We start from the raw sequence: 40,679 nt of genomic DNA, 5'->3' as shown, positions 1-40,679 counted from the left end.
GGTGAAGCGGGAGGCCCAGCGGATCCCGGTGAGCGTCACCTCCGGTCCGAACGAGTTGGCCAGTGCCCTGCCCGAGGAGGGAGTCCTGTGGCGCACTCGCGTCCGGAGGGGACTCCTGGTGGAGCTCACCGCTTGTCGTGGATCGTGACGGCGTATCCATCGGGGTCGGTGAAGGTGAACGTACGCCCGAACGGGCCGTCGAAGGGCGGCGTCACGACCGGGACGCCGGCCGCGTCCAGCGCGTCGTGCACCTCCTGCGCGTCGGTGGCGTGCAACCACAGCGCCACGCCGAGACCCGGCCGGCCGGCCGCGTCCAGGTCGACGCCGGGCAGCGGCTCACGCAGCGCGAACGGGATGGGTTCGGTGGCGAACACGATCGCGCCAGGCGGGCCTGCCGGGGCGCGGCGCAGACCGAGCCGGTCTTCGTAGAAGGCGGCGGCGCGATCCAGGTCGCGCACCTGCAGGGCGATGAAGTCGGGTCCCGTAACGGTCATGGCGCTCTCCTCTGCTATGTCAAAGTCCTGACATAGAGCATTATGTGTCAGGATGTTGACATGAGTCAAGGCGAGATGCTTGGTCCGGTGGACGACGCCGTCGGCTACGTCCTCAAACAGGCCGCGGTGGCGCTGCGCAACGCCATGGACGCGGCGCTGCGCCCGCTGCACCTGACCGTGCCGCAGTACGCGTGCTTGGAACTGCTGGGGCAACACCCAGGACTGTCGAACGCCGAGTTGGCTCGCGGCACCTTCGTCACCCGCCAGTCGATGAACGTCGTCCTGCGCGGACTCGAAGACCGCGGCCTGGTCACGCGGCCCGTGACCGCACCCCGAGGCCGCGAACTACCAACCGTGCTGACCCAGGCCGGCCTGGACCACCTGCGTACGGCCAGCGTGGCGATCCGCAGGATCGAGAAGAAGATGTGCGGCGATCTGACACCCGCCCAGCAGAAGGGGCTGCTTGAGGCTCTCGCGACCTGTGTCCGGAGCCTGGCCGACACCCCTTAGACCGCCGGGAGGTCTCCAGGAGGGCGTCGCGGGACGCGGGCGCGCTCAGCCGGCCCGGCGGGCGACGTACAGGATCCGGTCGTGGTCCTCCTCGTCGGCCGGTTCCCGTGCCGACGTCCCCACCAGCCCGCGGGTGGCCACGACGCGCAGCCCGGCCTGCTCGGCCACCTGGCGCACCGTCCGGTCGGAGTGGTGCCGCTGCACATGCCGCATCGACACCCGCTCCCAACCGTCGCCGGCCCGCTCGAACAGGTCGAACTGGGTGACCACGACCGCGTCGGCCTCGATCCGCGGGGACACCGCGAACCACGCCACGTACCGGTCCCCCCGGTCGGCGACCGCGGGGACGCCGAACGCGCGCCGGTAGTAACCGACGGTGCTGAGGTCGAAGAGCAGCACCCCGTCCTCGACGAGCTGGTCACGCGCGGCCGCCAGCGCCCGCCGCAGCTGGTCTGTCTCGGTCAGGTAGGCCATCGGCACATCCACGCAGGCGATCACGTCGAAGCCGGTCAACCCGGGCGGGGGCTGCTGCAGCCGTCCCACCTGGAACCCGATCCCCTCGGCCCCGGGCCGGCGCCGGGCCATCGCCACCATCGCCGGGGACAGGTCGTAGCCCGTCACCTCGAACCCCCGCTCGCGAAAGGCCACGCTGCTGCGGCCGGTCCCGCACCCGGCGTCCAGCAGTCGCCGCCCGCCCGAACCGTACCGATCCACCGCCTCCACGTAGCGGTCCACCAGCCTGGCGGTGTCCATCCGCGCGTTCAGCTCGTCATACCGGGCCGCGACGCTCTCGTACGCCGCCAGCGTCTCATCCACATGCGACATGCGCGCCTCCTGCGCGCGGGTGTCCCGTGGCCGCGCGCCGGGTCGAGGACCGCGCCGGGCCGTCGGGCCCGGCGCGGCCGCTGGGAGAAGGCTTACCAGATGTGCCATGCCTGCCGGTTGACCCGGCGGCCGGTAACTCGGCGCAGCAGCTTCCTCATGTAACTCACCTCCTTTCCTGGTGGCGGCTGGTGGTCGGGGGCTGGTGTGGGGTCCGGCGCAGTTCGAACCGGGGAGGGGTGATGATGCCGGCGACGTGGGGGCGTCCGTGGCCGCCGCGTACCTCCAGGCGGGCGCCGTCGGTCACGGCGGCGAGAAGGTCGGTGGCCAGGGTCTGGGCGACGGCGGCGCCGGCGCAGGTGAACGGGCCGCCGCCGAAGGGCAGGTAGGGCCCGCGGGGGCCGGGGCCGTCCCACCTGCCGGGCCTGAACCGGGTGGCCTGCGGCCAGTGCCGGTCGTCGCGGTGCAGCAGGTAGGAGCAGACCGACACGCTCTCCCCCGGCTCCAGCCGCACGCCGCCGACCTGGTGGGCGCGGAGTACCGGGCGGCCCAGCAGCCACGCCACCGGCCACAGCCGCAGCGACTCCCGTACGGCCGACTCCGCGGGCACGTCCGCCAGGTCGACGCCGTGGGTCGCGGCCGCCAGCAGCGCCCAGGCGACCACGTGGCCCACCGGCGCCACCGAGGTCCGGAACAGCAGCAGGTAGGCCTGGGCGACCTGCTCGGCGGGGGTGCCGGGCGGGGTGGCCTCGATCACGGCGTCCAGCAGGTCGCCGGGCCGGCCGGGCGGTGGGCCGGCCCGCCGGGCACGTGCCTCACCGGCGACCGCCCGTACCACGCGCGCCCACAGCGCCTGTTGCGCCGCGCGCGCCAGCGGGCCGGCGGGACGGATCAGGACATCGCGCCGCACCACCCGCGCCATCAGCTCCCGTAGCGCCGGCGGGCTGTCCGGGCGCAGCAGCGCCCCGGCCAGGAACCGGTACGCGGCGGTGCGTCCGGCCGACGGCCACTCGCTGACCTCCCCCAGCTCCGCCACGACGGCGGGCAGCCGTTCGCGGTGCGCGGCCAGGTGGGCGCGTAACGTCGCGCGCGCCGCCCGCCCGATCGCGACCTGTGTCGCCCGCGGCTCCAGCCGGCCGCCGCGGAGGTGGAAGAAGTCGGACACCTCGTCGTAGTGGCCCTCCTCGTCGTGCAGCACCCGCAGGGCCTCCACCGGGTCGGCCACGCACAGGGACCCGTCGTCGGGAAGTCGGAACACCGGGCCCCGCTCGCGGGCCGCCCGCTCGACGAATCCCAGTGGGTCCCGGCGGTACCACCGCGCCGCCCCGGCGGGCAGGCCCCCGGCCACGCCCGCCCACGGCCGGTTCCCGTCGCCGTCGGGAGCGATCTGATCCGGTTCGCCAACCGTCGCCATCCCCACCTGCCCCACGCCGTCCGTGATCTCGGGTGTACGCGCAGGCGGTGCCACTCGTGCGCCCCGCCAGGAGAGCGGCGCCGCCCGCCACCTCGCCGAACAGGCGGCCGGGCCTCCAGGCCTGCCGGTGCGCGGCAACGATGGGAAGGACGATGCCAAACCAGGAACAGCGGCAGCTTATACCTTTAGATCATTCTTACTGTTCACCAAGTGATTAATGAGAAAGAATGGTATTTAATTTACAGAATTGACGGAATGCGATGGCGGGAGTGTCCCGGGAAGGGCCACCCGCTCTCGCCCTCACCGGGCAGTGATCCAGACGCGGTGAGAGCCGGCGGTCCGGTGGTGCTCCGCCCGGAGCCCAGCGGCCGGGGTGGGCTCCGGTCAGGTGCCGCGCTGGTCAGCCGGAACCGGCCGGTCCGGGAATGTCGATCCAGCGGGCGGCTGCGTCGAAGGTATCCGTCGGGGTGCTGTTGAACGCGATCGCCGCGTTGGGAGCGTGTCGTCGTACCAGGTTGACGACCTGCTCGAACAGCTCAAGCTGATCTTCGGATTTCCGTACGCCGCCACCGATGACGACGCATTCCCAGGGCCGCGCGCGCAGGGTATGGCTGACGACCGTTTCCAGGTCGTCGCTGCCGTCGAGACCGAACAGGCAGGTCTCGACGGCGACGCCGTGCTCGGCGAATCGAGCTACGCCGACCTCGATTGCGTCGGCTACCGGCTTCGGGTCCCAGGGCCCGGGAACCCGATACGGGTCAAGGCCGATCACGAGGACGCGGGGTACCGGGGCTGTCATGTCCACACCCGGGACCTTACGTCAGGGGGTTGCCGCGCGTGGCCATGTGGGCGTCCCTGTCAGCGGGGACAGACCATGGTGGAGCCGTGCCGTACGGCCACGGCGACGTGGACGACGGAGTCCCGGCCGATGGAACGCGGTTCACCCTGATGCCGTACGGCCAAGGTCTCGATCTCACCGGCCCTTGAGTCCTTGACGAAGGGCTCAAGACGCTGGCCGATGCTGCAGGAGGTCGCCGGGCAGGTGACCGCCCGTACCATCCTGGCCAGGCTGCAGGGCCGGCTGGTCCGCCATCAGTTCCGGCTGTCGCGCCAGCCGGGACGGTCCACCGTCTCGCTCGGTCAACACGAGAAGATCGTGGACACCATCGCCGCCGGGAAGCCGGCCGAGGCCGCGATGCGCGACCACCTGCGCGACGTGATCAGCCAGATCTCGCAGTCCCGGACGCCCCGGACGGTGCCGGCCACATCCTGAGCCCGCCCGGCGTCGAGTCGGGCCACGCGACGTCGTCGATCGCGAGCCACGGCGCGACGGCCACGACCGTGGGCGTGAGCCCGGTGAACGTCTTGACCTCGCGGTGGAGGTGGGACTGGTCGACGTAGCCGCTTTCGGTGGCCACGCTGCTGGCGGGGTGACCCGCCGCCAGAAGATGCGCGGCGTGGTCGAACCGCACGAGCCGGGCGGCGCGTTTGGGCGTGATGCCGAGCTGGGAGCGGAAGCGCGACCACAGGCGCTTACGGCTCCAGCCGACGTCGGCCGCCAGGCCGTCGACCCGCGCCCGCCCCCGGCTGACGAGCGTCCGCCGCCAGGTGCGGGCCACCTCCGGATCGATCGGCCGGCGGGCGGCCAGCCGTCGGCCGAGGATCTCCGCCGCGATCGCGAACCGTTCGTCCCACGACGCGGCGGCGCGCAGCCTGTCCTCGGCTCGCCCGGCGTCGCGGCCCCAGACCGCTTCAAGGCCGGCCAGCGTCCCGCTCAGCTCGGCCGACGCGCCGAGCATCGCGGCCGCCGCGACCGGCTCCAGCCGGATCTGGAGAAAGCGCCCGACGCCCCGGCTGGTCGCCCGGAGATCGCCCGGCAGGAGCCCGATGACGACACTGCCGCGCTCGTGCCGGCCATCGGTGTGGTAGACGACGCCCTCTCCCTCGCTCAGGTCGATGAGCAGGGTGACGGCTGGGTGCGCGACCATCGCGATGTCCACGCGTGGCGCAGCGACGCGCTGGCTGAACCCGGCCATGCTGATCCCCGGCAACCGGGCTGACGGGCGCGGGACCGCGACGTCCACGCTCGCCCAGTCGAACGGCGTCCCGGTCGGCGGCACGTGACCAGTCTAGGTCTCAAGGGGCACGAGCGGGTCAGCAGACGTCGCCGTGAAGCCCAGCAGCAGGTCGCTGGTCGCCTCGGGCGCTTCCAGCATGGGCAGGTGCCCGACGCCGGGCAGCAGCTCGACCCGCGTGTCCGGCACCGCGTCGTACTGGTGCGCCGACGACGGCTCCCAGCGTGGGTCGGCACCGCCGAAGATCACCAGCACCGGGATGCCGAGAGCGGCGAGCCGATCGGGCACGCTCCGCTCGGCGAGGTACGCGCCGTTCTGGCGCAGCACCGCCCGCATCGCACGGTACGGGGTGGCCCGTAGGTCGGCGATCGCGTCGTCCGGGATGTGCACCGGGCCGGCGGCCGTCGCGCCGATCCCGGCGCGGATCATCGCGTCCGAACGACTCGCCCACAGGAGCGGGCCGAGCGGCGGGGCCAGCAGGGCTTTGAGGATGAACGGCTGCGGAAGGAGCGCGTCGGGACTCGGCCCAGAGCTGATCAGCGCGATCGACCCCACCAGGTCGGGGCGCTGTTCGGCCAGCGCGGTGGCGACGTAGCCGCCGCTGGAGTGCCCGGCCGTGGCGACGCGGCGAAGGCCGAGGTCGTCGAGCAGTGCCGCCACCCGGGCCGCCTGCAGGGGCACGTCGTATGCCGGCGCGGGCGGGGACTGGCCGCAGCCCGGGAGGTCGACCCGGATGACGTGATGGTGGCCGGCCAGTGCCGGCACTATCGGGCCCCAGAAGGCGCCCGAGGCACCGGATCCATGGATAAGCAGCAGCGGGGGCGCCTGCGGCGGGCCGTCGTGGACCACGTGCATTCCCTGCGAGTGCTGAACGTCGTACTCACTCATGCAGGGCATGATGCCTGGGCCGCCGACCATCGGTCTTGGACAAATGTCGCGACAGTGCGGTGCTGTTGAGGAGATCCCCTCGGCGTTCGGTGTCGTCGGCGACTGCGATGAGGACCATGCTGAGGTCCAGGCCGGGTATTCGGGCCTGCACGGCTCGCAGACCTGGCCGGCCTCCTCCGTGCCGATGGACGCGGTGCCCGGCGTGTGATCGACCGCCGATGCCCCAGGCGTAGTCGATCGGTGTTCCGTCATCGAGGCGTCCTGGGGTCTGCGTGAGTGTCGAGATGCCGAGTTCGTCGTCGTTGAGCGCCTGGTTCCTCGGTGCTGCCGGGGTAGCCACGTTCGCGGTTCTCGGCCGGCGAGTGCGTCACGGGAACATCTTCAAGCCGGCGGCAAGAGGGCCTACAAGCCGGCGGCAAGTAGCGATCGTCATCATTTGATGCGCTGGAACAGCGGGCTGCGAAGGTGCGCGTCCTCTCCTCCGGCCGCGGTGACTCCGCGCTGCTCCCCCAGGCACGCGACGCAGAGTCTCCCGCCTCCGCCCAGAAGCCGTAACAGGGGAAAACCGCCATGAGCTTGAACGAAGAAACCGCATACGCGTCAGAGCCGATCGCCGTCGTGGGGATGGCCTGCCGGCTGCCCGGCGCCCGTTCCCCCGAAGAGCTGTGGGAGCTGCTGTGCCGTGGCGAGAACACGATCTCCGAGATCCCGTCGGACCGGTTCCCCGTCGAGGAGGTCTACCACCCCGCCTCCGGCGTGCCGGGCAAGCTCGCCTCCAAGTACGGCGGTTTCGTCTCGGACATCGACGAGTTCGACGCGGCGTTCTTCGGCATCTCGCCGCGTGAGGCGGCCGCTATGGACCCCCAGCACCGCATGGTGATGGAGGTGGCCTGGGAAGCCTTCGACGACGCCGGTCTGGTGCTGGAGGAGATGCCGCAACGGACCGGAGCGGTCTTCATGGGCGTCATCACCAGCGACTACTGGGACCGCCAGTCGGGAGCCGCCGAAGAGCTCGACGTGCACACGGTGACGGGAAGCACCCGTGGCGGCAACGCGGGCCGGATCTCCCACGCCCTGAACCTCAAGGGGATGAGTGTGGCACTCGACGCCGCCTGCTCCTCCTCCCTGGTCGCCGTGCAACTCGCCGTCCAGTCACTACGCGCCGGGTCGTGCGACCTGGCCGTCGCCGGTGGCGTGAACGCCATCCTCACCCCCGACCACGCCATCGGCTTCTCCCAGGGATCGATGATGGCCCCGGACGGCCAGTGCAAGACGTTCGACGCGCGCGCCAACGGCTACGTGCGCAGCGAGGGCGCCGGCATCGTCGTGCTGAAGACCCTGTCGCGGGCGCTGGCCGACGGGGACAGGGTCCATGCGCTGATCCGCGGGGCCGCCGCGAGCAACGACGGGTACTCGGACAGTTTCATGACCCCGCAGATCCCCGGGCAGCAGGCCGCCCTGACGGCGGCCTATCGCGACGCCGGGGTGGATCCGGCGAGCGTCGCGTACGTGGAGGCGCACGGCACCGGCACCAGCGCGGGAGACCCCGTGGAGATCGCCGCCCTGGACTCGGTGCTCGGGCGGGGACGGCCCGAAGGCCGGCCGCTCCTCGTGGGCTCGGTGAAGACCAACCTCGGCCACACCGAGGGCGCGGCCGGTATCACCGGCCTGATCAAGGCCTTGCTGTGCGTGCAGCGCGGCTGGCTCCCGGCGAGCCTGAACTTCACCACGCCCAACCCTTCCATCCCCTGGGACAGCATCGGCGTGCGGGTGTGCGACAAGGGACAGCCTTGGCCGGACCTGGACGGCCCCCGCAGGGCCGGGGTCAGCAGCTTCGGCATCACCGGCACCAACGCGCACATCGTCGTCGAGGAGCCGCCCTCCGCTTGGCGGCCGGACGAGTGGAGCCGGCAGGAGGAGCGGCGCGAGGACGGCGACCGCGCGGTGCTGCTGCCGATCTCGGCGCGTACTCCCTCCGCGCTCGGCGCGCTCGCCGCACGCTACCGGGACCTGCTTCCCTCCTCGCTGCACCAGATCGCCGGCGCGGCGGGAGCGCGGCGCAGCCACCACGACCAGCGGCTGGCGGTCGTCGCCGGCACGAGCGAGGAGGCCGCCGCCAAACTGGACGCTTTCGCCGCGGACGGCCACGCGGAGGGCGTGTACGTCGGCGAGGCCGATGACGTCCGTGATCCCGGCACCCCGCACCTGACGGCGTGGGTGTTCCCCGGCCAGGGGGCGCAGTGGGTCGGCATGGGCCGCGACCTGCTCGACGAGGAGCCGGTCTTCGCCGCGGCGATCGCCGACTGCGAGAACGCCATGCGCCGCTACGTCGACTGGTCGCTGACCGCCGAGCTCAATGCCGCCCCTGAGAGCTCCCGTCTCGCCGAGATCGATGTGGCCCAGCCGACGATCTTCGCGGTGCAGGTCGCGCTCGCCCGCCTGTGGCGATCCTGGGGCTTCGAGCCCGATGCCGTGATCGGGCATTCCATGGGAGAGGTCGCGGCCGCTCACGTGGCCGGAGTCCTCAACCTCGACGACGCCGCCCGGATCATCTGCGGCCGCAGCCGGCTGATCCGTGCCACCAGCGGTCAGGGGGCGATGGCCGCGGTAGAGCTGTCGTCCGAGCGCGTCCAGGCGCTGATCGCGGAGCGGGGCGGCGCTGCGGTCCTGGCGGTGAGCAACTCCCCCACGTCCTGCGTGCTCGCCGGCGGACCCGAGGAGATCGACGCCGTCCTCCGCGACCTTGACGCCGAAGGCGTCTTCGGGCGCCGCGTACAGGTGGACATCGCCTCGCACAGCCCGCAGATGGACCCCCTCCGCGAACCGCTCCTCGAACTGCTCGCCCCTCTACGCCCCCGGCGGGGCGATGTCCCGCTGTGCTCCACGGTCACCGGCCGCTTCCTGGACGGGTCCGGGATGGACGCGGCGTACTGGGTGGACAACCTTCGCGAGCCGGTGCTGTTCGCGGACGCCGTCCAGCATCTGGTGGAGGAGGGATTCGACACCTTCATGGAGTTCAGCCCCAACCCGCTGCTCGCCCGAGCCGTCCAGCAGAACCTGCGCCATGTCGGCAGAGACGGGGCGGTCGTCACCGCACTCGTCCGCGACACGCCCGGCCGTACCTCCCTCCTGGAGGCCGCGGCCGAGCTGTACGTCAAGGGGCGGGCGATCGACTTCTCCCGGATGCAGCCCCACAGCGGACAGCACGTCCCCCTCCCCTCCTACCCCTGGCAGCACGAGCGGTACTGGAAGAACCCGGTCAGGCGGGCCGCGACCGTCCGGGACGGCGGCGGACACCCGATCACGGGCACGGCGCTCACGCTGGCCCCTACCGGAACCCTGGTATGGGACTTCGACCTGGACGTGGAGCGACTGCCCTACCTCAACCACCACCGCGTGCACGAGATGCCGATGCTGTCCGGTACCGGCTACCACGAGCTCGCCCTGGCCGCCGGGGAGGAGGCGTACGGCGACCGGTCCTTCGCCGTGGAGGAGCTCCACCTGGAGCGAGCCGTGTTCCTGACCCCTGGAACACCCCAGCGCCTCCAGGCTCGCCTCGATCCGGATGAGGCCGACCGCGGCCGCCGCTGGACGTGCTACCTCGCCGATGTGAGCACCGGCGGGATCACGGAATGGACACGGGTCGCCACGGCGCTGGTGCGCCACTGCTCTCCCACCGCCGAAGACCGCCACATCGACCTGCCCGACGTCGCCGGCTGTCGGGAGACCGTCGACGTCGCGGAGCACTACGCCGAACTGCGCCGCCGCGGCATCGAGCAGACCGGCCCCTACCAGTCGATCGTCGCGCTCCACCGCACGGACGCGGCCGTGGCCGCCGAACTGCGGATCGACGACGCGATCACCACCGGACTGCAGCGCTACCTATGCCATCCGGCACTGCTCGACGCGGCCCTCCAGCCCGTGATGGCCGTGCTCGGCAACGGTGACACCGGGGACGACACCTATCTGCCGGTGCGCACCAGGCGCTGCCGGGTGCACGCCCGCCCGCAACCAGGCGCTCGGCTGTGGTCGACCGCCGTGCGGACCTCGACCGCGCAAGAGCCCGACCTGGTCGAGTTCGACGTGCTGGTCAGCGACGACGAGGGCCGCGTGCTCGCCTCCATCGACGGCTTCCAGATCCAGCGGCTGGTCGCCGATCCGCCGGAGGTCGTCGAGCGCAAGGCCGGCCGTCTGCTGTACGGCGTCGAGTGGACGGAACTGGAGCCTCTCACCGGCCCCGCACCCGAGCGGGCTCCCTGGCTGGTGGTGAGCGACTCCCCCCTCGGCGCCGAACTGTGCGCCTCGCTGGCGGCCGCTGGAGGCGAGCCGCTGCTGGTCCAGCCGGGTGCCGGCTACCGGAGGCTCGACCCCCACCGGTGCGTGCTCGACCTCGCCTCCACCGAGGACTGGACGATGCTCATCAAGGAGCAGTCGGAGAGCGGAGCGTGGCCCCCGAGAGCTGTCGTGCGCCTGTCCACCGCGCCCTCCGTCGAGGAGGCGACCCGACCGGACGCGCTGGAGCGCTCCTACGAGGTGCTCGCGTTGGTCAAGGGGCTCACGAGTGATCAGCGGGCTGCTCCCCGGCTCTGGCTGGTCACCACCGCTGCCCAGACTCCGGACGGTACCGGCGATGTCAATCCCGCGGAGACCGCCGTGTGGGGCATCGGCCGTGTGATCCCCTATGAGCATCCCGAACTGCGCTGCTCAATGATCGACCTTCCTGAGGATCCGGACTCCGGCATCCTCCGCGCCCTCTCAGCCGAGATCAGGACCGACGGGATCGAGACGGAGATCGCCTTGCGGGACGGCCGCAGATACACCGCGCGGCTCCGCCACCGACCGCTTCCCCCCGCGAGCCCGGTCCCCGTACGGTCGGATGGGACCTATCTGATCACCGGCGGCTGCGGCGGGGTCGGACTGCTCACCGCGGAGTGGCTCGTCGAGAACGGTGCGCGCCACCTCGTCCTGGTCGGCCGCGGCGGCGCTTCGGAGGGCGTGACGGACCGGATCGCCGCGATGCGGTCCGCCGGCGCACAGGTGCTGATCGCCAGGACGGACATCGCGTCCCGGGTAGCGGTGGCGGATCTCCTCGACGACATCGCCCGGCACATGCCTCCCTTGCGGGGAGTCGTCAACTCCGCCGTCGTCCTCGACGACGGGACGCTGGCGCAGCTGGACCGTGCGCGGTTCCTCGCTCCCATGCCTCCCAAGGTCCACGGGTCATGGCACCTGCACGAACTCACCCGCCACCTGCCCCTCGACTTCTTCCTCCTCTATTCGTCCGCGGCCTCCGTGATCGGCTCACCGGGACAGGGGAACTACTCCGCGGCCAACGGCTACCAGGACGGGCTGGCCTGGCACCGGCGGGCCAACGGGCTCCCGGCCCTGACCGTCAACTGGGGACAGTGGTCCGCCACCGGACAGGTCGCCAAGGCGAGCAAGGACCTCCGGCTGAACGAGCGCGGCTTCGCCGGTTTCGCTCCCGCCGAGGGCCTGGCCGTCCTCGACCGCCTGCTCCCCTCCCCGCCTGCCCAGGCGTCCGTCATGTCGTTCGACCCCACCGCCTGGACCCACTACTTCCCCGCTCTGCGCACCTCGTCCCTTCTACGGCACCTTGTGGAAGGCGGTCCAGGGGACGCCGCCCCCGCGGCGGAGCTCGAACCGGCCGACCTGGCAGGCCTCGGCGACGAGCAGGCCGAACAGCGCATCGCGGCGTACCTGTGCACGCAGGTCGCGGCCATCGTCCAGCTCCCCCGGGAGAAGGTCGACGCGGCGCACCGCCCGCACCGCATGGGCCTCGACTCCCTCATGGCAGTCCAGCTGCGCAACCGGATCGCGGCCGACCTCGGCGTCACCCTGCCGGTGGCGGTCTTCCTGCAACGCCGCACGATCGGCGATCTCGCCGCTGTCACCCTCACCCACCTGAAGGAACCCGAAGCCGTTCCGAGCGGCTCCGATCGCTCGACGGCGGGAGGCCCCGCGGTCACGGACTCCGGGGACGGCAGGAATGACTCCGGGAGGGAACTGCAGTCGATCTGACATCACGTACCCCGCCACATGACGGATTCCGCCCGGCCTGATGGACCGGGCGGAATCTTCGTCACCGTCGTGGCGGCGCACGGTTCTGTCGTGGAGCCACGACCACCGCATGACGCCCCCTTCGTTTCCGGTCGGGCGAGTGCGAGGAAGGCACTGAGAATGTCCGAGCTCAGTGTTTCGCGAGCTTGCCGCCACGCCCGGCGGTGATCACGGTGAGAGGTGCCGCCGTGCCGCCCGGGGTGGGCGGTCGGCTTCTCCTGGCCGCCTCCGGCACGTCGCGCGTTCCCCGTCGGTGAACCCCGACGACGATCCGCGTGTGCGCCGGCTCCGCGCGGACGGCTTCTCCTCCGCCGCCCTCGCCTGGGCGTACTCCCCATGATGCCGGCGGTCACCGTTGGCGTCGCCCCGGTCAGTTCCGGCTCCGGATGTCAGCTTCCTGATCCAGGACATACGCCCTAAGATCGGGCATCCGCCTTCCAGCGGATTCGATATCACCCTTACGAGGGACGATCTACAACAAAGCGGGCAGTCACGATACATCGGATGTCGCACGGCTTTCTTCCTCAGGAGTCACTCGATGTGAAACAAGGAAGCAGAGCCCCGGCAAGACAGGGGAGCCGTTCATCGGGTTTCACGGACCCATGGACATCCTCGTAGCGACGTGCCGCTGAGATCGTAGGTGGTAAGGGTGGAGTTTCGGGTGCTTGGCCCGGTGGGGGCCTACAGCGACGGCGGGGTTCAGGTCGACCTCGGCGGTCCGCGCCCGCGTGCGGTACTGGCCCGGTTACTGCTCGCGCAGGGGGCGGTCGTGTCCGCGGACACGTTGATCGATGACCTGTACGGCGGGGCGCCCCCAGCCAGCGCCCTGTCCAGCCTGCACTCGTATGTGTCGAATCTGCGCCGGGTCATTGAGCCCGGCCGCAGCCCCCGAACCCCTCCCCGGCTGCTCGTCGGGCAGTCTCCCGGCTACCTGCTCGCCACCACGAACGTCGACGCGATCCGGTTCACCAAACTGGTCACCCGATCGGAGTCACGTCCCCCCGGTGAGGTGCTCGTCTCCCTGGACGAGGCGTTGCGGCTCTGGCACGGCCAGCCGTACGGCGAGTTCGCCGACGAGACCTGGGCCATCACGGATGTCAGCCGCCTTCGCGAGTTACACCTGGTCGCGATCGAGCGGCGCGCCCAGGCCCTGCTGGACCTCGGCCGCCCGCAGGCGGTGATCATCCACCTGGAGACCGAGACGGCCGCGCACCCGCTGCGCGAGCGGCTGTGGTGGCTGCTGGCCATGGCCCTGTACCGCAGCGGGCGGCAGGCCGACGCGCTCGCCGTGCTCCGCCGCGCCAGGGACCTGCTCACCGAACAGCTCGGCCTCGACCCCGGCCCGGAACTACGGGCGCTGGAGGACGACATCCTCCGGCACTCCGACTCACTCACAAACCCGCCCTTGACCACCACCGCGGTGTCGGTGCCCGTACCTCCGCAGTCGCCACCGCGGCTCCTTGTCGGGCGGGAGCTGCAGCTTTCCGAGTTGAGGACGCTGCCGACACGCGCGGGCCGAAACGGCGTAGCCGTCGCAGCGGTGAGCGGTGAGCCGGGCATCGGCAAGACCCAGCTGCTGGAGGCGTTTCGCGACCAGTGTGCCGACCTCGGCTACGTGGTGCTGTGGGGCAACTGCCACAACATGGAGGGGGCCCCGCCGCTGTGGCCGTGGCTTCAGGTGCTGCGCACGTTGGATGAGATCGCTCCGCCGCCGGACCGCCAGGCGCTGGCCGGGTTCCTCGACGAGGAGATGCCCAGCGGCTCCACTGCGGCGGCACTGCTCCACCGCAACCAAGTCATCGCTCACTGGCTCACCGCGATCGCGCGGACCCAGCCGTTGGTGGTCATCCTCGACGATCTGCACTGGGCCGACCCGGCCTCACTCGAACTGCTCAGAGATGTCGTCATGCTAGCGGGCAGCGAGACGGCGGTCCCGCTGACGCTGGCCACCGCATTCCGCGAGACGGCTTTCCACGAGACGGCGATTCACGGCACAGCACTTCCCCGCGGCTCGTTCCATCTCTCATTGGACGGTTTGCTGGGTCAGCTCGCCCGGTACGACCTGCTCCGCGTCCGGCTGACCGGCCTGGAGGTGGACGATGTGCGCGCGGTCGCCTCGGCCATGGGCGCCGAGGTGGACGAGTCCTCCGCCGAGCGCCTGTCCGAGCGGACCGGCGGCAACCCCTTCTTCGTGCGGGAAAGCGCCCGGCTACTGGCCCAGGGACGAGATCTGGAGGCGGTTCCCGAGGCGGTGGCCGACCTGATCCGCTGGTGGCTGGGCAGACTGGGCGCGCGGGCCGGTGAGGTTCTCGGTGTCGCCGCACTGATCGGCCGGAACTTCGACCCGGGCGTGGTCGCCGAGGTGTGCGAGGCGTCTGAGATCGGATGGGTGGAGGTCTACGACACGCTGGACCGGGCCGCCCGGGCCGGGTTGCTCGTTCCCGGTGAGGGTGCCATGGCGTTCGCCCACGACCTGGTCAGGGAGACCCTCGTACGCGAGATCCCGCCGCTGCGCAAGGCGGTCATCCACCAGGCGGTCATGACCGCCCTGTCCCCCCGGCCAGGCGTGGACGTCACGGTCATCGCTCATCACGCGGTGGAGGCCGGCCCTGCCGCGTATGCCGATGCCACGCGCTGGGCGACCGCCGCCGCCGAACAGGCGAGCCTGCGCCTGGCCTACGAGGAGGCGGCTGTCTGGTGGGGCCGGGCGGTCGCCGCGCACGGCGCCTGCGCGGGTGACCCGATAGAGCACGTGGAGCTGCTGCTGCGGCAGGTCCGTGCGCTGCTGGAGGCCGGAGACGTGATCGGCGCGCGACAGGTCCGTGCGAAGGCCGTACATGCCGCCGACCGATCCGGGGCGAACTCGGAGCTGACCGCCCGCGCCCTCACCGCACTGGATGCCCCGGCGATCTGGACACTGCGTGATCTGTACAGGGCGGCGGAGTTGCGGCTGGTGGAACGGTTCGAGGCCGCGCTGCGAGCGCTGCCCGAGGCCGACAGCCACGAGCGAGCCCTCCTCCTGGGCGGACTGGCACAGGAGCTGTACGGGACTGATGACCCCCGCGGTGACGCCTTCTCCGCAGAGGCGATCGCGATGGCTCGCCGGCTGGGCGACCCGTATCTGCTGATGCGGATGCTCAACGCCCGGCACCTGTCGCTGCCTCAGCCGTTGCACATCCCCGAGCTGCTGGAGCTCACCGAGGAACTGCACGAGCTCGCACTGCGCACCCGAATGCCGGGATTCGAACTGCTCGCCCAGATGATGTTCACCCACCACCGGTTGGAGCTGTTCGACCTGGCCGCCGCAGACGCGGCCGCCGCCCGCTGCGACGTCATGCTGGAGCGGCTGTCATTGCCATGGCCGCGCTTTCAGCACACCATATGGCGGATCAACCGGCTCGTCCTGAGCGGGCGGTTCGACGACGCCGAACCCCTGTACGGCGAGGCCGAACGCCAGGCCACCCGGATCGGCTATTGGTATGCGGGCGGAGTGGTGGCGATCGGGCGGCTCATATTGCGCTATAACCAGGGCACCATCGCGGAGGCAGGGCCGCTGATCGACGCGATCACCGGCGTTCACCCCAGTGCGGATCACGATACCCGGGTGCTGCAGCTGTGCGCGCAGGACCGCGTGCGGGAGGCCCGCGCCTTGGCCGCGAACGGCTGGCCGGCACCGCCGCCGGACTGGTCGTGGCTCTCCACGACCTGCCTGCAGGGCGCGGCCCAGGCCGCCGTCGGGGACCTGCCGGCCTGCCAGGTGACCTACTCGGCGCTGCTGCCGTACTCCGGGCGGATCTCAGTGGTTTCGGCGGTGGTCTGCATGGGGCCCGTCGACTGGTACCTGGCCCTGCTCGCCTCCGCCCTGGGCGACAAAGCCGCCGCCTCCCGGCACCTTGAGACGCTGACACGACTGGCAGACCAGAACGGGCTCATGTGGTGGCGGGACCGGGCAAGGTCGGCGAGTTGCGAGGTCTTTCCCCACGTGCCTTGATACCCCAGCCGAGACTCCTGACTTCATTATTGATCTCTTTATCGGTTCGACGATGCAGCACGCCGACGAGAGATCCCGCCCGTGCACCGGACGGACGGGATCCGCATACCTTTCGGTGTTCATTTGGGGGTTTGTGGGCGGGTGGGGTTTGATCCGGATGTCCGCGGGCCTCAGGTGGGGTCTCTGCGGCCCGCGGAAGCGTCAGGCTCAGCCGCTGACGCGGATGATGCCACTCACCGGTGCGGGCTCGCCGCTGTTGTCGTAGATGAGCTCTCCGTTCTTCTTCCAGACCCTGACCACCAGCTGGTCGGTGTTGTCGGCCGGTTCACCGGAGTCGACAGTGGTGATCTCGTAGGTGACGTCGACGGTCTTGTTGACCTTTCCTTCTCCGCGCAGGATCGCGGTGCCGCCGGCCACGGCGAGCACCGTGGAGGAGTCGTCGCGCAGGTCGAACCCGGGGGCGGTGTAGTGCAGCTCACCGGTGGGGGTGGTGTCCTTGTCGCGGTAGTGGGCGGTGACGTCGAGGTTCGCCTCGCCCTCCTTGGCGCAGGCGGCGTCCAGCTTGCACACTCCGGCGGGTGAGACCGTCTGCCCGGCACCGACCAGCGAGCCGGCCGGGTCGTAGGCCACCACGTAGGCCTGCTTGCCGTCGGCGGTGTCGGCCTTGGTGGCGCCGCCGTGGTTGTCGGTGACCGTCACCGAGATCGGGTACAGCCCGGCCTCGGTGAACACATGCGACCTGCTCACGGTGCCCTTGCCGCCGTGTCCGGCGACCGCCCCGGGCACCGGCTTGCTGCCGATGCTCCAGGTGGCGGTGTGCGTGTCGGCCTTACCGGAGTCGGTGAACGAGGCGCTGAGCGACACCGCCTGGCCCACCTTCACCACCTTCACCGACTGCTTGGCCACCGCCGGCGCCGTCAGGGCCACCTCGGGTGCGGCGTTGGTGACGTGCACGGTCACCTGGGCGCTGCCTGAGGCGCCCTTGTCGTCGGTGACGGTCAGCACGACCGTGTAGTCACCGGCCGAGGCATAGACGTGTTCGAGCTTCAACTGCCCGGCGACCTTGGACAGCGGCTGCTGCCCGGCCCCGGCCCCGTAGTCGACCATGTAGGTCCAGGAGATGGAGTCAGAATCGGTGAAGGAGGCCGGCGCGACCCAGACGGCTCCCGCCTCCACGGTGTCGAACGCCGGGCTCACCGTGACCGTCGGAGCCTGGTTCGGGGTCTCGGCGGCCACGACCGTGGCGATGAAGGCGGCCGTGGTCTCCAGGTCGCCGTCGTCCTTCACCTTGACGGTGACCGGGTAGGCGCCCGGGGTGGCCCACCGGTGCTCCAGCGTGATCTGCTTGGCGGCGTCGGGGGTGACCGGCTGGGGGCCGGACCCGTCGCCGTAGTCCACCGTGGCCGTCCAGGAGGTGGAGTCCGGGTCGGCGAAGGTCACGGTGCGCTGCAGATCTTCGCCTGCGGTCAGCTCGACGTCGGCTCCGGCGGTGACCACCGGCGCGGTGTTGGGCGCCGCCTCGCTGATCACGTACGGCACGCCCGCATCCCCGAGGTTGTCGGTGCTGTCGTAGACCATCACCATGGCGGTGCCGCTCTTCGGGGCGGTGAAGGTGCGGGTGAGGGTGACGGTGCCGCCCCCGGGCCGCGGGGTCACCACGGCGTCCACCGGCGGCCCGTCTCCCCAGACGACCTTGGCGGTGTGGGTGTCGCCGGCATCGGTGTCGGTGAAGTCCACCCGCAGGGTGAACGGCTTGCCCACCTGGCCCCGCAACGGCGCGGCCGGGACCTGCACCGCCGGGATGCCGCCGGCCTTGATGCCCTTGCCGGTCAGCGGCACGGTGTAGGCCGGTGCGGCGCCGTCGGCGGTGGTGAAGGTCAGCGCACCGGTGGCCGGGCCTTCCGCGGTGGGGGCGAACTTCACCTCCACCGTGCACGCCTTGCCGACCGCCAGCTCCACCGGGCAGGCGTTGCTCTGGGTGAACGGCCCGCTGACCGCGATCACCTTCAACGGGATCGGATCATTCAGCCGGTTGGTCAACGTCACCGAATTCGGGTGGCTGACCTGGCCGGCCTCCACCGGATCGGTCCAGTTGACCCCGGACCGGTTCAGCAGCGGACGCACCGTCGCGGTGGTCGAAGCGGTGTTGTCGGCCGGCTTGGGGTCGGTCACCGCCAGGCTGTAGCCACCGGCCCCCGCCTTGAGCTCGGTGCCGTCGGCTGCGTTGGCCGGGACGGTCGCGCTCACCTCGACGGTGGCGCTCCAGCCCGGCTCCAGCACCTTGGCCGTGTTACGGAACCCGCCCTTGATCGGGATGCAGACGCCCCGCCAGGTGTCACACGTCGCGCCGCTGACGGCCTGCGGGATCAGCATGTCCAACCGCACATCGGTCGCGGTGTCGTCACCCTTGTTGGTCACCGTGGTGGTCCAGGTCACCGTCGAGCCCGGCCCCGGCTCGGTCGCCGACACCGTCTGCTTGACCTCCAGATCCGCCCGGGCGGTGGTCGGGGTCAGCAGGAACGACCGCGCGTGGGTGGAGAAGCCGGTCGGATCCGTGGTCGAACGGTCGCGGATGAAGCCCTGCGCCACGATCTGGCCGGAGGAGTTGACGTCATACAGGCGATCAAGGCCCATGCACGGCCCGGTCGTGTCCTCCTGCTCCCGCGGGCACAGCGGCCGGGGCAGCAGGTCTGCCAGCGCGTACTTCTCGCCCTCCAGCCATATCACCGGCTCCCAGATCGTCTTGACCGGGGTGGAGGCGTCCTGGTCGAGCGCGCGGCCGACCACCAGCCCGTGGTCGTTGAGGGCGGTCGCCTCGCCTTCACCGAGTTCGGTCGGCCGGCCGTCCTTCCACAGAACGGCGCGCGTGGGATTGCCGGGGCCGCAATCCACGCTACCCGCCACCACCTCGGCGGTGTTGACGTCATAGGCGTCGCCGTACTCATTGTCCTTGTACCGGCAGCCTGGCACCGCGAGCGGCGTGGTCACCCCGTCCCGGTAGAGCGCGGGCCCCCAGTGGACAGGCTTACCGTAGATCGGGTCTCTCTCCATCACATAGTTACCAGCCACCGTGCCCCGGGCGTTGATCCGGGATGAGAGAGCGGAGGCATACCCGGAGACATAGGCGTACTTCGTGTCGAACACCGGGTTGGCGGGCAGCTGGACCGCGACCCCCCGTTCCCAAATCACATGGTTACCGCCCGTCGTGCCGAACACCTGGCCGTTGTCGTTCAGGCCCAGGGCCGATCCGCCCGATTCCGGCTGCAGATTCGTGACCGAACCGTCCTTGCGGTAGACGACAGCGCGGTTGGTCCCGCCCTCTCCCGATGTAGCCCAGCCGGAGACGTCCCCGGCCTCGTTGATCCCCGTGGCGACCGCCCTGCACCTGTTGGTGCCGCGGGGGTCATCGGTGCACGGCAGGTCACCCAGATCGGTGAACTCACCGGCCTGCCAGCGCACAGCGCTCGTCCTATGAGTACGGTTCTGGTCCACCGTGGCGGCGACCTGACCGCGGTCGTTGAGCGCGACCGCCCTCGTCTCCGCCGCACTTCGACCAGGCGAAACCGCACCCAGCTCGGTCACCGTGTAGGCGCCGAACCGCGCCACCACCGTGTGCGGGCCGTCCATGGTCAGCGTCAGCGCACCCGCGCCCCGCTCCTCACCGTCCACGGTCCACCCGATCGGGATCCGCCCGGCCCCAGGGGTCGCGGTCACCGTCACCTCGGTGCCGGCACGGTAGGTGTCCTGCGCCGGCGACGCCGCCACCGAACCACCGGGCTGCGCCGACAACGTCAGCGCGAACTCCCGCAGATCGGGCTTCTTCACCTCGACCACATCAAGTGCGGCCCGCAGGCCCTTGGCGGTGTCGGCCTTCACCGTTACCGAATACACACCGTCGGCCAACGACTCAGAGGTGGCACCGTACACGCCGTCACCCGCGCCGCCGTCACCGCTGTCGCCGTCATCCTTCAACGACAGCTCAACACGCGCGCCGTCCTCGCCGATCACGATCGCCTGCACCGGCACCGCGGTAACCGGCTTACCGTCATCGGTGACGGTGCCTGTCACCTTGACCCGGCCGTCCTCCGACGGCTGCCCTACCGTGGCCGCCACCTTCACCGGGTTACCGGCGACCCAGGCACCCAGATCGGCCGTGACCGGCTCAGTGGCCGAGTTCGTGATCTCCAGCTTCCACGCACCCGCCTGCGGTTTGGCGACACTCAACCCCTGGACCGGCTGCTTGGCCTCATCACTGCCCGCCGCGTACCGCGCGGCCGGCTCCCCGGACGGACTACGCAACACCAACCCGACGGTCGACGGCAACGACCCCGTCACACCGAACGCCGAACTACGCGGGACGGCCAACGGCACACTCACCGTCTTCCCCGCCTCCACCGCAGTCGACGTCGCAGCGAACACGGAGCCCGCGTCCGTACCGCCGACATCCGTGGCCGTGGCGGCCGGCGCGGCGTCCATGGCCGAGTCGCCGGCGACCCCCTTGGTCAACCTGGGCAGGTCCGGGTCGCCGTCCATGCCCGGCACCGACGCCAGCCGCGGTTTGACGTAGGTCTCGAAATCCCGCGCCGAGTCGGTCATCGACATGTGCACGGTTCCGGTCCTGGGGACGTCGGGGTAGAACCGCGCACTCCACAACGGAACGATCAGGTCACTGTCGTAGAAATCCGTGTGCTCGGGAGGGGCGATGCAGGGCAGGGGCCTGCCCACGCCGGCCAGGTTGGAGGGTGTCACGCCCTTGAGGTTCATGTACCGCTCGTTGAACACACCGCGTACGAACGGAGTGGTGTTCTGCTCCGTGGCCGGGGAGAACGGAACGGAACTGTCAGTCAGGGTGGCGTTCAGCACGACCATGTCCGCACAGGGAGTCCCCCGGTTCGGGGTGCCCAGCTGCAGCATCCGATTCACCACCGGCCTGTGATCCGGCGAGCTCGGCATCTCGGCCTGGATGTACTGCCGCGTGATCAGACCGCCCATCGAGTGGGCGATGACATCGACGTGCGACGCGCCCGTCCGCGTGCGCACGTTCTCCAGGTACTTCGCCAGCTCCTTGGCGTTCTCAGCAAGCGTATTGGTCTGCTTCGACGAGTCCGACAGGTCACCGGTGTCAAGGGTGCCGCCGTCGGGGCCGAACTCGCCGTCACCGACGGCGAATGACCCGATATAGGGATGCAGGCTGTCCAGGATCGCATGAGTGTGCCCCCATGCGATCTCTGCGTTCGACTTCCAGCCGTGCACCAGAACCACGGGCTTCGGCCTGGTCGTGATTTTCGCCGACTCGCCGAAACCCTGTTTGACACCGCCCATGTAGAGCCGCGCCTTCACATACCGGACCAGGTTCGCCTCGCCCCGCTCCCAGGCGACCCCGGCGGTGTCCCAATTCGCCCGCACGTTGACGGTCTGGTTTGGTTCGAGCTCAACCTCGATCGGTTCCACCTTGGGCAACGGCGTGTAGTCCACGGCCTCGCCCGGATTCGGCGCCTGGTACAGCTTGATCTGCGCGGAAACGGGCATGGAGCCCGGATTGGTCACCTGAACCGTGATGCGCGCCGGGTCGCCGTCGGTCACGGCCCCGGCCTCACCCCACTCCTCGGACGGGTATCTCTTGGTCTCGAGGGTGACCGAATCGATGACGGGCTTGGCGAGTCCCAGGTCGAGGAGGAAGGCGTGCCCCACGCCTGTGGTCGTGTCCGTTGCGACACCGGTGATCTGACCGAGGTCGTTGATGCCGAGGGCCCTTGTCAAGCGCAGGTTCGTGCCCGCCGGCACCAGGGTGTTCAGGTCGATTCCGGCACCGCCTGCGTACATGGCGGCTCTCGTCGGCCCGGAAGAGGTCCTCATCAATCCCACGGCGATGCCCGCATTGTTGATCGCGTACGCTTCGCCACCGAGGGGGGTGTCCTGCTCTACGGCCACACCGCTCGCGTTCCAGATGATGGGAACGACACCGCCGTTTATACTCTTCCCGTGGCCGGCGACCTGCCCCTTGTCGTTGATGTCAGCGGCCTTGGTCTCGCCGGCGTACTGCAGAATGTCCTTGGCCAGGTCGAGGGGCTGTCCGGGCTTGGTGCGGAACGCGCGTATCTCGAATACGGACCGGTCGGGGTCCACGTCGGCGTTACCGACCGCCGAACCTGAGTTGTTCAGCGCCGAGACCCCCATGTTCTGGTCCTTGAACGCACGGAGCCGCAGTACGGACCCGTCCGGATCGCGTACCCAGCCGCCGCCCCCGATCTGCCCTTTGTTGTTAATGGCCCTCCCGAAGCGCTGCTCTATGAGAGTCGCCTTGCCATCTTTGAGGACGAAGGTCTTCTCGTCATCCGGGCCCATGTCCGAAAACGTGCCGACCACCGTGCCGTCGTCGTTGACGCCCCAGGCATGGCTGTGAACGATCCCGCCGTCGCCGAGGCCTTCGAGGCTGTCGTGCAGCTGCCTGACGGATCCGCCGGAGAACAGAACGGCTCTCTGGTGATCGTTCAAGTGAGAGACAGTGGCCGTCCCGACGACCTGGCTCATGTTGTTGATGCTCCGGGCGTTGACTTTATAACCGAGGCTGCTGTAGACCCCGTCATCGCGGCCGTTGAGGGAGCCGAGATCGATGAGCTTGACCTCGCCCGCCGCGGATGCCGTCTCGTTGTTCGGAGGCGGTTCGGGGGCGGATGCGGCGATCGCGGATGTGGGCAGGACGAGAGAGCCGGCCACCGCGGTGACCAGCGATATCCCTGACCATCGTGCCGCGATCCGCCGAGAGGAGGCTCGACTGAACAACCAGTGCAAAGGAGTGACTCCATGACTATGGCCGTGCCCTCCCGGGCGCGGCTGGGGAATTGTCAGTCGCCGATCGTGACTGGTCTCGCTTGTAGGTCGCTTGGCCTCGATTTCAGCGAGCTTGTCGAAGATCCACAGGCGTGTGGAGGCCGGACGAGCTTCACCTGTTCCTCGTCCAGGATGAGTGGCAGGTTGCGCCGGTGGTGCGGATCCGCGGTGGGCTCACCGACCGGCTGGTGACGATGACGCCGGCCGACGTCGAAGGCGACTGCCCGGACCCGCACTGCCGCATCTGCGAGATCGTCTGACCGCTGAACTCACAGGATGTCCCGCTGGGCACGTTGATCACCCTGGACTCCCCGGAAGCGGCGACCCTGCTCCAGTCGGTCGATCGGCACCCTGTTCGGCGGCATCCGCTGCTGAGCAGCTGAACTGCCAGGGATCAAAGGAAGCCGCCGCCGCGCTGTTCATCAGCGAGACCACGGTGAAGACGCATCTGGCGCACATCTACACCAAGCTCGGCGTCTCCGACCGGGCGGCCGCCGTGGCGGTCGGCTACGACCGGGGGCTGCTGCCCTGACGGACGGCGCCGGCGATCGAGCCTCGCGCCCGGTTCATCTGGATGTCTCCTCTGTGAAAGCGCCGTTGCCGGCGGGCTTCGCTGACGATCACATGCCTGTGGCCGCCTGGGCCTGCCGGCCGGGTGCGCGGGACCTGCCCGTCATGGGTGGCCCTCTTGAGCGAGAGCGTTCAGTAGCGCTTCCATCGTGGCGGCCATGTCGACGGTGGGGTCGAGCAGCCACTGCAGCTGGAGCCCGTCGGCTGCGGCCTGGACAATACGCGCGAGCGTCTCAGGGGGCAGTGCCGGTGGGCGCCGAAGCTGTGCGAGGGTCGCCACTATCGTCTCGCGCAACACCTCGCCGCGTTCGAGGAAGTAGGCGTGTGCGGGATGCTCGGGGTCGGCGGCCTCCACCGCCAGGCGCGAGAACAGCTCCACCAAACCGGGGACCTCGGAGTTGTGGGCGATGACCTGCACGAACGCATCCCGGGCGTCTCGGGGATCACTTGGGGCGGCACGGGAGAGGTGATCCAGTTCGTCCCGCTTGCGCAGGATCGCCGTGAACAGCTCCTCCTTCGACCCGAAGTAGTGCAGAAGACCCGCCTGGCTGAGGCCCACGGCATCGGCGATCACCTGGACCGACGCACCCCGATAGCCCTGGCGCGCAACGATCTCCAGCGCGCGCCCCAGTATCTCCTCCCGCTTGGCGACGCCCTTGGCGTACGGTCCGCGCTGACTCATGGAAAGAGTCTAAACCGAAAGCCGAGTGACACTTGCTTTCCAAAACCTAGTTCCATACGGTTTTCGCATGACAGGGTCGTCCCCCCCTTCCTTCCGCCGATCCTCCCCCTCCTCTCGGCGGCTCCTACGATGGGCCCGTCCGCATCATCGGACCGCTGCGCCGCCTGCTGTGGTGGCTCCTTCCCGCCTACTTCGTGATCTTCGTGATCCGGGGTTCCGTGCCCCTGCCGCTGGCCACGATCGTGTCCGGCCCGCTGTCGGACCGGCTCGGCCGCCGACGGCTGTTCATCTTCCTTTCGGGCGCGACTCTCGCGGCGGCGCTCGTGATCCCGTGGGCCGTGCCGGCCCTTGCCGGCATCGTGCTGTGCCTGTGCGGCGCATCGGCGGTGTGGCCCATCCGTTCCGTCCGCTGACTCCATTCACTGACACGGCATTCACTGACACGGCGGACTTGACCATGAAGGCAACGAAGGAGATCCCTGATGGACATCTCGGCATCCGATCTGACGCTCACCGAGAAGGCGTCGCTGACCAGCGGTGCGGACTTCTGGAACACCAAGGCGATTGAACGCCTCGGCCAGCCGTCGATCATGTTGGCCGACGGGCCCCACGGCCTGCGCAAGCAGGCCGGCGAAACCGATCATCTCGGCATGTCCGGGTCGTTGCCCGCCACCTGCTTTCCCCCCAGCGTCGGGCTGGGCTCGACATGGGATCCCGACCTCGTCGAGCAGGTCGGCGCCGCGATCGGCGCCGAGGCGGCGGCCGAAAACGTCGCGGTCGTCCTCGGTCCGGGCATCAATATCAAGCGCTCGCCGCTGTGCGGCCGCAACTTCGAGTACTTCTCAGAGGACCCGCTCATCTCCGGCGTCCTGGGAGCCGCGTGGGTGCGCGGCCTGCAGTCGACGGGCACGGGTGCCTCGCTCAAGCATCTGGCGGCCAACAACCAGGAGTTCGACCGCATACGCGTCTCCAGTGACGTCGACATGCGGCCCCTGCGTGAGATCTACCTGCGCGGCTTCGAGCGCGTCGTGCGCGATGAGCAGCCGTGGACGGTCATGTGCTCCTACAACCGCATCAACGGCGTCTACGCCTCGGAGGACCCGTGGCTGCTCACCCGCGTTCTGCGCCAGGAGTGGGGGTTTGAAGGTCTGGTGGTGTCGGACTGGGGGGCTGTCAACGACCGCCTGGCGGGGCTCCCGGCCGGCCTCGATCTCGAGATGCCCTTCAGCGGCGGCCGTACCGACGCACAGTTGGTCGCGGCCGTCCAGGCCGGCACCCTCGCGGAGGAAGCGCTGGAGACCGCGGCCGGCCGGGTCTTGGAGTTGATAGGCAAGGCCCGGCAGCGGCCGCCGGCCGCCGTGCCCATCGACGTCGACGCGCACCACGCCCTGGCGCGGCAGGCCGCCGGACGGTCGATCGTCCTGCTGCGCAACGACGGCATCCTGCCCCTGGCCCGGCACGCGCGCATCGCCGTCATCGGTGCGTTCGCCGCACACCCCCGCTACCAGGGCGCGGGCTCCTCGCTCATCAACCCCACCCGGCTGGACAAGGCGTTGGAGGAGATCCGCGCGCTCGCCGATGGCGAGGTTGCGTACGCTCCTGGGTTCACGCTCGACGGCGAAGGTAGCGGTGACGACGCAGCGCTGCGCGAGCAGGCCGCAGGCGTCGCTCGTGAGGCCGAGGTCGTGGTGGTCTTCCTGGGCCTGCCGGCCACGCAGGAGTCGGAGGGCTTCGATCGCGAGCACCTCGACCTGCCCGCCGCACAGCTGGACCTGCTCGATGCCGTGCTGGAGGCCAACCCGGCAACGGTCGTGGTCTTGTCCAACGGAGGGGTGGTGGCGCTGCCGTTCCGCGACCGGGCGCCGGCGATCGTCGAGGCATCGCTGCTCGGGCAGGCAGGAGGCGGCGCAACGGCCGATGTGCTGTTCGGCGTCGTCAACCCCTCCGCCAAGCTCACCGAGACCATTCCGCTGCGGCTGGAGGACAACCCCTCCTACGGCAACTTCCCCGGGGAGTTCGGCCATGTCCGCTACGGCGAAGGCATCATGGTCGGCTATCGCTGGTACGACGGCCGCGGACTCGATGTCGCCTACCCGTTCGGGCACGGGCTGTCGTACACGACGTTCGCCTATGGAAACCCGTCGGCGGAACTCGACGCCGACGGAGACATCGTGGTGAGCGTGCCGGTCACCAACACCGGCGGCGTGCGCGGCCGCGAGGTCGTGCAGGTGTACGCCTCCCTGCCCGGTTCGCGGGTCGAACGCGCACCGCGGGAGCTGAAGGGGTTCGGCTCGGTGACGCTCGAGCCCGGCCAGTGCGCCGACGTCCAGATCCTCGTGCGCCGGCCCGACCTGGCGTACTGGGACATCCGCGTGGACCGGTGGGTCGTGGAGGGGGGCGAGTACGCCTTCGACGTGGCCGCCTCAAGCCGTGACATCCGGGCAACGGCCACGGTCGCGGTGCCGGGTGATGAGGTCGTGCTGCCCCTGACGATGGAGTCGTCGGTGGGCGATCTTCTGGCGCATCCGGTCGCCGGGCCGATCGTTCAAGGGGTGTTCGCGCAGGTGACCGGCACGATGGACGCCACCGCCGCCGCGATGATGCCCAACGGTGAGGCGCTGCGGAAGATGATGGCGTCCTTCCCCTTGAGTCGGCTCGCCGGCTTCCCGGGGCTGCCCGTCACCTTCGAACAGATCGAGCAGTTGGTGGCCTATGCGAACGCGAATGCGTGATCACCGGGAGTGGGATCCGGATCCAGTTTTCACGTGTCGTCAACAGCGAGTGATCTGCAGATTCGAGGCCCGTCTCAACAGCATCCGGCATGTTCTGGTAGCAGAAGCCACCAGTGGTCGACGACGGACGACTCATCGGTGTGTATCGGCGGCGCCCGCAGGACGTCGGAGCCTGCCACGCGTGGATGGATCGCTGTCAGCGCCGACCAGGCGGCACATGTCAAGATCAGAGGTTGGAGCGCCTGCTCAGCGGCCGGCCGGGGTGATGGCGGAGATCTGCGTGGCGAGCGCGGCCAGGTGCGCGAGCGAGGAGTCGGCGGCGGCGTCGGGGACGGCGACGATGACGTGGTCGATGCCCAGGGCGGCCAGGTCGCCGCAGCGCTGGACGCTCTCCTCGACACTCTGGCCGTCGGGGATGCGCATGTGGAGGGTCTTCTCGATCTCCTGGTAGGGCCGTCCCAGCCGTTCGCAGTGGGCGCGCAGCACATCGAGCTTGTGCCGCACGTCGGCGCCGTACAGGAAGTTGCAGGCGTCGGCGTACTCGGCGACGAGGCGGAGTGTCTTGTTCTCCCCGCTGCCGCCGATCAGGATCGGCGGCCGTGCCTGCGGCGCGTTGAGCGTACGTGCCAGCCTGTAGTGCCGGCCCTCGTACGGCTTGTCCTCGTCGCTCCACATCTGCTTGGCAATCTGGAGCGTCTCCTCCAGCCGCTCGAACCGCTCGGCCAGGGAGGGGAGGCGGAGGCCGAGGCCGCGGGCCTCCGGCTCGTACCAGCCGGCGCCGATGCCGAGGACGGCGCGGCCGCCGGAGAGCGCGTCCAGGGTGCTGACCTGCTTCACCAGCAGCCCGGGCTCGCGGTGGACGGCACAGGTGACGAGGGCTCCCAGCGTGACCCGGCTGGTGAGGGCAGCCGCGTAGGACAGCGCGCCGTACGCCTCCAGCATCGGATCCTCCGCGGCGCCGAAGTTGGGGATCTGGAAGAAGTGGTCCATCACCCACAGGCTGTGCAGCCCGGCTCCGTCGGCGCCGCGGGCGACGTCCGCGAACCGCCCGGCGATGGCGGAGTCACCGCCGGGCCAGGTGAAGCGCGGGCAGGTCAGACCGAGTTTCATCGAGCACTCCTTGATCGGGTGGGCGTACCGGCCGCGGGATGACGCGTCACTGCGGCTGCGGGCATGAAAAAACCCTCTCGCCCGGGTTGCTGCACCCGGGGCCGAGAGGGCTCCGTAGGAGTAATCATCTCATAGGCCGCGCGACGCCCGGCTCCTCACCGCGCCATGGCGGATCCCCGGACGCCAGGGCCGGGCACGGCCGCCCCGACCACCCGGCATCGTGATCTCCGCCGCCGGGGCGCGGTCGGCGTCGAAGACGCGCGCGAGCAGGAACCCCAGCGACGGGTCGGTGGTGAGCTGTCCGGCGTAGATCAGTGTGAAGATCAGGTAGTGCAGCTGTGTCTCGGTGATCTCTTCGGGGACCCGGCCGCGCAGCTCGGCGGCCATACGCCCAGCACGTCGCAGACCACGGTGAGAGGGAACCGCGTGGTGAAGTCGGCCATCAGATCCACCGTCCCGCCGGCGCCGGCCGTGTCCGGACGTACGGCACGCCCTGTCACGGCCTGCGGCGTGCTCGCGGTCACTCGTGAGAGGCGTTCGCGCGCCTGGGGAGCAGGAGCATGAGCGCGGCCGCGGCGACGTAGCAGGCGACCTGCCAGGGCAGGATCGCGGTGAGGGCGTCGCCGTAGGCGGCGAGGGCGCCGTCCCCATCGGTGAAGGAGCTCTCCAACCGGGTGAAGAACACGACGCCGAGGACGGCGACGCCGAACGCGTTGCCGACCTGGCCGACGGTGGTGAGGACACCGCCCGCGGCACCGGCGTCTTTGGCGGGCACGCCGGCGAGAACGACGTTGACCAGGGACGGGGCGGTGAGTCCCAGCCCCAGGCCGCCCATGAACAGCGGCGCGGCGAGTGCCCAGTAGGAGGGGTCGGCGCCGCCGCGGACGATGAGGAGCAGGGCGGCCTGGGACATGGCCAGGACCAGCGCGCCCGACACGAGCAGCGCGCGGTGGGCGAACTGGACGCCGATCCCGGAGGTGATGATCGAGCCGACGGCATAGGGCAGGATCACCAGACCGGTTTCGAACGCGGTGCGTCCGGTGCCGAGCTGAAGGTAGAGCGACAGCAGAAGGAAGAAGGAGCCGAGTGCTCCGAAGAACAGCAGGGCGGCGGACAGGCCGCCGGCGAAGGCCCGTACCCGGAGAAGGGCGGGGTCGAGGATCGGCTGCCCGCCGCGTGCGACCAGTCGCCGTTGCCTGATGAGGAACAGGGCCGTCACCGGAAGCGAAAGCGCCAGGATGAGGAAGCCCCACCAGGGCCACCCCCAGTCGCGTCCTTGCATCAGGGGCAGGAGCAGGAGCACCACCGCGGCGGCGGCCAGGACCGCGCCCGCCAGGTCCAGCCGGGCATCGCCCGGCACGCGGGACTCGGGCATGAATCGGGCTCCCACGATCAGAGCGATGATCGCGATCGGAACGTTGACCCAGAAGATCGCCCGCCAGCCCAGGCCGAAGAGGTCGGCTTCGACCAGGACTCCGCCGAGCAGCGGTCCGGCCACCGAGGCCAGGCCGAGCACGGCGCCGTAGGCGCCGAGCGCCTTCGCCCGTGCGCCGGGTTCGAACGAGGCGCGGATGATGCCGAACACCTGCGGGATCATCAGTCCGGCGGCCAAACCTTGCGCGACCCGCATGCCGATCAGCACACCGGAGTTCGGCGCCAGCCCGCAACCGGCCGAGGCCAGCGTGAACGCGGCCAGTCCGAGGAGGAACACGCGGCGGCGCCCGAACTGGTCGCCGATGCGGCCACCGGTGATCAGGCCTGCTCCGGCGGAGAGTGTGTACCCGGCCATCATCCACTGCAGTGCCGCCTCACCGGCGCCCAGGTCGTCGGCGATCGCCGGGGCCGCCACGCTGACGATCGTGGCGTCGAGGAGCTCCATGAAGTCCGCGACGAGGATCGCTGCCAGGACGACGACCGCCGTGCGCCCGGACAGGAGGGCGGGAGTCGTCGCGCCACCGTGGAGGCGGGGGGATGTGGTCATGCTGCGCCGTACTCCTCGGTCAGGGGGCTGGGCGGGGGCAGAAGTAGGCATCTATTTCCCTCTATGGTGAAGTAACTTTATGATGGAGCAACTTCACGAGGAAGGTAGATTGACCGACGGTAGGTTGTCAACATGTGTCGCCGGCGTGGATCACCGGCGTTCAGAGGGAAGGCGGAGGCCCAGATGGAGGAATCGCTGCTCGGCGGCGTCGCGGCGCAGCGCGAACGGCTGGCCGAAGGGCTCAGGGCCTACGGCGCGAGCTTCACCGAACTGGGCCGCCGCTTCGCGGTCCGGCTGGGGGTGCACTCCACCGACGCTTTCGCCCTGCTGGAGATCGCCTCTGCCGAGGCGACCGGCGCCCCGCTCTCCCCAGCCCTGCTCAGCAGGCGCATCTCACTGTCCTCGGGGGCCATGACCGCGCTGCTGAACCGCCTCGAACAGGCCGGGTACGTCACCCGCACCCGTGAGCACACCGACCGGCGGATCGTCACCCTGCGCAGCAGCGCGCAGGTCAGGGAATTCGCCGATGATTTCTTCGCGCCCGTCAACGAACGCCAGGACACCGTCCTGTCCCAGTACCCGCCCGAGTTGCTTCACCAGCTCGAGACCGTCCTGGCCCAGCTGTGTTCCACCCTGGACGCCCAGCTCACACAGGAAGACAGGGACCTCTGACGGGCGGCTGTCCGTCATCCGGCAGCAGAGCGTCGTCCCGCCCCGTGCGGGATGACGATCCGCCCGCCGCACCGCACATGCGCCACTCCCGGGACCGCGGAACAGACCGCGCCTCTCTGCGCCAGGCCGCGGCGTCTTCCGCCGTGAGGGCCTGCAGACCTCCCGCCGCCACGGCGGGCTGTGGGCCGTGGACGGTGTGGACGGCGGCCAGGGCGAGGCGGTGCGGGCGCCACAGGCTCAGGCCACGCTGCTGGAACCGCCCGTCGGCGAGGACGCGCGACTGCTGCCGCCGCCGCTGACGTTGTCGGATGTGTTCCGCACCGCCGGACCTGGGCATGACCGGCGTGCCCGGCTGTGGCGCTCCTGTGCGGCAAGGGGTCGCGGTGACCGCCTTGCCGCACAGGAGCTTTGATGTCCGCCCGTTTCCGTCCGCGCGGTCCTCGGCCGGGTGTCGTGTGTGACGGTCAAGGAGCTGGGCGGTCGCGGGTCAGCGGTCGATCGGTTCGCGGTGCGGGCCCAGGATTCAGCCCGTCTGCACCACGTTCTTGCTGGTGGTCGGGCAGGGCGGCGTCTGGAACACCACGCCGTCCAGGAAGTTGCCGGCCGTCGGGGTGCCCCCCGCGGCGGACACCGACTCGAAGGCGAATCGCGTGGTGGTCTGTCCCGGCGGGACGACGTACACCCCGGTGTAGTGGCGCCAGGCGGTGTTGTCGTCGGAGATGTCCGGCGAGGAGGCCCCGGTGGGAATTTGAGCCACGGCCGCGCCCGGGGCGCCGACGAGCACCCGCATCACATCGGTGCCCAGACGGCCCCGGTGATACAGCGACCAGGTCATCGGGGTCCCCGGAACGGTGGGCACGTCCTGGTAGAGCGTGGAGACCTGGTTGGCGTTGAGCTCGGCGAACTGCTGGCCGTCGGCTGCCGGGATCCCGGACGCACCGCCCCGCCAGAACTCCAGCTTGTTGTCGGTGGCGGTGGTGTGCCAGCCGACGCCCGGGTTGACGGAGGCGTCGGGGATGGACCAGTCGATCGTGGCCACGGGCGGTGCCTCGAAGCTGCCGTTGACCAGGTTGACCGGTTTCCAGGGGCAGGGGACGGTGACGGTGACCGTGGCGGTGCTGCTCCCGCAGGCGGTGGTGATGGTGTAGGTGAAGGTGTCGGTGCCGATGAAGCCCGCGGCGGGGGTGTAGACCACGGTGCCGCCGGAGATCGTCGCGGTGCCGTTGCCGGGCTGGGTGAGGCCGCTGATCGCCGGTGCGGTCGCGGTGTCGTTGGCCAGGACGGGCACGCTGACCGCGGCGCCCATCGCGGTGGTGGCGCTGTCGGCGACGGCGTTGGTGGGTGCGATGGACTGCCCGGCCACGATCTGGATCGGCGGGGCGGGGGTGTTGTTCCCGAGCTGGCCCGGGGCGGCGATGACGCTGCTGATCCCGGTGGGCCGGATGGTCATGCCGGCCCCGATGGTGCCTTGCCTGACCTGGAAGGTGATGGCCTTGGCGACCGGGTCGGTCTTGGAGCCCTGCGAGGTGATCGACAGGGTGGTGCCGCTGATGGTGCCGGCCCCCGACTGGCCGATGATGTCGGCGGCGGCCAGCAGCGACGACAGGTCCCACGTGGTGGTGTAGCTCCTGACCAGCAGCGGCCACTGGTTCGTGCGGTGCGTCAGGGTGACGGTGAAGACGCTGCCCGGTGCGATCTGCCCGCCCCACAGGGACGGGGAGGTGTTGACCGCGACCGACCCGCTGCCCAGCCGCATGCCGAGGACGTTCTTCCAGTAGTAGTCCACGGGGTAGGTCGTCTGCCCCGGCCGGACACAGGGCGCGGCGGCACGTGTGACGGCCTGCCGCACGCCGTCGGCGGCATGCGCGCCGGTGCCGGCCGCCGCCGGCGTGCCGGGTGTGGCCAGCGTCAGCAGGGTGCAGGCCAGCGCGGTGAGCGCGGATCTGGATCGTTGTGACATCAACCTGAACTTCCGTTCCGTCGTGAGGCTGCCCTCGTAGATCAACTTCACAACGGACATTACTCTGCGTGATCGAGCAATCACATCAGGTGCGCACGCGATCTCCGTGTCGCACGACGGGCATGCCCGCGACCGCCGGAAGTGCCGGAAACCCGCCACCCGCCGCCGCCTCCCCCGGGGGCGGGTGGTAGACCTGCAACGGAACCGTTTCGTACGGTAGGCGCTTTCCCGCAGGTGGGGACGGGTGCCATTCAAGGGCCGCGGGGGTCGTCAGCGGACGTTCCGGCTCCGGCGCAGCCCGGCCGTGATCTCGCTGTGGAGGGATGGAGCGCCTGGTGGGGTGGTGTTCAGGGATGGTGATCTTTGTGTCCGGAAGTCCTCAATAACGAACAAGATCAAATTTGGGTCGCGAGAGTCGCAATCGAGCTCGTTGGAGCGTCCGGAACTCAGTCCGGAATCAATGTTCCGAAAGTGCCGTCGCATACCCGGGTTTCAGTGCACGATCTGGGGCTCGTGAACCAACCTGTGCATCCCCTCGCCGGTCAGCGTGTCGGGTACGCCCGGATCTCCAGCGCCTCTCAGAACCTGGACGGGCAGAGCGACACGTTGAACGCGGCGGGCTGTGAGAAGATCTCGCCGACACCGCGTAGGGAAAGCTGACCGAACGGCCGGAACTGACACGGTGCCTGGAGTACCTGCGAGCCGGGGACACGCTGGTGGTGTGGCGGCTGGACCGGCTGGGCCGTTCGCTGCGACATCTGGTGGAGACCGTCAACGCGCTGGCCGAGCGTGGGGTGGCGGCGGCAGACCCGCCAAGCTGTCAGCGGAGCAGATCCGGCTGGCCCGGGCGCGTTATGAGGCGCGGGATGTCACCGTGGCCGAGATCGCCAAGGCGCTGGGGGTCAGTCGCGGCACCATCTACCGGGCACTGCAGCAGACGCCCTGACCCCGTTCCGACTGTCCGCGCTGCCGCATAGCAGGCGCCCGAACCGGCTGACCTGGACCTGCGCCTTTCTGGTGGTGGATGTGGCCGTGCGGGGGGGATCCAATCCCCGAGGCCATCGGGAAGTGGCCGACGATGATCGCGCCCATGTCCTCCATGCGACACAGTCTGGCCTCATCGTGGGTTGTGGCCAAATGCGGCGGATCATAGCGTCGTCGGGTGCCGATGATTGTGTTGTGTCTTGTCCAGTTCATGCTCGTGCTCGATGACACCGTCGTGAACGTTGCTCTGCCCAGCATCCGCGATGAGCTGGGGTTCAGCGCGTCCGGGTTGCCCTGGGTCGTCAACGCCTACTTCCTGGCCTTCGGCGGGCTGCTGCTGTTGTGCGGCCGGATGGCGGATCTGCTGGGCCGCCGCCGCGTCTTCCTCATCGGGGTGGCTCTGTTCGGGGTGGCCAGCCTGGCTTGCGGGCTCGCACAGGAGCCGTGGCAGCTTGTTATCGGGCGGTTCGTGCAGGGTGCGGGTTCCGCGATGGCCAGCCCGGCGGCGATGTCGATGATCACGTTGCTGTATCCGGGGCCGGAGGAGCGGGCCAAGGCCCTGGGCATCTGGGGCGGCATCGCGGCCCTGGGCGGGACCACGGGCCTGGTGCTGTCCGGGGCGCTGACCAGCCTGGTGTCCTGGCGGGGGATCTTCCTGATCAACCTGCCCATCGTCGCCGTGGCCCTGGCGCTGCTCCCCCGTCTGGTCCCCGAGTCCCGCGCCCCCGGCCGGCGCCGTCTCGACGTTCCCGGCGCGGTCCTGGTCACCAGTGCGGCGGTGTCGCTGGTGTACGGGTTGCTGCGGGCCGGCGAGACCGGCTGGAGCGATCCGATCGCCCTCGGCGCCGTCGTGCTCTCCGCCGCCTTGGCGGTGGCGTTCCTGGTGGCCCAGTCGCGGGCGGCGGCGCCGCTGGTGCCCCGGTCGTTCCTGGCCTCGCGGACACGGGCGGTAGCCAACGGCGCGACCCTGCTGTTCTCGATGGCGATGTACGCGATGTCGTTCCTGCTGATGATCCAGATACAGACCGCTCTGGGCTACAGCCCGCTCCTGGCCGGCATCGCCTACCTGCCCTACGGCGCCGGCATCCTGGCGGGCATGTGGCTGTCCTCCCGCATCTCGCTCAGGATCGGGACGCGCTGGGCGCTCCTGCTGGCGTTCCTGGTCAACATCGCCGGCCTGCTGCTGCTGTCCGGCGTGGCGGCGGGCGACTCCTACGCCGCCCACGTCCTGCCCGGCATGCTCATACTGAGCGTGGGCAACGGGCTGAGCCTGCCCGTCATGGCCGTAGCCGCGGTCGACGGCACCACCGAGGAGGACGCCGGTCTCGGCTCGGCCCTGTTCACCTCCGTCCAGCAGATCGGCGGCGCCGTCGGGGTAGCCGCGCTGGCCATCATGGGCTACTCAGGCGGGCTCACAGCGGGCGCGCTCTGCGTGGCGCTCGGCGCTGTGCTCATCGTCGTGCTGCTGCCGTCGCGTGCCAGCGGCCCGCGACGGCCCGCTGGACATGGAGCCGACGACCGAAGCACGCCGGCAGCCGCTCCCCGGCCAGGATCCGGGCCACCGGTCCCTATGCCAGGACGCGGCCGTCGCGGACCGGCATGATCGGAAGCCGGGTTTGAGCACCACTTCGAACCGTGGTGTCACCACGGTGATCAGGACGCTGTGGCGGCCCTCCCGCCATGCGCCAACCGTGCTGGCCATGATCCGCGATAGGGCCAAACCATATCGGCTTGAGGACATACTCTGGAGTTCATGATCGAAGCCGCCGAATCCATGATCGAGGCCGTCGATTCCACCGTCCCGGCCGCGGTAGGCGTGATCGTCGTCGGGCACTTCCCGCTGTCATCGGGACAGTGGATCTCCCCACACAGCCACACGCACCACCAGCTGGCCTGGACGCGGAGCGGCGTCCTCAGCATCGCCGTGGACGACGCGTACTGGGTCCTGCCGCCCACCCGGGCCCTGTGGTTGCCGGCGGGAGTCGTCCACCGGACCGGCGCTACCCGCGACGCGCTGCTGTGCAGCCTCTACCTCAATCCAGTGCGGTGCACTCTGGATTGGACGGAGCCCACTGCGGTCGGCGTCGACGGGCTGCTGGCCCACCTGATCGCCTATCTCGCCCGTGAAGACCTCGCCGATGACGCGCGATTGCGGGCCGAGGCGGTCGTGCTGGACCTGTTGCACCCTTTGCCGGCCCTGCCGATCGACGTTCCGCTCCCCGTGGACGAACGCGTACGCGCCGTGGCCGACACCCTGCTCGCCGACCCCTCCGACTCCCGGAGCCTTGAAGCCCATGCACGCTCCATCGGAGTGAGCCGACGCACCCTGACGCGGCTGTTCGTCCGTGACACGGGGTTGAGCTTCGACCGCTGGCGCACTCACATGCGACTGCGGGCCGCCCTGCCTCTCCTCGCCGAAGGCCGGCCGGTGTCGCAGGTAGCGCACACGGTGGGGTACGCGACCCCGAGCGCTTTCCTCGCGGCGTTCCGCCGGACCGTCGGCACCTCACCCGGGCGCTACCTCAACGGAGAGGCCGTTGTCGGCGTTTGATCCAGAACCAAGATGATCCCACGCCCTTCTCTCGCGTGAAGATCCGTACCAGCGCCCTGGCGTTCTGCCGCGACGACATCGCGCGGATTCGCCGCGAACGTCATTCCGCGTTTCGCGGCCGAAGAATTTCCGGTTGGGTCTGGCCTCGGGGACAGGACGGGGACAACGAACCGCATGCCGTCGATCGCGGCGACCATGCCGCCGCCCAGCGCCCGGGCGAAGCCGAGACCGCCCTGCTGGGCGTGAGGGCCTGGCTGGTCAGGCAGGCGGCGACGGTGACCTTCAGGTCCGCCGTCCGGCTCGCTCCGCCCGACAGGGCGGTCATCGACTCCAGGAACTGCGGCACCTACCCCATCACCTCAAGGATCTGATCTCCGATGTCGATCCGTGGCAGCATGGCCGCCACCCGCCTGCGCAGATCGATCAGCGACGGCGGCTCGGCGATCGCTTTGTCGCTGGCGACGTGGATCTTCCCCGCCACATCCACTCGCACGTCGGCGTTGGCCGCCAGGCGTCCACCGACGTACCTGAGCGCCTCATCCAGGGCGGCGACACCGACGCGCGGTAGCGGACCGTAGGCAGCCGCTTCTTGATCGCCGAGAAACCTCACCGGCGTGGTCCGCACCGTAGGATCCCACTACCTCAATACGACCGCTAAGCAATCATACTGTTACACAGCGTTCATAGACTCGTTTTGGTCTCCGGGGCCGGCAGGTGTTGGCGAGAACCGCGCCATACTCTCCAAACCAACGGCCCCCTTGCAGGCATTCTTGATCTTGTTCGTTGTTGAGGACTTCCGGCCGCGCACGGGCCGTTACGTCAGGACCTGCGGCGCCGGCCGGTCGAGGCCCGCCTGGCGGGGCTCGACGACGAGAGCATCGAGGCCCTGTTCATGACGGCCTTTCGGACCACCGCGCGGGCGGACGTAGCGTGACCGCGATCCTGCGGGCCCGGAGGACCGCGTCGTGGAGGGTGATCTCGCGGCCGTGAGGGCCGGTGACCGTGTGAGTCCTGGCCTCGGCGACGGCGATGTCCCACCGGTCGGGGTCGAGGCCGGCCGCGAGCTCCTCGGCCGTGACGTGCACCTTCGGCGCCGAGGCGTGCGCGGTGGCGGTCTGCGGATGTGACGGGTGGTGGTCGACGATGAGCAGCGTGCCGCCCGGCGCGACCGATGCCGCCAGCCGGCGGAGCAGCGCCTCGCGCGATGCCGCCGGGTGTACGTAGTGGGCGCAGACCAGATCGAAGTGCTCCTCGGCGGGTGTCCAACCGGTCAGATCGACCTGTGCCCAGTCGATCCGGCCGGCGACGTCGGCGCCGAGGGCCTCGGCGTGCTCGCGCGCGCGTCGCAGCGCGGTGGTGGCGATGTCCACCGCCGTCACCCGCCAGCCGCGCGAGGCGAGCCAGATGGCATCGGCCCCCTCGCCGCAGCCCGCGTCCAGTGCCGTGCCGGGCGCGAGATCCCCGGCCTCCGCCACCAGCTGCGGATTGGGCCGCCCGCTGTGGACCGCGGCGTGGCCGCGGTAACGCTCTTCCCAGTACGCCTCGCCGAATTCCTCGGACACAACGGTTCCTTTCCGTGGTTCACAGGGGTTCACAGGCCGTGGCGACGGTCGCCCATCACCAGTTCACAGACACGTGCTTCGGACTCGGCGGAGAACGGGTCCCGCCAGGCGGCGACCGCCTGCCGGGTGTCCTCGGCGACCAGGTCGGCGTTGATCTGGGCCGCCGCGGCAGCGCCCGCCGCCGCGGCACTGCCGACCTGGGCGACCAGATCGGTGACGTTGCCCGCGATCCACACCCCGGGCACGTCGGTACGGCCGGCCGCGTCGGAGGGGATGTGCTCGCCGGCGCCTCCCGGATGTTCGGCCGGCCGCAGTCCGAGCTCCGCCAGGAAGTCGGCGCGCGCCACCATCCGCGGCGCGACCACCAGCGCCTGACGGCTGACCAGCGCGCCGTTGCTCAGCCGTACTCCCACCAGGCGGTCCTCGACGATCTCCAGGGACGCCACCTCGCCCTCCACCACGTTGACTCCGCGGGCGGCCAACCGCTCGGCCTCCTCGCCGGTCGGCGGGGCCATGGTGTGGGACAACAGCGTGACATCGGCGCTCCACTGCCGGAACAGCAACGCCTGGTGCACCGCCAGCGGCCCACTGGCCAGCACGCCGACGGCCTGGTCACGGACCTCCCAGCCGTGGCAGTACGGGCAGTGCAGCACGTCCCGACCCCACCGGGCCCGCAGTCCCGGTATGTCCGGCAGCTCGTCGACCACCCCGGCGGCCACCAGCAGCCGGCGCGCACGGACCGTCCGGCCGTCGGCCAGCGTCACCGCGAACCCGGTGTCCTCTCCGTTGTCCTCGCGAGCCACGGTGCGGACCTCGCCGGGCACCACGTGACCGCCGTAGCCGCGGACCTCGGCCCGGCCGCGCTCCAGCAACTCGGCCGGCCGCATCCCCTCCCGGGCCAGCAGCCCGTGCACGCCTGCAGCCGGGGCGTTGCGCGGAGCGCCCGCGTCGATCACCACCACCGACCGCCGCGCCCGAGCCAGCATCAGCGCCCCGCTCAACCCCGCGGCGCCACCGCCGACCACCACCACGTCATAGCCGTTCCTCAGCTGATCGGTCACCATGACCACCTCCACGACGAGGATGCGGGCTCATCGGCCATTGCCGCAAACTCTGTTGCCGATCTGGCAAACTGGTGGCATGGACAACGACCTCGACCAAGCGCTCGGGGCGGTCGGGCCCCGACTGCGCGCGCTGCGCCGGCAGCGCGAAACCACGCTGGCCGACCTGTCGGCGACGACCGGCATCTCGGTGAGCACCCTGTCGCGGCTGGAGTCCGGCACCCGCCGGCCGACCCTCGAACTCCTGCTCCCCCTGGCCAGGGCCCACGGCGTCACGCTCGACGAACTCGTCGACGCCCCACCCACCGGCGACCCGCGCATCCACCTGCGCCCGGTCACCCACCACGGCATGACCATGCTGCCCCTGACCCGCCGAGCCGGCGGCATCCAGGCCTACAAGCTCGTGATCCCGGCCGGCAGCCGCCGGAAGGAACCCGATCCGCAGACCCACGAGGGCTACGAATGGATGTACGTACTCAACGGACGGCTACGGCTCGTCCTCGGTGAACACGATCTGGTGCTCGCACCCGGCGAAGCGGCCGAGTTCGATACCCGCGTACCGCACTGGTTCGGCGCCGCCGACGCCGAACCGGTCGAGTTCCTCAGCCTGTTCGGCAAGCAGGGTGAACGCGCGCACCTGCGCGCCCGTCCCACGGCGAAACACCCGCCCGGACAGCCCGGATAGATGATCGGGGAACCCCTTGACGACCGATTCGATCACCTGGCGTAGCGGTCCGGCCGACTGCGCACCGGCCCTCACGGGCCGCCCGCAACAGCCTGCGAGCGGGCTGAAAGGGGCTCTGACATGGGTGTTTTCCATGGGAGTGGAACAGGATGACGGGCCAGGGCGAAGGCCGGTGAAATAACACCACCAGGCCGGAGCCAGAAAGGACCGGTACCGGAGAATCGGAAGGATCCGTTCGTATGATCAGCATGACATCAGCCAGGCGGTTCGTCACGGTGGCCGCCTCCGCCGTCCTCGCGGGATCCGCGCTGGCGAGTCCTGCCTCCGCCGACCCCGTCGGACCGCCGCTCGACGACCCCAGCGGCGTCACCACGGCCGCCACCTGTGGTGACTGGCCATGGCCCACCAACGCCACCGGTGTCTGGACCGAGGCCCAGACCTCCTTGGGCGTCGGTACGAAGAAGGTGGAACTCCGCTTCGGCGACATCAACGGCAGGCAGGCCGGGTGGGCACGCCTGGCCGGCGGCTACGAGACCGGAGACCTGTTCTGGTTCGACGTGTCCCACGACCGGGGCAAGGGCTGGTATCAGTGCGGCCCCTTCACATTCGTGAACGGCGGGCATAATTACACCCGCGCGCACTACAGCAGCGCCGACCCGAACCTTGTCTTCCGCGCGTGCGGCAGGGCGAAGAACTCCTCCTCCACACATTGCACGGGATGGCGCTGAGAAAGGCCGTAGGCCGACCGACTGCTCGTGAGCCGCGGGCCGGGGCCCGAAGCTCCGGCCCGCGGGTCAGCCGGCCGGGCACTGCGCCCGGTAGTGGCGGAGAAGACCGGCACCCAGGTCGTTCAGTTGGTGGAGCACCAGATTGGCGTGGCGGGTGCTGGTGATCAGGCCGGCGTGATTCAGCACCTGAGCGTGTTTGCTGGCGTTGGACACCGACACTCCGATGCGGCGGGCCAGCTCGCTGGTGCTGCACCCTTGATCGACGGCGATGGTACGCAGGACGGCGGCGCGGGTGGCG

At 70.1% G+C, this 40,679-nt stretch carries 33 protein-coding genes and 1 pseudogene; 17 read left to right on the top strand and 17 right to left on the bottom strand.

The features are described 5' to 3' along the window. Positions 1-125: 125 nt before the first annotated feature. Complete coding sequence (locus tag CA984_RS14030; RefSeq protein WP_086572030.1) at positions 126-494, bottom strand: VOC family protein; 369 nt, start codon at positions 492-494, stop codon at positions 126-128. A gap of 60 nt (positions 495-554) precedes the next feature. Between CA984_RS14030 and CA984_RS14025 the strand changes: the two genes are divergently transcribed. Then, positions 555-1,004 carry a MarR family winged helix-turn-helix transcriptional regulator gene (locus CA984_RS14025; protein WP_086572028.1) on the top strand — a complete coding sequence of 150 codons (450 nt, stop codon included), beginning with the start codon at positions 555-557 and terminating at the stop codon, positions 1,002-1,004. Positions 1,005-1,049: 45 nt separating this feature from the next. Here the strand turns inward: CA984_RS14025 and CA984_RS14020 are convergent, their stop codons facing one another. From CA984_RS14020 to CA984_RS46120, 4 genes are all read right to left on the bottom strand, one after another. Further along, positions 1,050-1,829 carry a class I SAM-dependent DNA methyltransferase gene (locus tag CA984_RS14020; protein WP_165781249.1) on the bottom strand — a complete coding sequence of 260 codons (780 nt, stop codon included), beginning with the start codon at positions 1,827-1,829 and terminating at the stop codon, positions 1,050-1,052. 163 nt (positions 1,830-1,992) lie between these two features. Continuing rightward, positions 1,993-3,240, bottom strand: a complete 1,248-nt coding sequence (locus CA984_RS48670; protein WP_086572024.1) for a cytochrome P450 — start codon at positions 3,238-3,240, stop codon at positions 1,993-1,995. A 400-nt stretch (positions 3,241-3,640) separates the two neighbouring features. After that, positions 3,641-4,039, bottom strand: coding sequence for a hypothetical protein (locus tag CA984_RS14010; protein WP_086572040.1), 399 nt, complete (start codon positions 4,037-4,039; stop codon positions 3,641-3,643). A gap of 59 nt (positions 4,040-4,098) precedes the next feature. Beyond that, positions 4,099-4,299 carry a hypothetical protein gene (locus CA984_RS46120; RefSeq protein WP_165781248.1) on the bottom strand — a complete coding sequence of 67 codons (201 nt, stop codon included), beginning with the start codon at positions 4,297-4,299 and terminating at the stop codon, positions 4,099-4,101. Here CA984_RS46120 and CA984_RS14005 point away from each other — a divergent pair. Continuing rightward, on the top strand, positions 4,283-4,513 hold the full coding sequence (locus tag CA984_RS14005) for an FCD domain-containing protein (protein ID WP_165781247.1): 231 nt from the start codon (positions 4,283-4,285) through the stop codon (positions 4,511-4,513). The two genes, CA984_RS46120 and CA984_RS14005, sit on opposite strands and share 17 nt — an antisense overlap. Here CA984_RS14005 and CA984_RS14000 read toward each other — a convergent pair. Together CA984_RS14000 and CA984_RS13995 are read right to left on the bottom strand one after the other, a co-directional pair. Further along, positions 4,461-5,360 (bottom strand): helix-turn-helix domain-containing protein, encoded by a 900-nt coding sequence (locus tag CA984_RS14000; protein WP_242675937.1) that lies wholly within the window; start codon positions 5,358-5,360, stop codon positions 4,461-4,463. The genes CA984_RS14005 and CA984_RS14000 overlap by 53 nt on opposite strands. Before the next feature lie 9 nt (positions 5,361-5,369). Next, positions 5,370-6,203 (bottom strand): alpha/beta fold hydrolase, encoded by an 834-nt coding sequence (locus CA984_RS13995; protein WP_086572035.1) that lies wholly within the window; start codon positions 6,201-6,203, stop codon positions 5,370-5,372. Between the two features lie 43 nt (positions 6,204-6,246). Here CA984_RS13995 and CA984_RS46115 point away from each other — a divergent pair, with 43 nt between their 5' ends. The 3 genes from CA984_RS46115 to CA984_RS13985 all read left to right on the top strand — a co-directional run bounded on the left by CA984_RS46115 (position 6,247) and on the right by CA984_RS13985 (position 16,272). Beyond that, complete coding sequence (locus CA984_RS46115) at positions 6,247-6,411, top strand: RNA-binding protein (protein WP_165781246.1); 165 nt, start codon at positions 6,247-6,249, stop codon at positions 6,409-6,411. Between the two features lie 362 nt (positions 6,412-6,773). Continuing rightward, the gene (locus CA984_RS13990; RefSeq protein WP_086572020.1) at positions 6,774-12,242 is read left to right on the top strand and encodes a type I polyketide synthase; all 5,469 of its coding nucleotides are present in this window, start codon (positions 6,774-6,776) and stop codon (positions 12,240-12,242) included. 688 nt (positions 12,243-12,930) lie between these two features. Continuing rightward, positions 12,931-16,272 (top strand): ATP-binding protein, encoded by a 3,342-nt coding sequence (locus CA984_RS13985; RefSeq protein WP_165781245.1) that lies wholly within the window; start codon positions 12,931-12,933, stop codon positions 16,270-16,272. Positions 16,273-16,479: 207 nt separating this feature from the next. Here CA984_RS13985 and CA984_RS13980 read toward each other — a convergent pair whose 3' ends face one another. Then, on the bottom strand, positions 16,480-22,989 hold the full coding sequence (locus CA984_RS13980; RefSeq protein WP_086572015.1) for a PKD domain-containing protein: 6,510 nt from the start codon (positions 22,987-22,989) through the stop codon (positions 16,480-16,482). Positions 22,990-23,195: 206 nt separating this feature from the next. Here CA984_RS13980 and CA984_RS46110 point away from each other — a divergent pair, with 206 nt between their 5' ends. Together CA984_RS46110 and CA984_RS49260 are read left to right on the top strand one after the other, a co-directional pair. Continuing rightward, positions 23,196-23,363: a hypothetical protein gene (locus CA984_RS46110; protein WP_165781242.1), complete on the top strand. Its 168-nt coding sequence runs from the start codon at positions 23,196-23,198 to the stop codon at positions 23,361-23,363. Continuing rightward, on the top strand, positions 23,324-23,635 hold the full coding sequence (locus CA984_RS49260; protein WP_423229305.1) for a response regulator transcription factor: 312 nt from the start codon (positions 23,324-23,326) through the stop codon (positions 23,633-23,635). The genes CA984_RS46110 and CA984_RS49260 overlap by 40 nt, the downstream gene beginning before the upstream one ends. A 141-nt stretch (positions 23,636-23,776) precedes the next feature. Here the strand turns inward: CA984_RS49260 and CA984_RS13970 are convergent, their stop codons facing one another. After that, positions 23,777-24,355, bottom strand: coding sequence for a TetR/AcrR family transcriptional regulator (locus CA984_RS13970; RefSeq protein WP_086572013.1), 579 nt, complete (start codon positions 24,353-24,355; stop codon positions 23,777-23,779). A gap of 194 nt (positions 24,356-24,549) precedes the next feature. On the opposite strand from CA984_RS13970, the gene CA984_RS13965 reads away from it, so the two are divergent. Both CA984_RS13965 and CA984_RS13960 read left to right on the top strand, forming a co-directional pair. Continuing rightward, entirely contained in the window at positions 24,550-24,768 is a 219-nt protein-coding gene (locus tag CA984_RS13965; protein WP_086572011.1) for a hypothetical protein, read from the top strand. 69 nt (positions 24,769-24,837) lie between these two features. Further along, positions 24,838-27,087 (top strand): glycoside hydrolase family 3 C-terminal domain-containing protein, encoded by a 2,250-nt coding sequence (locus CA984_RS13960; RefSeq protein WP_086572010.1) that lies wholly within the window; start codon positions 24,838-24,840, stop codon positions 27,085-27,087. A 246-nt stretch (positions 27,088-27,333) separates the two neighbouring features. On the opposite strand, the gene CA984_RS13955 is transcribed toward CA984_RS13960, so the two are convergent. The 3 genes from CA984_RS13955 to CA984_RS13945 all read right to left on the bottom strand — a co-directional run bounded on the left by CA984_RS13955 (position 27,334) and on the right by CA984_RS13945 (position 30,178). Further along, positions 27,334-28,197 carry an LLM class F420-dependent oxidoreductase gene (locus CA984_RS13955; RefSeq protein ID WP_086572007.1) on the bottom strand — a complete coding sequence of 288 codons (864 nt, stop codon included), beginning with the start codon at positions 28,195-28,197 and terminating at the stop codon, positions 27,334-27,336. Between the two features lie 129 nt (positions 28,198-28,326). After that, positions 28,327-28,584: a hypothetical protein gene (locus CA984_RS47125; protein ID WP_207620858.1), complete on the bottom strand. Its 258-nt coding sequence runs from the start codon at positions 28,582-28,584 to the stop codon at positions 28,327-28,329. A gap of 133 nt (positions 28,585-28,717) precedes the next feature. Next, a complete protein-coding gene (locus CA984_RS13945; RefSeq protein ID WP_165781244.1) occupies positions 28,718-30,178 on the bottom strand; it encodes an MFS transporter in 1,461 nt (486 codons plus the stop codon). 183 nt (positions 30,179-30,361) lie between these two features. Here CA984_RS13945 and CA984_RS13940 point away from each other — a divergent pair, with 183 nt between their 5' ends. Then, complete coding sequence (locus tag CA984_RS13940; RefSeq protein ID WP_086572000.1) at positions 30,362-30,850, top strand: MarR family winged helix-turn-helix transcriptional regulator; 489 nt, start codon at positions 30,362-30,364, stop codon at positions 30,848-30,850. 523 nt (positions 30,851-31,373) lie between these two features. Here the strand turns inward: CA984_RS13940 and CA984_RS13930 are convergent. Next, entirely contained in the window at positions 31,374-32,810 is a 1,437-nt protein-coding gene (locus CA984_RS13930) for an Ig-like domain-containing protein (RefSeq protein ID WP_133061657.1), read from the bottom strand. A gap of 656 nt (positions 32,811-33,466) precedes the next feature. Here CA984_RS13930 and CA984_RS49030 point away from each other — a divergent pair. The 5 genes and pseudogenes from CA984_RS49030 to CA984_RS13910 all read left to right on the top strand — a co-directional run. Next, positions 33,467-33,550: pseudogene (locus CA984_RS49030) on the top strand (recombinase family protein); the annotation flags it as partial. Next, complete coding sequence (locus CA984_RS49025; RefSeq protein ID WP_341351710.1) at positions 33,532-33,756, top strand: helix-turn-helix domain-containing protein; 225 nt, start codon at positions 33,532-33,534, stop codon at positions 33,754-33,756. The pseudogene CA984_RS49030 and the gene CA984_RS49025, both read left to right, overlap by 19 nt. Before the next feature lie 222 nt (positions 33,757-33,978). Continuing rightward, positions 33,979-35,397 carry an MFS transporter gene (locus CA984_RS13920; RefSeq protein ID WP_086571993.1) on the top strand — a complete coding sequence of 473 codons (1,419 nt, stop codon included), beginning with the start codon at positions 33,979-33,981 and terminating at the stop codon, positions 35,395-35,397. A 150-nt stretch (positions 35,398-35,547) separates the two neighbouring features. Further along, positions 35,548-36,345, top strand: a complete 798-nt coding sequence (locus tag CA984_RS13915; protein ID WP_207620857.1) for a helix-turn-helix transcriptional regulator — start codon at positions 35,548-35,550, stop codon at positions 36,343-36,345. Positions 36,346-36,380: 35 nt separating this feature from the next. Next, positions 36,381-36,716: a hypothetical protein gene (locus CA984_RS13910; protein ID WP_086571991.1), complete on the top strand. Its 336-nt coding sequence runs from the start codon at positions 36,381-36,383 to the stop codon at positions 36,714-36,716. Here the strand turns inward: CA984_RS13910 and CA984_RS13905 are convergent. The 3 genes from CA984_RS13905 to CA984_RS13890 all read right to left on the bottom strand — a co-directional run bounded on the left by CA984_RS13905 (position 36,692) and on the right by CA984_RS13890 (position 38,971). Beyond that, complete coding sequence (locus CA984_RS13905; RefSeq protein WP_133061656.1) at positions 36,692-36,970, bottom strand: hypothetical protein; 279 nt, start codon at positions 36,968-36,970, stop codon at positions 36,692-36,694. The genes CA984_RS13910 and CA984_RS13905 overlap by 25 nt on opposite strands. A gap of 265 nt (positions 36,971-37,235) precedes the next feature. Further along, positions 37,236-37,907 (bottom strand): class I SAM-dependent methyltransferase, encoded by a 672-nt coding sequence (locus tag CA984_RS13895; protein ID WP_086571986.1) that lies wholly within the window; start codon positions 37,905-37,907, stop codon positions 37,236-37,238. A 29-nt stretch (positions 37,908-37,936) separates the two neighbouring features. Next, positions 37,937-38,971 carry an NAD(P)/FAD-dependent oxidoreductase gene (locus CA984_RS13890; protein ID WP_207620856.1) on the bottom strand — a complete coding sequence of 345 codons (1,035 nt, stop codon included), beginning with the start codon at positions 38,969-38,971 and terminating at the stop codon, positions 37,937-37,939. 76 nt (positions 38,972-39,047) lie between these two features. Between CA984_RS13890 and CA984_RS13885 the strand changes: the two genes are divergently transcribed. Both CA984_RS13885 and CA984_RS13880 read left to right on the top strand, forming a co-directional pair. Beyond that, positions 39,048-39,653 (top strand): helix-turn-helix domain-containing protein, encoded by a 606-nt coding sequence (locus CA984_RS13885; RefSeq protein ID WP_086571983.1) that lies wholly within the window; start codon positions 39,048-39,050, stop codon positions 39,651-39,653. A gap of 248 nt (positions 39,654-39,901) precedes the next feature. Further along, a complete protein-coding gene (locus CA984_RS13880) occupies positions 39,902-40,381 on the top strand; it encodes a hypothetical protein (RefSeq protein WP_165781243.1) in 480 nt (159 codons plus the stop codon). Between the two features lie 66 nt (positions 40,382-40,447). Here CA984_RS13880 and CA984_RS13875 read toward each other — a convergent pair. Next, positions 40,448-40,679, bottom strand: a 232-nt coding sequence (locus tag CA984_RS13875; protein ID WP_133061655.1) for an ArsR/SmtB family transcription factor, incomplete at its 5' end; no start/stop codon positions are given.

Origin of the sequence: Streptosporangium minutum (assembly GCF_002149035.1) — a bacterium.
GTDB classification, from domain to species: domain Bacteria; phylum Actinomycetota; class Actinomycetes; order Streptosporangiales; family Streptosporangiaceae; genus Streptosporangium; species Streptosporangium minutum.
This window is presented reverse-complemented; position numbering and strand designations above follow the sequence as displayed.

Bases quoted from the DNA above. Each gene is read 5' to 3' on its own strand.
- CA984_RS14030 (WP_086572030.1), bottom strand. From the start codon at position 494: ATGACCGTTACGGGACCCGACTTCATCGCCCTGCAGGTGCGCGACCTG.
- CA984_RS14025 (WP_086572028.1), top strand. From the start codon at position 555: ATGAGTCAAGGCGAGATGCTTGGTCCGGTGGACGACGCCGTCGGCTAC.
- CA984_RS14020 (WP_165781249.1), bottom strand. From the start codon at position 1,829: ATGTCGCATGTGGATGAGACGCTGGCGGCGTACGAGAGCGTCGCGGCC.
- CA984_RS48670 (WP_086572024.1), bottom strand. From the start codon at position 3,240: ATGGCGACGGTTGGCGAACCGGATCAGATCGCTCCCGACGGCGACGGG.
- CA984_RS14010 (WP_086572040.1), bottom strand. From the start codon at position 4,039: ATGACAGCCCCGGTACCCCGCGTCCTCGTGATCGGCCTTGACCCGTAT.
- CA984_RS46120 (WP_165781248.1), bottom strand. From the start codon at position 4,299: ATGGTACGGGCGGTCACCTGCCCGGCGACCTCCTGCAGCATCGGCCAG.
- CA984_RS13995 (WP_086572035.1), bottom strand. From the start codon at position 6,203: ATGAGTGAGTACGACGTTCAGCACTCGCAGGGAATGCACGTGGTCCAC.
- CA984_RS46115 (WP_165781246.1), top strand. From the start codon at position 6,247: ATGTCGCGACAGTGCGGTGCTGTTGAGGAGATCCCCTCGGCGTTCGGT.
- CA984_RS13990 (WP_086572020.1), top strand. From the start codon at position 6,774: ATGAGCTTGAACGAAGAAACCGCATACGCGTCAGAGCCGATCGCCGTC.
- CA984_RS13970 (WP_086572013.1), bottom strand. From the start codon at position 24,355: ATGAGTCAGCGCGGACCGTACGCCAAGGGCGTCGCCAAGCGGGAGGAG.
- CA984_RS13960 (WP_086572010.1), top strand. From the start codon at position 24,838: ATGGACATCTCGGCATCCGATCTGACGCTCACCGAGAAGGCGTCGCTG.
- CA984_RS13955 (WP_086572007.1), bottom strand. From the start codon at position 28,197: ATGAAACTCGGTCTGACCTGCCCGCGCTTCACCTGGCCCGGCGGTGAC.
- CA984_RS47125 (WP_207620858.1), bottom strand. From the start codon at position 28,584: ATGGCCGCCGAGCTGCGCGGCCGGGTCCCCGAAGAGATCACCGAGACA.
- CA984_RS13945 (WP_165781244.1), bottom strand. From the start codon at position 30,178: ATGACCACATCCCCCCGCCTCCACGGTGGCGCGACGACTCCCGCCCTC.
- CA984_RS13940 (WP_086572000.1), top strand. From the start codon at position 30,362: ATGGAGGAATCGCTGCTCGGCGGCGTCGCGGCGCAGCGCGAACGGCTG.
- CA984_RS13930 (WP_133061657.1), bottom strand. From the start codon at position 32,810: ATGTCACAACGATCCAGATCCGCGCTCACCGCGCTGGCCTGCACCCTG.
- CA984_RS13920 (WP_086571993.1), top strand. From the start codon at position 33,979: ATGATTGTGTTGTGTCTTGTCCAGTTCATGCTCGTGCTCGATGACACC.
- CA984_RS13915 (WP_207620857.1), top strand. From the start codon at position 35,548: ATGATCGAAGCCGCCGAATCCATGATCGAGGCCGTCGATTCCACCGTC.
- CA984_RS13890 (WP_207620856.1), bottom strand. From the start codon at position 38,971: ATGGTGACCGATCAGCTGAGGAACGGCTATGACGTGGTGGTGGTCGGC.
- CA984_RS13885 (WP_086571983.1), top strand. From the start codon at position 39,048: ATGGACAACGACCTCGACCAAGCGCTCGGGGCGGTCGGGCCCCGACTG.
- CA984_RS13880 (WP_165781243.1), top strand. From the start codon at position 39,902: ATGACATCAGCCAGGCGGTTCGTCACGGTGGCCGCCTCCGCCGTCCTC.